This is a genomic window from Variovorax sp. BGA-UO-ETr-C22, from assembly GCF_059567965.1.
Genome location: NZ_JCAQPA010000010.1, coordinates 905,783 through 960,082 on the forward strand (window position 1 = coordinate 905,783; position 54,300 = coordinate 960,082).

At 69.5% G+C, this 54,300-nt stretch carries 55 protein-coding genes and 2 tRNA genes (2 of these 57 only partly in view); 27 read left to right on the forward strand and 30 right to left on the reverse strand.

Annotated features, from left to right (window positions below; translation table 11 throughout):
• From AC57B8_RS17660 to hrcA, 4 genes are all read right to left on the reverse strand, one after another.
• On the reverse strand, positions 1-473 hold the beginning of the coding sequence (locus AC57B8_RS17660; RefSeq protein WP_496480289.1) for an efflux RND transporter permease subunit. It extends 2,662 nt beyond the left edge of the window; 473 of the gene's 3,135 nt are visible here — the first part of the coding sequence; the start codon lies at positions 471-473; its stop codon lies beyond the left edge, outside the window.
• 19 nt (positions 474-492) lie between these two features.
• Positions 493-1,620, reverse strand: coding sequence for an efflux RND transporter periplasmic adaptor subunit (locus AC57B8_RS17665; RefSeq protein WP_496480290.1), 1,128 nt, complete (start codon positions 1,618-1,620; stop codon positions 493-495).
• A 260-nt stretch (positions 1,621-1,880) separates the two neighbouring features.
• A tRNA-Ile gene (locus AC57B8_RS17670) sits at positions 1,881-1,957 on the reverse strand.
• Positions 1,958-1,992: 35 nt separating this feature from the next.
• A complete protein-coding gene (hrcA, locus tag AC57B8_RS17675) occupies positions 1,993-3,000 on the reverse strand; it encodes a heat-inducible transcriptional repressor HrcA (protein ID WP_062476292.1) in 1,008 nt (335 codons plus the stop codon).
• Positions 3,001-3,031: 31 nt separating this feature from the next.
• On the opposite strand from hrcA, the gene AC57B8_RS17680 reads away from it, so the two are divergent.
• The 3 genes from AC57B8_RS17680 to rapZ are packed head-to-tail and all read left to right on the forward strand — an operon-like array spanning position 3,032 to position 6,532.
• Positions 3,032-3,937, forward strand: coding sequence for an NAD kinase (locus AC57B8_RS17680; protein ID WP_062476290.1), 906 nt, complete (start codon positions 3,032-3,034; stop codon positions 3,935-3,937).
• 37 nt (positions 3,938-3,974) lie between these two features.
• Positions 3,975-5,657, forward strand: a complete 1,683-nt coding sequence (recN, locus tag AC57B8_RS17685) for a DNA repair protein RecN (RefSeq protein WP_496480291.1) — start codon at positions 3,975-3,977, stop codon at positions 5,655-5,657.
• A gap of 2 nt (positions 5,658-5,659) precedes the next feature.
• Entirely contained in the window at positions 5,660-6,532 is an 873-nt protein-coding gene (rapZ, locus tag AC57B8_RS17690; protein WP_496480539.1) for an RNase adapter RapZ, read from the forward strand.
• A gap of 32 nt (positions 6,533-6,564) precedes the next feature.
• On the opposite strand, the gene mutY is transcribed toward rapZ, so the two are convergent.
• The 3 genes from mutY to mutM form a co-directional block, all read right to left on the reverse strand.
• On the reverse strand, positions 6,565-7,599 hold the full coding sequence (gene mutY, locus AC57B8_RS17695; RefSeq protein WP_496480540.1) for an A/G-specific adenine glycosylase: 1,035 nt from the start codon (positions 7,597-7,599) through the stop codon (positions 6,565-6,567).
• Positions 7,600-7,639: 40 nt separating this feature from the next.
• A complete protein-coding gene (locus AC57B8_RS17700) occupies positions 7,640-9,613 on the reverse strand; it encodes a dynamin family protein (RefSeq protein WP_095949175.1) in 1,974 nt (657 codons plus the stop codon).
• 103 nt (positions 9,614-9,716) lie between these two features.
• A complete protein-coding gene (gene mutM / locus AC57B8_RS17705; RefSeq protein WP_354342281.1) occupies positions 9,717-10,532 on the reverse strand; it encodes a bifunctional DNA-formamidopyrimidine glycosylase/DNA-(apurinic or apyrimidinic site) lyase in 816 nt (271 codons plus the stop codon).
• Between the two features lie 71 nt (positions 10,533-10,603).
• Here mutM and AC57B8_RS17710 point away from each other — a divergent pair, with 71 nt between their 5' ends.
• From AC57B8_RS17710 to AC57B8_RS17745, 8 genes are all read left to right on the forward strand, one after another.
• A complete protein-coding gene (locus tag AC57B8_RS17710) occupies positions 10,604-12,460 on the forward strand; it encodes a tetratricopeptide repeat protein (RefSeq protein WP_354342280.1) in 1,857 nt (618 codons plus the stop codon).
• Positions 12,461-13,006, forward strand: a complete 546-nt coding sequence (locus AC57B8_RS17715) for a lipoprotein insertase outer membrane protein LolB (protein WP_496480292.1) — start codon at positions 12,461-12,463, stop codon at positions 13,004-13,006.
• A complete protein-coding gene (ispE, locus tag AC57B8_RS17720) occupies positions 13,003-13,884 on the forward strand; it encodes a 4-(cytidine 5'-diphospho)-2-C-methyl-D-erythritol kinase (RefSeq protein ID WP_070061996.1) in 882 nt (293 codons plus the stop codon). Before AC57B8_RS17715 ends, ispE begins: the two co-directional genes overlap by 4 nt.
• 71 nt (positions 13,885-13,955) lie before the next feature.
• A tRNA-Gln gene (locus AC57B8_RS17725) sits at positions 13,956-14,032 on the forward strand.
• 143 nt (positions 14,033-14,175) lie between these two features.
• Positions 14,176-15,150 carry a ribose-phosphate pyrophosphokinase gene (locus AC57B8_RS17730; protein WP_062476346.1) on the forward strand — a complete coding sequence of 325 codons (975 nt, stop codon included), beginning with the start codon at positions 14,176-14,178 and terminating at the stop codon, positions 15,148-15,150.
• 86 nt (positions 15,151-15,236) lie between these two features.
• On the forward strand, positions 15,237-15,893 hold the full coding sequence (locus AC57B8_RS17735) for a 50S ribosomal protein L25/general stress protein Ctc (RefSeq protein ID WP_062476274.1): 657 nt from the start codon (positions 15,237-15,239) through the stop codon (positions 15,891-15,893).
• Between the two features lie 81 nt (positions 15,894-15,974).
• Complete coding sequence (gene pth, locus AC57B8_RS17740; RefSeq protein ID WP_062476271.1) at positions 15,975-16,610, forward strand: aminoacyl-tRNA hydrolase; 636 nt, start codon at positions 15,975-15,977, stop codon at positions 16,608-16,610.
• Positions 16,611-16,648: 38 nt separating this feature from the next.
• Positions 16,649-17,155, forward strand: coding sequence for a hypothetical protein (locus AC57B8_RS17745; RefSeq protein ID WP_496480293.1), 507 nt, complete (start codon positions 16,649-16,651; stop codon positions 17,153-17,155).
• On the opposite strand, the gene AC57B8_RS17750 is transcribed toward AC57B8_RS17745, so the two are convergent.
• Positions 17,138-17,440, reverse strand: a complete 303-nt coding sequence (locus AC57B8_RS17750; RefSeq protein ID WP_496480294.1) for a YfhL family 4Fe-4S dicluster ferredoxin — start codon at positions 17,438-17,440, stop codon at positions 17,138-17,140. The two genes, AC57B8_RS17745 and AC57B8_RS17750, sit on opposite strands and share 18 nt — an antisense overlap.
• A gap of 145 nt (positions 17,441-17,585) precedes the next feature.
• On the opposite strand from AC57B8_RS17750, the gene AC57B8_RS17755 reads away from it, so the two are divergent.
• From AC57B8_RS17755 to AC57B8_RS17780, 6 genes are all read left to right on the forward strand, one after another.
• A complete protein-coding gene (locus tag AC57B8_RS17755) occupies positions 17,586-18,536 on the forward strand; it encodes an ABC transporter permease (RefSeq protein ID WP_095746670.1) in 951 nt (316 codons plus the stop codon).
• Positions 18,533-19,408 (forward strand): ABC transporter permease, encoded by an 876-nt coding sequence (locus tag AC57B8_RS17760; protein WP_062481348.1) that lies wholly within the window; start codon positions 18,533-18,535, stop codon positions 19,406-19,408. The genes AC57B8_RS17755 and AC57B8_RS17760 overlap by 4 nt, the downstream gene beginning before the upstream one ends.
• 11 nt (positions 19,409-19,419) lie before the next feature.
• A complete protein-coding gene (locus tag AC57B8_RS17765; protein ID WP_062481347.1) occupies positions 19,420-20,409 on the forward strand; it encodes an ABC transporter ATP-binding protein in 990 nt (329 codons plus the stop codon).
• Positions 20,406-21,227, forward strand: a complete 822-nt coding sequence (locus AC57B8_RS17770) for an ATP-binding cassette domain-containing protein (RefSeq protein WP_496480295.1) — start codon at positions 20,406-20,408, stop codon at positions 21,225-21,227. The genes AC57B8_RS17765 and AC57B8_RS17770 overlap by 4 nt, the downstream gene beginning before the upstream one ends.
• Positions 21,228-21,501: 274 nt before the next feature.
• Entirely contained in the window at positions 21,502-22,989 is a 1,488-nt protein-coding gene (locus tag AC57B8_RS17775; RefSeq protein ID WP_062481343.1) for an ABC transporter substrate-binding protein, read from the forward strand.
• Between the two features lie 8 nt (positions 22,990-22,997).
• Positions 22,998-24,407: an amidase gene (locus AC57B8_RS17780; RefSeq protein ID WP_496480296.1), complete on the forward strand. Its 1,410-nt coding sequence runs from the start codon at positions 22,998-23,000 to the stop codon at positions 24,405-24,407.
• A gap of 9 nt (positions 24,408-24,416) precedes the next feature.
• On the opposite strand, the gene AC57B8_RS17785 is transcribed toward AC57B8_RS17780, so the two are convergent.
• Positions 24,417-25,280 carry a LysR family transcriptional regulator gene (locus tag AC57B8_RS17785; protein ID WP_496480297.1) on the reverse strand — a complete coding sequence of 288 codons (864 nt, stop codon included), beginning with the start codon at positions 25,278-25,280 and terminating at the stop codon, positions 24,417-24,419.
• Positions 25,281-25,404: 124 nt separating this feature from the next.
• On the opposite strand from AC57B8_RS17785, the gene AC57B8_RS17790 reads away from it, so the two are divergent.
• The 3 genes from AC57B8_RS17790 to AC57B8_RS17800 all read left to right on the forward strand — a co-directional run bounded on the left by AC57B8_RS17790 (position 25,405) and on the right by AC57B8_RS17800 (position 28,925).
• Positions 25,405-25,803: a tautomerase family protein gene (locus tag AC57B8_RS17790; protein ID WP_095949164.1), complete on the forward strand. Its 399-nt coding sequence runs from the start codon at positions 25,405-25,407 to the stop codon at positions 25,801-25,803.
• 50 nt (positions 25,804-25,853) lie between these two features.
• Positions 25,854-27,215: a tetratricopeptide repeat protein gene (locus AC57B8_RS17795; protein ID WP_496480298.1), complete on the forward strand. Its 1,362-nt coding sequence runs from the start codon at positions 25,854-25,856 to the stop codon at positions 27,213-27,215.
• 117 nt (positions 27,216-27,332) lie between these two features.
• Positions 27,333-28,925 (forward strand): N-acyl-D-amino-acid deacylase family protein, encoded by a 1,593-nt coding sequence (locus AC57B8_RS17800; RefSeq protein ID WP_496480299.1) that lies wholly within the window; start codon positions 27,333-27,335, stop codon positions 28,923-28,925.
• A gap of 1 nt (position 28,926) precedes the next feature.
• On the opposite strand, the gene AC57B8_RS17805 is transcribed toward AC57B8_RS17800, so the two are convergent.
• Positions 28,927-29,622, reverse strand: a complete 696-nt coding sequence (locus tag AC57B8_RS17805; protein WP_496480300.1) for a histidine phosphatase family protein — start codon at positions 29,620-29,622, stop codon at positions 28,927-28,929.
• 116 nt (positions 29,623-29,738) lie between these two features.
• Between AC57B8_RS17805 and AC57B8_RS17810 the strand changes: the two genes are divergently transcribed.
• Positions 29,739-30,449 (forward strand): alpha/beta fold hydrolase, encoded by a 711-nt coding sequence (locus AC57B8_RS17810; RefSeq protein ID WP_174543705.1) that lies wholly within the window; start codon positions 29,739-29,741, stop codon positions 30,447-30,449.
• A gap of 9 nt (positions 30,450-30,458) precedes the next feature.
• On the opposite strand, the gene pcp is transcribed toward AC57B8_RS17810, so the two are convergent.
• The 7 genes from pcp to AC57B8_RS17845 are packed head-to-tail and all read right to left on the reverse strand — an operon-like array spanning position 30,459 to position 35,505.
• Positions 30,459-31,130, reverse strand: a complete 672-nt coding sequence (gene pcp / locus AC57B8_RS17815) for a pyroglutamyl-peptidase I (protein WP_496480301.1) — start codon at positions 31,128-31,130, stop codon at positions 30,459-30,461.
• A 14-nt stretch (positions 31,131-31,144) separates the two neighbouring features.
• On the reverse strand, positions 31,145-31,885 hold the full coding sequence (gene pxpA, locus AC57B8_RS17820; RefSeq protein WP_070061982.1) for a 5-oxoprolinase subunit PxpA: 741 nt from the start codon (positions 31,883-31,885) through the stop codon (positions 31,145-31,147).
• Between the two features lie 55 nt (positions 31,886-31,940).
• Positions 31,941-32,939: a 5-oxoprolinase subunit C family protein gene (locus AC57B8_RS17825; RefSeq protein ID WP_139706437.1), complete on the reverse strand. Its 999-nt coding sequence runs from the start codon at positions 32,937-32,939 to the stop codon at positions 31,941-31,943.
• Positions 32,936-33,583 carry a 5-oxoprolinase subunit PxpB gene (gene pxpB, locus AC57B8_RS17830; protein WP_496480541.1) on the reverse strand — a complete coding sequence of 216 codons (648 nt, stop codon included), beginning with the start codon at positions 33,581-33,583 and terminating at the stop codon, positions 32,936-32,938. The genes AC57B8_RS17825 and pxpB overlap by 4 nt, the downstream gene beginning before the upstream one ends.
• 40 nt (positions 33,584-33,623) lie before the next feature.
• Positions 33,624-34,127: a pantetheine-phosphate adenylyltransferase gene (coaD, locus tag AC57B8_RS17835; protein WP_062481439.1), complete on the reverse strand. Its 504-nt coding sequence runs from the start codon at positions 34,125-34,127 to the stop codon at positions 33,624-33,626.
• Positions 34,128-34,170: 43 nt separating this feature from the next.
• A complete protein-coding gene (locus tag AC57B8_RS17840) occupies positions 34,171-34,833 on the reverse strand; it encodes an RsmD family RNA methyltransferase (RefSeq protein ID WP_159275437.1) in 663 nt (220 codons plus the stop codon).
• Between the two features lie 36 nt (positions 34,834-34,869).
• On the reverse strand, positions 34,870-35,505 hold the full coding sequence (locus AC57B8_RS17845; protein ID WP_095746682.1) for a LysE/ArgO family amino acid transporter: 636 nt from the start codon (positions 35,503-35,505) through the stop codon (positions 34,870-34,872).
• 79 nt (positions 35,506-35,584) lie between these two features.
• On the opposite strand from AC57B8_RS17845, the gene AC57B8_RS17850 reads away from it, so the two are divergent.
• Positions 35,585-36,496, forward strand: a complete 912-nt coding sequence (locus AC57B8_RS17850; protein WP_070061978.1) for a LysR family transcriptional regulator ArgP — start codon at positions 35,585-35,587, stop codon at positions 36,494-36,496.
• Positions 36,497-36,511: 15 nt separating this feature from the next.
• Here AC57B8_RS17850 and AC57B8_RS17855 read toward each other — a convergent pair whose 3' ends face one another.
• Both AC57B8_RS17855 and AC57B8_RS17860 read right to left on the reverse strand, forming a co-directional pair.
• A complete protein-coding gene (locus AC57B8_RS17855) occupies positions 36,512-37,876 on the reverse strand; it encodes a M16 family metallopeptidase (protein WP_307589394.1) in 1,365 nt (454 codons plus the stop codon).
• A gap of 19 nt (positions 37,877-37,895) precedes the next feature.
• On the reverse strand, positions 37,896-39,341 hold the full coding sequence (locus AC57B8_RS17860; protein ID WP_307589393.1) for a M16 family metallopeptidase: 1,446 nt from the start codon (positions 39,339-39,341) through the stop codon (positions 37,896-37,898).
• Between the two features lie 29 nt (positions 39,342-39,370).
• Here AC57B8_RS17860 and ftsY point away from each other — a divergent pair, with 29 nt between their 5' ends.
• Positions 39,371-40,672 (forward strand): signal recognition particle-docking protein FtsY, encoded by a 1,302-nt coding sequence (ftsY, locus tag AC57B8_RS17865; protein ID WP_496480302.1) that lies wholly within the window; start codon positions 39,371-39,373, stop codon positions 40,670-40,672.
• A 128-nt stretch (positions 40,673-40,800) separates the two neighbouring features.
• Here ftsY and AC57B8_RS17870 read toward each other — a convergent pair whose 3' ends face one another.
• From AC57B8_RS17870 to AC57B8_RS17880, 3 genes are all read right to left on the reverse strand, one after another.
• Positions 40,801-41,841 (reverse strand): hypothetical protein, encoded by a 1,041-nt coding sequence (locus tag AC57B8_RS17870; protein WP_496480303.1) that lies wholly within the window; start codon positions 41,839-41,841, stop codon positions 40,801-40,803.
• Between the two features lie 193 nt (positions 41,842-42,034).
• A complete protein-coding gene (locus tag AC57B8_RS17875; protein ID WP_496480304.1) occupies positions 42,035-43,834 on the reverse strand; it encodes an ATP-binding response regulator in 1,800 nt (599 codons plus the stop codon).
• Positions 43,831-44,550, reverse strand: a complete 720-nt coding sequence (locus tag AC57B8_RS17880) for a response regulator transcription factor (protein ID WP_095746686.1) — start codon at positions 44,548-44,550, stop codon at positions 43,831-43,833. The genes AC57B8_RS17875 and AC57B8_RS17880 overlap by 4 nt, the downstream gene beginning before the upstream one ends.
• A gap of 155 nt (positions 44,551-44,705) precedes the next feature.
• Between AC57B8_RS17880 and AC57B8_RS17885 the strand changes: the two genes are divergently transcribed.
• Complete coding sequence (locus AC57B8_RS17885; protein WP_144004491.1) at positions 44,706-45,170, forward strand: Mpo1 family 2-hydroxy fatty acid dioxygenase; 465 nt, start codon at positions 44,706-44,708, stop codon at positions 45,168-45,170.
• Between the two features lie 44 nt (positions 45,171-45,214).
• Here AC57B8_RS17885 and AC57B8_RS17890 read toward each other — a convergent pair whose 3' ends face one another.
• Positions 45,215-46,033 (reverse strand): aminotransferase class IV family protein, encoded by an 819-nt coding sequence (locus AC57B8_RS17890; RefSeq protein WP_496480305.1) that lies wholly within the window; start codon positions 46,031-46,033, stop codon positions 45,215-45,217.
• Between the two features lie 114 nt (positions 46,034-46,147).
• Here AC57B8_RS17890 and AC57B8_RS17895 point away from each other — a divergent pair, with 114 nt between their 5' ends.
• Positions 46,148-47,065: a LysR substrate-binding domain-containing protein gene (locus AC57B8_RS17895; protein WP_496480306.1), complete on the forward strand. Its 918-nt coding sequence runs from the start codon at positions 46,148-46,150 to the stop codon at positions 47,063-47,065.
• 136 nt (positions 47,066-47,201) lie between these two features.
• Positions 47,202-48,143 (forward strand): RNA polymerase sigma factor RpoH, encoded by a 942-nt coding sequence (gene rpoH, locus AC57B8_RS17900; RefSeq protein WP_056577975.1) that lies wholly within the window; start codon positions 47,202-47,204, stop codon positions 48,141-48,143.
• Positions 48,144-48,210: 67 nt separating this feature from the next.
• Here the strand turns inward: rpoH and AC57B8_RS17905 are convergent, their stop codons facing one another.
• Genes AC57B8_RS17905 through AC57B8_RS17930 form a run of 6 tightly spaced genes read right to left on the reverse strand, consistent with a single transcriptional unit; the run spans position 48,211 to position 53,386 of the window.
• Positions 48,211-49,041: a DNA alkylation repair protein gene (locus AC57B8_RS17905; protein ID WP_496480307.1), complete on the reverse strand. Its 831-nt coding sequence runs from the start codon at positions 49,039-49,041 to the stop codon at positions 48,211-48,213.
• 16 nt (positions 49,042-49,057) lie between these two features.
• Complete coding sequence (locus AC57B8_RS17910; RefSeq protein WP_095950891.1) at positions 49,058-49,678, reverse strand: SCO family protein; 621 nt, start codon at positions 49,676-49,678, stop codon at positions 49,058-49,060.
• Positions 49,679-49,695: 17 nt separating this feature from the next.
• Entirely contained in the window at positions 49,696-50,601 is a 906-nt protein-coding gene (cyoE, locus tag AC57B8_RS17915) for a heme o synthase (protein WP_095950890.1), read from the reverse strand.
• Entirely contained in the window at positions 50,598-51,821 is a 1,224-nt protein-coding gene (locus AC57B8_RS17920; RefSeq protein WP_496480308.1) for a COX15/CtaA family protein, read from the reverse strand. The genes cyoE and AC57B8_RS17920 overlap by 4 nt, the downstream gene beginning before the upstream one ends.
• Positions 51,822-51,843: 22 nt before the next feature.
• Positions 51,844-52,527, reverse strand: coding sequence for a redox-active disulfide-containing membrane protein (locus AC57B8_RS17925; protein ID WP_062481371.1), 684 nt, complete (start codon positions 52,525-52,527; stop codon positions 51,844-51,846).
• Positions 52,511-53,386: an SURF1 family protein gene (locus AC57B8_RS17930; protein WP_496480309.1), complete on the reverse strand. Its 876-nt coding sequence runs from the start codon at positions 53,384-53,386 to the stop codon at positions 52,511-52,513. Before AC57B8_RS17930 ends, AC57B8_RS17925 begins: the two co-directional genes overlap by 17 nt.
• A 27-nt stretch (positions 53,387-53,413) precedes the next feature.
• Between AC57B8_RS17930 and AC57B8_RS17935 the strand changes: the two genes are divergently transcribed.
• Positions 53,414-53,644, forward strand: coding sequence for a twin transmembrane helix small protein (locus tag AC57B8_RS17935; protein WP_062481367.1), 231 nt, complete (start codon positions 53,414-53,416; stop codon positions 53,642-53,644).
• A gap of 80 nt (positions 53,645-53,724) precedes the next feature.
• On the opposite strand, the gene AC57B8_RS17940 is transcribed toward AC57B8_RS17935, so the two are convergent.
• Positions 53,725-54,300 carry the 3' portion of a cytochrome c oxidase subunit 3 gene (locus tag AC57B8_RS17940; RefSeq protein ID WP_062481365.1) on the reverse strand. The gene runs 306 nt beyond the window's last position, so 576 of the gene's 882 nt are visible here — the last part of the coding sequence; its start codon lies beyond the right edge, outside the window — the gene reads right to left on this strand; the stop codon is at positions 53,725-53,727.

Genomic DNA, 54,300 nt, shown 5'->3' on the forward strand with positions numbered 1-54,300 from the left:
CAGTCGGCGATGTCGGTGTCGGTGCGCTGGCCGGTCTCGTCGTAGAGCGCCACGATCAGCAGGAAGTTGTTCTGCGACTTGGCGACCGTCACGCCCTGCTGCTGCACCGCCTGCGGCAGCCGGCTGGTGGCCTGGCTGACCTTGTTCTGCACCTGCACCTGCGCGGTGTCGGGGTCGATGCCCTGGCGGAAAGTGACGTTGATCTCGGCCCAGCCGGCGGCGCTGCTGGTCGACTTGAAGTACATCAGGCCGTCGATGCCCTTGAGTTGCTGCTCGAGCACCTGCGTCACGCTGTTTTCCACCGCCTGCGCCGAGGCGCCGGGGTAGTTGGCCGACACGACCACGGTCGGCGGCGCGATGTCCGGGTACTGCGACACCGGCAGCGTGCGAATGGCCACGCCGCCGGCCAGCATGATGAGGATGGCGATGACCCAGGCGAAGACGGGCCGCTGGATGAAGAAATGAGCGATCACGGGAGGTTGTCGCTTCTCATTAGTCGGCCGGAGAAGGCGCAGCAGCGGACGATGCGCCCGCCGTGGACACCGGCACCGGCTTCACTTTTTCGCCGGGGCGCGCGCGCTGCAGGCCGTCGACCACCAGGCGGTCGCCCTCGCGCAGGCCCCGGGTCACGACCCAATGCTCGCCCTCGGTGCTGCGCACTTCGAGCGCGCGCAGCTCGACCTTGTTGTCGGCCGCCACCACCAGCGCGGTCGGCTCGCCCTTCTCGTTGCGGGCCACGCCGCGCTGCGGCGCCAGGATGGCCTGGCGCTCCACGCCGGACTCAACCTGCGCGCGCACGTACATGCCGGGCAGCAGCAGCCCTTGCGGGTTCGGAAATTCCGCGCGCAGCGTGACCGAACCGGTGGCCTCGTCGACGGCCACTTCGGAGAACTTCAGCGTGCCGGCATGCGGGTACGGCAAGCCGTCTTCCATGCGCAGGCTGACCTGGGTGCTGGCCGGCGCCATGTCACCCGAGATGAACCGGCGCTTGAGCTTCGTCAACGCCAGGCTCGACTGCACCACGTCGACGTAGATCGGGTCGAGCCGCTGGATCGTGGCCAGTGCCATCGCCTGGCCCGGCGCCACGAGCGCGCCTTCGGTCACGGCGGAGCGGCCGATGCGTCCCGCGATGGGCGCGGTGATGCGCGTGAAGTCGAGGTTGATGCGTGCCGCCTTCACGGCCGCCTGCGCGGCCTTCACGCCGGCTTGCGCCTGCACCAGCGCCGCCTGCGCCTCTTCGTGTTCCTGCCTGCTCACGGCGTTGGCCTTGACCAGTTCGCCGAAGCGATCGGCCTTGCCGCGCAGGCTGGCGATGGTGGCCTGCGACGTGGCCAGCGCGGCCTGCGCCTGCTCGTGCGCGGCCTCGAACGGGCCGGGCTCGATCTCGTACAGCACCTGGCCCGCGCGGACCATGCCGCCCTCTTCGAACAGTCGCTTGCGCACGATGCCGTTGACCTGTGGCCTCACCTCGGAGACGCGGTAGGCGGCCGTGCGGCCCGCGAGCTCGGTGTGCACAGCCACGTCGCTGGCGTGCAGCGCCACCACGCCGACTTCGGGCGGCGCGTCATCGGTGGTGGAAGCCTGCTTGGCGCCGCATGCAGCGAGCGCGAGCAGGGACATCGGAAGCAGGAGCTTGAAAAGCGGGGTCATGGCCATCGGGAATCGCAGTGCGGCGTGCGCAGGGATCACCCGGCTCGTTACATTTGCACTCAAATGGTGCATTCTGCCTTCGATGTTGCGTTGCAACCTGAAGGAATCCTGTGTTTGCCGTAGGTGAAATCGGCGGCGGCCGCTAACCTCGCTCGCGCCCTCGCGGCTGCAAAGAAAAAGGCCGCGCAATGCGGCCTTCATCGGAGTGTCTACAGAGGGGGAATGTGTGGTGGTAGGCCGTGAGTGGCTTGAACACTCGACCAACGGATTATGAGTCCGCTGCTCTAACCAACTGAGCTAACGGCCCACGCGGGCCCGATTCTATGCGCCGCGCGCAGCCGCTTACTTGCGGTGGCTCAGCGCGTTGCTCACCAGCCGCGACGTGATGTCGACGATCTGGATCATGCGGTCGTACGGCATGCGGGTCGGGCCGATCACGCCCAGCGTGCCCACCACCTGGCCGTCGACCTCGTAGTTGGCGCTGACGATGGACAGCTCTTCGAAGGGCACGACCTGGCTTTCGCCGCCGATGAAGATGCGCACGCCCTCGGCCTTGCTCGACACGTCGAGCAGCCGCATCAGCTGCGCCTTCTCTTCAAAAAGATCGAAGGCACGCCGCAGCTGCCCCATGTCACTGGAAAAATCGGTCACCGACAGCAGGTTGCGCTCGCCGGAAATCACGACGTCGTCGGCCTGCGCATCGGTGAGCACTTCGGAGCTGACCTGCACCGCGGCCTGCATCAGCGCGGCAATTTCACCGCGCAGCTTCTCGACCTCGGACTGCAGGCGGTCGCGCACCTGCTCGATCGTCAGGCCCGCGAAGTGCGCGTTGATGTAGTTCGAGGCTTCCACCAGCTGCGACTGTGAGTAGTCGGATTCCGGGAAGATCACGCGGTTCTGCACATCGCCGTCGGGCGAGACGATGATCACCAGCAGCCGCCGCTCCGACAGGCGCAAGAATTCGATCTGCTTGAACACCGAGACGCGCCGCGGCGCCATCACGACGCCCACGAACTGCGACAGGTTCGACAACAGGTGCGCGGCGTTGGCGATCACCTTCTGCGGCTGGTCGGCCGCCAGGCTCGGCGTGCTCATCTGCTCGCGCTGCGCGGTCAGCATGGTGTCGACGAAGAGCCGGTAGCCGCGCGTGGTCGGCACGCGTCCGGCCGAGGTGTGGGGGCTGGCAATGAGCCCCAGCGCCTCGAGGTCGGACATCACGTTGCGGATGGTCGCGGGCGAGAGATCCAGCCCCGCCGAACGCGAGAGCGTGCGCGATCCGACGGGTTGCCCATCGGCGATGTAACGCTCGACCAGCGTCTTCAACAGCAACTTGGCACGGTCGTCCAGCATTGCAAGATTTTAGTGTTGTAATTTGTGAGCTATGACCTCACGCTTTCGTCACGTCGCCCTGATCGGCAAATACCAGGCTTCCGGCGCCCGGGCGCAGGCCGATGCGCGCGACGGCGTGATGGAGGGCATCGGCGCCTTCCTCGAATCGCAGGGTTGCACGGTGTTCGTGGAGCGTTCGTCCTGCGAGGACACCGACGCCCCGCCGCACCCGCGCTACCAGGCACTGTCGGTCGAAGAAATCGGCCAGCGCTGCGACCTCGGCCTCGTGGTCGGCGGTGACGGCACCATGCTCGGCATCGGCCGGCAGCTCGCGTGCTACGGCATCCCGCTGATCGGCATCAACCGCGGGCGGCTGGGCTTCATCACCGACATCCCGCTGGACAACTACCAGGCCACGCTGATCCCGATGCTGGCCGGCGAATACGAAGAAGACCACCGCAGCCTGATGCACGCACAGGTGCTTCGCGACGAGGCCGTGGTGTTCGACGCGCTCGCGATGAACGACGTGGTGGTCAACCGCGGCGCCACCTCGGGCATGGTCGAGATGCGCGTGTCGGTGGGCCGCCATTTCGTGGCCAACCAGCGCGCCGACGGGCTGATCATCGCGTCGCCCACGGGCTCGACGGCCTATGCGCTGTCGGCCGGCGGGCCGCTGTTGCATCCGGCGGTGCCGGGCTGGGTGATGGTGCCGATCGCACCGCACACGCTGTCCAACCGCCCCGTGCTGCTGCCCGATGCCGACGAGATCGTGATCGAACTGGTGAGCGGTCGCGACGCCAGCGCCAATTTCGACATGCAGTCGCTCGCCTCGCTCGCCATCGGCGACCGCGTGGTGGTGCGCCGCTCCGACTTCCGGGTGCGCTTCCTGCACCCGCGCGGCTGGAGCTACTTCGACACGCTGCGGAAAAAACTCCATTGGAACGAAGGGGGCTCCTGAATGAAGGACCAAGCCCCCAGCTTGAGGACGAACTGAGATGGCTTTGCGACGCATCGCACTGCGCGACTTCGTGATCGTGCGGTCCCTTGAACTCGACCTGTCTGCCGGCTTCACGGTGCTGACCGGGGAAACCGGCGCCGGCAAGTCCATCCTGATCGACGCGTTGCAGCTGGCGCTGGGCAACCGCGCCGACGCCGGCGCCGTGCGCGAAGGCGCCGAGCGGCTCGACGTGAGCGCCGAATTCGACGCCGACCCGGCCCTGGCCGGCTGGCTCGACGAAGGCGGCTTCGAGGCGGGCGACGGCCTGCTGCTGCGCCGCACGGTCGATCTGCAGGGACGCAGCCGCGGCTGGATCAACGGCAGCCCCGCCACCGCCACGCAACTGCGCGAACTCGGCGACCGCCTGCTCGACATCCACGGCCAGCACGCCTGGCAGAGCCTGACCCGCCCCGAGGCCGTGCGTGGCCTGCTCGACGCCTACGCGGGCGCGCGCACCGACGCGCTCGACGCCGCCTGGCAGAGCTGGCGCCAGGCGCTCTCGGCGCTCGAGCACGCACGCTCGGCGCAAGACTCGCTGCAACGCGAGCGCGAGCGGTTGCAGTGGCAGATTTCCGAAGTCGCCAAGCTCGCGCCGGGCGCCGACGAGTGGGACGAACTCTCGGCCCACCACTCGCGCATCTCGAACGCGCAGGCCCTCATCGACGCCGCCCAAGGCGCAAGCCAGGCGCTCGAAGACGACGACAACGGCGCCCTCGCCGCCCTCACGCGCGCCGCGACGCTGCTGCAGAACTGCGAACACATCGAGCCCGAGTTCCGCACGCTGGGCGAGGTGCTGGCGTCCTGCGTGGCGCAGGCCTCTGACGCGGCCCACTCGCTGCACGGCTACCTGCGCGACACCGACACCGATCCCAAGACCCTCGCCGAACTCGACGAACGCATGGGCCTGTGGATGTCGCTCGCGCGCCGCTACAAGCGCACGCCGGCCGAGCTGCCCGCGCTGCTGGCCGGCTGGCAGGCCGAGTTGCAGGCGCTCGACGCGCAAAGCGACCTCGAAGGTCTGGAGCGCGCCGAGCAGAACACGCAACAGGCCTACATGAAGGAAGCCAAGGCCCTCGGCAAGATCCGCAAGCAGGCGGCGCCGCGCCTGGCCCAGGCGGTCACGCAGGCGATGCAGGGCCTGGGCATGCAGGGCGGGCGCTTCGACGTCGAACTACAGCCGCTGGCACAGCCCGGCCGCGCCGGCCTCGAAGAAATCTCGTTCCTGGTGGCCGGCCACGCCGGCAGCACGCCGCGCGCCATCGGCAAGGTGGCCTCGGGCGGCGAGCTCTCGCGCATCGCATTGGCCATCGCCGTGACGACCAGCGAACTGGGCGCCGCACAGACGCTGATCTTCGACGAGGTCGATGCCGGCGTGGGCGGCGCGGTGGCCGAAACCGTGGGCCGCCTCATGAAGCAGCTCGGCCGCGATCGCCAGGTGCTCGCCGTGACCCACCTGCCCCAGGTGGCGGCCTGCGCCGACCACCACCTCGTGGTCGCCAAGCGCCAGACGGCGGCGGCCGGCACGGACGGCCCGCGCACCGAAAGCGGCGTGTCGCGCCTCGCCGCCGACGACCGCGCCCGCGAAATTGCCCGCATGCTGGGCGGCGAAAAGGTGTCGGCCACCTCGCTGGCCCATGCGCGCGAAATGCTCGGCCACAAGACGCCGGCGACCGCCCCATGAACATGAACCTCGACCTCGTCCTCATCACCGGCATGTCGGGCTCCGGCAAGTCGGTGGCGCTGCACGCGCTGGAAGACGCCGGCTACTACTGCGTCGACAACCTGCCGCCCGAACTGCTCACGGCCTTCATCGCCCTGCAGCACGAGCAGCAGGCCACGCGCGTGGCGATCGCGATGGACGTGCGCAGCGGCGTGTCGCTGCCGATCGTGCCGCAGCAGCTCGAAGCGTTGCGCGCCGATGGCGTCTCGCTGCGCTCGCTGTTCCTCGACGCGACCACCGACGCGCTGCTGCGCCGCTATTCGGAAACCCGCCGGCGCCACCCGCTCTCGCGCCAGGAAAGCCGCACCGACGTGCCCGAGCAGCACCGCGTGCTGGTGCAGGCCATCGAACTCGAACGCGAGCTGCTGGCCGACCTGCGCGACGGCGCCGACGTGATCGACACCAGCCTCATCCGCCCCGCGCAGCTGCAGAGCTACATCAAGGGGCTGATCTCGGCGCCGCAGAACGCGTTGACGCTGGTGTTCGAATCGTTCGCCTTCAAGCGCGGCGTGCCGCTCGATGCCGACTACGTGTTCGACGTGCGCATGCTGCCCAACCCGCATTACGTACCGGCGCTGCGCGCGCTCACGGGCCGCGACGAGCCGGTGATCGAATGGCTGCGCGAGCACGACGAGGTGGCGCGCATGTTCGACGACATCGAGCAGTTCCTGACGCACTGGCTCGACGCGCTGGCGCGCGACCACCGCAGCTACGTGACGGTGGCCATCGGCTGCACGGGCGGGCAGCACCGGTCGGTATTCCTGGTCGAGCAGCTGGCACGCGCCTTCGGTGCGCGCTGGGGCGCACTCAAGCGCCACCGCGAACTCGACGCCTGACGGCGGCGAAGCCGGCCTACCGCCGGGGCCGTTCAGGCCTCGGCGGTTTCCAGCAGCTTGCGCATCGGGGCGGGCAGCCCCAGCCGGCTCCACTCCTGCGCCTCGACCCAGCGCGCGCCCTCGCCTTGCGGCTGGACGCCCTGCAGCAGCACGGGGTGCAGGTGCAGGTCCTTGTGGGTCAGCACGTGCACGAAGGGCGGCAGTTCCTGCGTGTCATGCGCCGCGCCCGACGGCAGGGCCGCGAGCAGGTCGTCGTGGCTGTCGAACACCGGCAGGCAATGCAGCCCCGCCCAGATGCCCTTGGCGGGCCGCTTCTCCAGCCACACGCGCCCGTGCGCGTCGCGCGCCAGCAGCACCCACAGCGACTGGGCGCTGCGCTTGAGCTTGCGCGTCTTCACCGGGTAGCGCTCGGGCGTGCCCTGGCGCAGGCCCACGCAGCTGGCGTTCACCGGGCAGATCATGCAGCTGGGCTTGCGCGGCAGGCAGACCGTGGCGCCCAGGTCCATCAGGCCCTGCGTGTAGTGCGCCACCGCCTCGCGCTGGCCGTCGGGCGGGAGCAGCTGCGTGGCGAGGTCCCACAGCGCGCGCTCCTGCGCCGCCGACGACATGTCGCCGTCGAAGCCGAGCACGCGCGTCAGCACGCGCTTCACGTTGCCGTCGAGGATGGCCACGCGCTCGCCGAAACAGAACGCCGCGATGGCCGCAGCCGTCGAACGACCGATGCCGGGCAGGGTCACGAGTTCGGCGGCGGTGTGCGGAAAGGCGCCGCCGAAGCGCGCGACCACCTCCTGCGCGCAACGATGCATGTTGCGCGCGCGGCTGTAGTAGCCCAGCCCGCTCCACAGGCCGAACACCTCGTCCTCGGTGCCGGCGGCCAGCGCCGCCACGTCGGGAAAACGTTCGAGAAAGCGTGCGAAGTAGCCCAACACGGTCGTGACCTGGGTCTGCTGGAGCATCACTTCCGAGAGCCAGACGCGGTACGGATCGCGCGTGTTCTGCCACGGAAGCTCACTGCGCCCGTGGCTGCGCTGCCAGCGCACGATCTGTGCGGCGAATTCGGGAGGCAGCGGCGGAGGTGGGGAGACGGCCGCCCGCGCGGCGGTGCGCTCAGGCCGCACGCAGTTGCTCGCCCGCGATGGCGGCGGCCGCGACAGGCGGCTGGCTGCCGTGCTGCGCGATCAGCGAGGTGAACTCATGCAGGCGCTCCTGCAATGCGGCCAGGTGGCTTTCTTGCGCGGCGATCTCGGCCAGCCGGTCGTCGAGGCTGCCCGCGGCGTTCTGGATGCGTTCGATCGCCTCGATGCGCTTGCTGAAATTGCGGCGGCGCTCCTTGAGCTGCGCATCGATCTGCGCGCTGGCGCCCTTGCTCCAGCGCTCGACCTCGGTCATGGCGGCTTCGTTGACGAGCCGCAGCCGGCTGGCCAGTGCGCGCACCAGCTTGTCGCAGAAGTCGGCCTGCGCGAGCTTGATCAGGTTGCCCACGCCCAGGTAGTGGATGTGGCTGCGCTCGATCTGGCCCAGCTCCTGCTCGAAGCCGCTCAGGTCGGGCTCGGCCGGCGCCTGCAGCGTGAAGCCCTGCTCGGCGTTGAGCTGGCGGAAGGTGGCGTGCAGCATCGACTGGATCTCGGCCGTGGTCGCCTGCACTTCGCGCAGGTTGTTGCGCAGCGCATCGAAGGTTTCGCCGTACACCTTGCGCACGTTGAACTTGACGCCGGGGCGCTTGAGCGCCGCGGCCAGCTTGACCATGTCGGCCTTGAGCGCCGTGCGCCCGAGCACCGCGTACACCTCGCGCAGCAGCTTGCCCTGCACCGAGCGCAGCGCCAGGATGCGGGTGTTGCTGCCCTCGAATTCGGCATGTTCCTGGTCGATGCGCGCACGCATGTGGCGGATCACCGACACGTTCTTGCCGCGCAGGCCCTGCAGCTCCAGCGCCTGCTCCGACAGGTCGCGCTGGCGCACCTTCAGCAGGCGCTCGGCCTCGGTGCGCAGCGCGGTCATGCCGGCGTCGACCGCGAGTCGCAGCATGGTTTCGCGCTTGCCGAGCACGCCTTCGCCGAGCAGCGCCTCGAGCGCCGGCAGCCGGCTGGCGTCGAGCAGGGCCGCGTCGTGGCCGATCTTGGCCTGCAGGCCCTTCTGCGCCGACACCGGCAGCACCTGTGCCAGCGGCACTTCGAGCAGCCGGGCCGCGCCTTCGCGCTGGCGCTCGATCTGTTGCGCGATCTGCGCCGGGGTGCTCAGCGTGTCCCACAGCGTGTCGATCTTGTTGAGCACCACGAAGCGCGTGTCGTGGCTGTCGTCGCCGGTGATCAGGTGCTCGCGCCAGATGGACAGGTCGGAACGGGTCACGCCGGTTTCGGCGCCCAGGATGAAGACCACGGCATGCGCCTGCGGGATCAGGCTCACGGTGAGTTCGGGCTCGGCGCCGATCGCGTTCAGGCCGGGCGTGTCGAGGATCACCAGCCCCTGCTCCAGCAGCGGGTGCGGCATGTTCAGCACCGCATGGCGCCAGCGCGGAATCTCGACGCGGCCTTCGGCGTCCTGCACCGGGTTGTCATCGGGCGTCTCGGGGTTCCAGAAGCCGAGCGCGCGGGCTTCGTCCTTGCTCACCCAGCGGACTTCGGCCACCTTGCCCATGGCGCGGGCCAGTTGCTCGGCGTCGCCCACCTCGATGGGCAACTCGGTCCAGCGCGTGGGCCGCTCGCGCCAGTGGGCGAGCGAGTGCGGTTCCAGGCGGGTTTCGATGGGCAGCAGGCGCAGCTTGGGCGCCAGGGCGGCGTCGTAGCCCAGCTCGGTCGGGCACATCGTGGTGCGCCCGGCGCTGGCCGGCATGATCCGCCGGCCGTAGCCGGCAAAGAAGATCGCGTTGATCAGCTCCGACTTGCCGCGCGAGAACTCGGCCACGAAGGCCACCATGACCTTGCTGGTGCGGATCTGGTCTTCGAGGGCGCGCAGCCGTTCGGCCACGGCCTGGTCGAGCAACTCGTTGTCGGTCAGCCAACGGGACAGCCACTGAAGGCGGCGGGCGAAGTTGCTCCGCCAGGCGCCGTGCTGATCGAGCTGTTGGTTGAAAGAGCGGCTCAAGGGAAAGATGTAAGTAAGAATTTACAAATATAACATCGCCACATGGCGAACGGGGTACCGGCAGGAGTTTGCCCCGAAGCAGCCGCCACGGGGCGTGCCTTCCCTAGGATTTCTGGCAATGGGGGCAGTAATAAGTAGAGCGCTGCCCCTGTTTCAACAGCCGGATCGGCGTGCCGCACACCCGGCACGGCTCGCCCGCGCGGCCGTAGACGGTCGCTTCGAGCTGGAAGTAGCCGCTTTGCCCATCCACGTTCGAGAAGTCGCGCAGGGTGCTGCCGCCCTTCTCCACCGCCCGCGCCAGGATGTCGCGCACCGCCGCATGCAGCTTCGCCGCGCGCGGCCGGCTGATGCGCGCCGCCGACAGGGTCGGCCGGATGCCGGCCATGAACAGCGCCTCCGACGCGTAGATGTTGCCCACGCCCACCACCACGTCGCCCGCGAGCAGCACCTGCTTGATGGCCGTGCGGCGTTTCTTCAGTCCGGCATGGAAGGCGTCGAGGTCGAAGGCATCGCCCAGCGGCTCCATGCCCAGCCCGCCGAGCAGCTTCAGCGCCCAGGGCGCCTCTTCATCGTCCACGTAGACCACGGCACCGAAGCGGCGCGGGTCGTTCAGCCGCAGGGTGCCAAGCTCGGTGACGAGGTCGAAGTGGTCGTGCACGCCGGGTTCCGGCAGGTGGATGTCGAAACGCAGGCTGCCCGACATGCCCAGGTGCAGCAGCAGCAGCCCGCGGTCCAGGTCGATCAGCAGGTACTTGCCGCGACGGCGCACCTCGCGCACGCGGCGCCCGACCAGCGCCTGCGGCACCACCATCAGCGCCCAGCGCAGCGGCTTGCCGATGCGCACGGACTCGATGCGCGCACCGGCGATGCGGTCGGCAAAGCCGCGTCGGGTGACTTCGACTTCGGGTAGTTCAGGCATGAAAAGTAAAACTCCGGCAGCGACGAAGCCCCATGCGGCGCTCGTTCAAATGGCTGGATTATTATGGTCAGATGAACCCATCGCCCCGCCGTCACCGCCTTGCGGCGGCCGCGTCTCTCGTGCTGCTTGCCTACACAACGCACGCACAGTCTCTTGAACCCACCGCCGCCGGCAACCCGCCTCCCGCCATCGAGCGCACGGCGCCGCCGAAGCCGCCGGTGCGCCCCCGGACGACCCCTGCCGCCGCCAAGCCGGCCGCCGAAGCCGCGCAGCCGTCGGCGCTGACGGCCGACCTGTTCTACGAAATCCTCATGGGCGAGATCACCGCCCGCTCCGGCGACCCCGGCTCCGGCTATTCGCTGGTGCTCGACGCCGCCCGGCGCCTGCGCGACGGCAAGCTGTTCCAGCGCGCAGTCGAAATCGCGCTGCAATCGCGCTCCGGCGACGCCGCCATTTCCGCGGCACGCGCCTGGCAGGAAGCACTGCCCAATTCGCGCGATGCCCGGCGCATCGAGCTGCAGATCCTGATCGCGCTGAACCGCATCAGCGAAACCGTCGAACCGCTGCGCGCCGAAGTGGCCGCCACCTCGCAGATCGAGCGCCCCCTGCTGATGGCGGTGATCGCACGCACCTACGGCCGCGCCGCCGACAAGAAGCTGGCCGCCTCGGTGGTCGAGCAGGCGCTGGTCGACGAACTCAAGAGCCCCACGACCGGCGGACTGGCCTGGGCCACCGTGGGCCGGCTGCGCCTGAACGCCGGCGACCCCTCGGGGGCGCTGGATGCCGCGCGCAAGGGACAGGCCATCGATCCGTCGTCCGAGGCGCCCTCGGCGCTGGCGCTCGAACTCATCGATCCCGGCCAGCCGCTGGCCGAGCCGATCGTCACGCGCTACCTCGCGAACAACCCCAAGGCCTCGCCCGACCTGCGCATCGCGTACGCACGCACGCTGGTCGAGAACCGCCGCTTCAGCGACGCCAGCACGCAGCTGCAGACCCTGACCGCCGCGCGCCCCGAGCTGGCGGAGCCCTGGCTGCTGCTCGGCAGCCTGCAGATGCAGGCCCGCCAGGAAGCGGCGGCCGAAACCTCGCTCAAGCGCTACGTCGACCTGATGACGGCGCCGGGCCAGAGCCAGGACGCCGGTGACGTCGCGGACCGCAAGCGCGGGCTGACGCAGGCGTACCTCGTGCTCTCGCAGCTGGCGGAACGGCGCAAGGATTTCCAGGCGGCCGACCGCTGGATCACGCGCATCGACAGCACTGACAACCAGAGCGCCATCCAGGGCCGCCGCGCCAGCCTGCTCGCGAAGCAGGGCAAGCTGCCCCAGGCCCGCGAGCTGCTGCGCGCGCTGCCCGAGCGCACGGCGGAGGAACGCAAGCAGAAACTGCTGGCCGAAACCCAGCTGCTGCGCGAAGCCAAGCAATACCAGGCCGCCTACGACCTGCTGGCCCAGGCCTCGGCCGCCGCGCCGGACGACGGCGACCTCGTCTACGACCAGGCCATGATGGCCGAGAAGCTCAATCGCCTGGACGACATGGAGCGGCTGCTGCGCCGCCTCATGACGCTCAAGCCCGAGAGCCAGAACGCGTACAACGCGCTGGGCTACTCCTTCGCCGATCGCAAGATCCGGCTCGACGAGGCCCGCACGCTCATCCAGAAGGCGGTGCAGCTCGCGCCCGAAGACCCGTTCATTGCCGACAGCCTGGGCTGGGTCGAGTTCCGGCTCGGCAACACGGCGGAGGCGATCCGCATCCTCGAGGCGGCCTACAAGACGCGGCCCGACCCCGAGATCGGCGCGCATTTCGGCGAAGTCCTGTGGTCGGTCGGCCAGAAGGACCGCGCGGTCGCGATCTGGAAAGAATCGCTGCTGACGGACGCCGAAAACGAGACGCTGCAGGAAACCCTCAAGCGCCTGCGCGTCAAACCCTGAATGGCATCGATCACGCACACGGCTCCCGCGCGGGGCGATGGGTCCTTCACCCGCCGCGCGGCGCTCGGCGCGGGCGGCAGCGCACTGCTGCTGTGGCTCTCGGGCTGCGCCCAGCTCTCGGGCGGCACCGCTGCCGCGCCCGGACGTTCGGCCAGCTGGAGCGGGCGCATGTCGCTGCGCATCGACAGCGAACCGGTCCAGACCTTTGCCGCCCTGTTCGAGCTGCGCGGCTCGGCCGAAACCGGCGACCTGACACTGACCACGCCCATCGGCAGCACGCTGGCCCAGCTGCACTGGGCGCCGGGTGAAGCCCTGCTGAAGAACGGCAGCGAGACCCGCCGCTACGACTCCGTCGACGCACTGATCGAAGCCGCCACCGGCGCCGCCATTCCGGTAGGCGCCCTGTTCGGCTGGCTCGACGGCCGCGCCGATCCCGTGCCCGGCTGGCGCGCCGACCTGGGCCAGCTGTCGAACGGCCGCCTGCAGGCCACCCGCGAATCTCCGGCGCCTCGGGCCGACCTGCGCATCGTGTTCGAACGCTCATGAAGGCGATCTACGATCTTCCCGCGCCGGCCAAGCTGAATCTGTTCCTGCACATCACCGGGCGGCGCGACGACGGCTACCACCTGCTGCAGTCGGTCTTCATGCTGATCGACTGGTGCGACACGCTGCACGTCGAGCTGCGCAACGATGGCCAACTGAGCCGCGAAGACCTCACCACGCCGCTGCCGGCCGACGATCTCGTGCTGCGCGCCGCCCGTGCGCTGCAGGCGCACGCCGCGCCCGGCCAAGGCGCGCACATCGGCATCGCCAAGCATGTGCCGGCCCAGGCGGGCATGGGCGGAGGGTCGTCGGACGCGGCCACCTGCCTGCTCGCGCTCAACCGCCTCTGGAACCTGAACCTGCCGCTGTCGCGCCTGGCGCAGATCGGGCTGAAGCTCGGTGCGGATGTGCCTTTCTTCCTCGGCGGACGCAACGCCTGGGTCGAGGGCATCGGCGAGGAAATCACCCCCGTGAACCTGCCGCCAGCACGCTTCGTGGTGGCCAAGCCACCCGAGGGGCTCGATACCCGATTAATTTTTTCTGCGGATGATTTGGAACGGGCAACTCCTGTTGCTATAATCTCAGGCTTTGCTGCAGATAGCGAACAGCTAGAAGCCACAAACCTCGGCAACGGGGTTTACGACTTCGGTCACAACGACCTGCAGCCGGTTGCCCAACGGCTTTGCCCCGCAGTCACCGACGCCATCGAATGGCTCGGACTGCAAGGATTGAAGGCCCGGATGACCGGCTCCGGAAGTTCGGTGTTCGCGAAGATGCCGCAATTGCCGCAGGAAGCGGAACTGCTCGAAGCCCCCCGGGGATGGCAGGTTCGACAATGCGACAATCTGGCAGTTCATCCACTCTGGGGATGGGCAGCCTGAAGAGATAATCGGAACGCTCTGCGGTTCGATGCGACATATATCGGTGGGTGGTGCAAACCATCAACCTGTGTAGGGGAGTCGCCAAGCTGGTTAAGGCACTGGATTTTGATTCCAGCATGCAAAGGTTCGAATCCTTTCTCCCCTGCCAAATCTCTCAAACTGCGGCCTGATGGCCGCAGTGCTTCTTTTGCAGTCCACCGGCTGCAATAATCGGCGGCCCACACAGGCCGCCACGACTCGAAACCTTTGGCGGCTTTCCCGCAAGCCCATTTGCACTGCCCGGACGCGCTCATGCAGGCCAATCACCCTGACTTTTTGGTTTTCACCGGCAACGCCAATCCCGGCCTTGCTGCAGAAATCGCGCACAACCTCGGCACCTCGCTGGGCGCCGCACGCGTCGGTCGCTTCTCCGACGGCGAAGTCACCGTCGAGATCAACCAGAACGTTCGTGCCCGTGACGTGTTCGTGGTGCAGTCGACCTGCGCGCCGACCAACGAAAACCTGATGGAACTGCTGATCATGGTCGACGCGCTCAAGCGCGCTTCGGCCGAGCGGATCAGCGCCGTGATTCCCTACTTCGGCTACGCCCGCCAGGACCGCCGCCCGCGCTCGAGCCGCGTGCCGATCTCGGCCAAGGTGGTCGCCAACCTGCTGGAAACCGTGGGCGTCGAGCGCGTGCTCACCATGGACCTGCACGCCGACCAGATCCAGGGCTTCTTCGACATTCCGGTCGACAACATCTACGCCTCGCCCGTGCTGCTGGGCGACCTGCGCCAGAAGAACTACGAAGACCTGATCGTGGTCTCGCCCGACGTCGGCGGCGTGGTGCGCGCCCGTGCGCTGGCCAAGCAACTGAACTGCGACCTCGCCATCATCGACAAGCGCCGCCCGAAGGCCAACGTCAGCGAAGTCATGAACGTGATCGGCGAGATCGACGGCCGCAACTGCGTGATCATGGACGACATGATCGACACGGCCGGCACGCTGGTCAAAGCGGCCGAAGTGCTGAAAGAGCGCGGCGCCAAGAGCGTGTACGCCTACTGCACGCACCCGATCTTCTCGGGCCCGGCCATCGAACGCCTCTCCAAGGGCACGGCCCTGGACGAAGTGGTCGTCACCAACACCATCCCTCTTTCCGACGCGGCCGTCGCGTGCGGAAAGATCCGCCAGCTCTCCGTGGCACCGCTGATCGCCGAAACGATCCAGCGCATTGCCAAGGGCGAGTCGGTGATGAGTTTGTTCTCGGACCAGGACAACCTGTTCTGAGCTGAGAGCGAAAAAGCAGGCCTCCTTCGGAGGCCTTTTTGAACCGGAGTCGCACTGGTCGCGGTGGACTCTCACAGGAGCTAGTTATGAAATTCGTCGCTTATGAGCGCGCAAAGCAGGGCACGGGTGCGAGCCGCCGTCTCCGCATCACGGGCAAGACCCCGGGCATCGTCTACGGTGGTGACACCCAGCCGCAACTGATCGAAATCGATCACAACGCGCTGTGGCACGCCCTGAAGAAGGAAGCCTTCCACTCGTCGATCCTCGAAATGGACCTCGCCGGCGCCGTCACCAAGGTGCTGCTGCGCGACGTGCAATACCACCCGTTCCGCCAGCTGGTGCAACACATCGACTTCCAACGCGTCGATGCCAAGACCCGCATGAACATGAAGGTGCCGCTTCACTTCAAGGGTGAAGAAGAGTCCGACGCCGTCAAGCTGGATCACAACCTCGTGAACCACGTGATGACCGAGCTGGAAATCAACTGCCTGCCCAGCGATCTGCCTGAATTCATCGAGATCGACCTCTCGGGCCTGAAGAAGAACGCCACGCTGCACGTCAACGACATCAAGCTGCCCAAGGGCGTGAAGTTCGTGAGCCACGGCAAGACCAACCCCGTCATCGTGTCGGCCGTGCCGCCGCTGGTCTCGGAAGAGCCCGCACCCGCCGCCGAAGGCGCTGCTGCCGAAGGCGCTGCTGCTGCCGCTGGCAAGCCCGCCGCCAAGACGGCCAAGAAGAAGTAATCCTCTTTCTTTCCGTCCGCGAACAGAAGGCCCGCCTCGTGCGGGCCTTTTGCTTTGTGGGGCGGCGAGATAATTCGCGCCATGATCAAGCTGTTTGTCGGCCTCGGAAACCCGGGCCCTGAGTACGAAGCCACGCGCCACAACGCCGGCTTCTGGTGGATCGACGCCCTCGCGCGCGACTGGAAGCTCAACCTCGTGCCCGAGCGCGGCTACCACGGCCTTGCGGCACGCGCGAACATCGGCGGCCAGAGCATCTGGCTGCTGGAGCCGCAGACCTTCATGAACCTGTCGGGCAAGTCGGTGGGCGCACTGGCGCGCTTCTTCAAGATCGCGCCCGAAGAAATCCTCGTGGTGCACGACGAACTCGACGTGGTGCCCGGCCAGGCCAAGCTCAAGTTCGGCGGCAGCCACGCGGGCCACAACGGCCTGCGCGACATCCATGCCCAGCTCGGCACCGGCGACTACTGGCGCCTGCGCCTGGGCATCGGCCATCCCGGCGTGAAGTCGGAGGTGGTCAACTGGGTGCTCAAGAAGCCGCTCAAGGAACAACGTGAAGCGATCGAAGACGCCATCGTGCGCACCTTGCATGCCGCCCCCGCGCTGGTGGCCGGCGAGATGGAAAAAGCCACGCTGATGATTCACACGAGCAAACCGCCGCGGCCCAAGCCGCCGAGGCGGGAGCCCGGCGACGGAGGCACGACGCCTGCCGCCACCTAGCCGGCCACGGGAGTGCAGGGAGGGAGAGCAAACAAAAAATGAGAAAAAGAAGAACGACGACGAAGAACAAGAAGACAGCAGGCACAGCGGCAATTGCTATATTTTCAATAGCACTGTCCGCCGCCTGCATGGGCGCCTCAGCCCAGACTTGGCGATGCGGCAACACCTACTCTGACCAGCCGTGCGAAGGCGGGCGGACCGTGAAGGTGGACGACCGGCGCAGCGATGCGGACCGCAGGGCGTCGGAAGATGCCACGCGCCACAACGAACACAGCGCAGGTCGGCTGGCACGCAACCGGGAGTCGCAGGCGCGGGAGGCGCTCGGCCGGCGCAGTCCCACGACCTTCGATGCGGGGCGCTTTGCCTCGGGCGCGCAACCGCTCACGCCCGCCGAACAGGCCGCCCAGGCCCGCCAGCGCAAACACACGGCCGAGCCCCGCCCGACGAGCGCGCGCTTCAACAGTCCTTCGACCGGCGACGAGGCGCCGAAGGACACAGGCAAGAAGAAAAAGAAGAAGAAACCCGGCTCAGAGGGCGCCGGCTGACGACGACGGCGAGGCGGCATCCGAAGACGGCGCTGCCTTGTCCGCAGTGAGGCGCACGTACTTCTGCATCAGCGTCTCGCGGGTCTCCACATGGTCCGGGTTCACCGGGATGCAGGCCACCGGGCAGATCTGCACGCACTGCGGCTCGTCGAAGTGGCCGACGCACTCGGTGCACTTGTGCGGGTCGATCTCGTAGAACTCGGCGCCCATGTAGATCGCATCGTTCGGGCACTCGGGCTCGCAGACATCGCAGTTGATGCATTCGTCGGTGATCATGAGGGCCATCCCCCGATTATCGGCGGACCGGACGAAGGCCTCCCAGCAGACCCTGCGGAGCCCTCGCCGGCGTCAGGGCGGTCCGGCGAGGAGCGACAAAGTTCACAGCCAAGGCACGGTTGTTGCACCAGTCAGTTATGCTGCGGCCCGCCCCATGAGTCTGTTTCTATTCAAGCGCATCGCCACGCTGATCGGCACCCTGATCGGCGCCTCGGTCATCGTTTTCCTGGTCCTCGAGATCCTGCCCGGCAATGCCGCGCAGATGCTCATGGGCCCCGACGCCTCACCCGACGCCGTCGCCGCCCTGGCCACCAAGCTCGGCCTGGACCAGCCCGCGTGGACGCGCTACTGGCACTGGATCGGCGGCCTGCTCACCGGCAACCTCGGCGACAGCTACGCCTACAGCTCGCCCGTCATCGACCTGATCCTGGAACGTTTGGCCCTCACCGTGCCGCTCGCCGTGATGGCGATGGCCCTCACCGTCGTCATCGCCCTGCTCGTAGGCGTGACCGCCGCCGCGCGCCACAACAAGCTCGGCGACGTCGGCCTCATGGGCATGGCCCAGGTCGGCATCGCCATCCCAAACTTCTGGTTCGCGATCCTGCTGATCCTGGTGTTCTCGGTGCAGCTGCAGTGGTTCTCCGCGGGCGGCTTCGAGGGCTGGGGTGAAGGCATCTTCGCGGGACTGAAGTCGCTGCTGCTGCCGGCTTTGTCGCTGGCCGTGGTGCAGGCCGCGATCCTCGCGCGCATCACACGCTCCGCCGTGCTCGAAGTGATGCGCGAAGACTTCGTGCGTACCGCACGCGCCAAGGGCGTGTCCCAGCGCATGGTGCTGTGGACCCACGTGCTGCGCAACGCGATGATCCCGGTCATCACCGTCATGGGCATGCAGTTCTCCGAGCTGCTGGCCGGCACCATCGTGGTGGAGAACGTGTTCTACCTGCCCGGGCTGGGTCGCCTGATCTTCCAGGCCATCAGCAACCGCGACCTGATCGTGGTGCGCAACTGCGTGATGCTGCTCGCGGCCATGGTCGTCATCGTGAACTTCGTGGTCGACGTGCTCTACGCCGTGATCGACCCGCGCATCAAGGCGAGCGACGTATGAGCACGACCACCGTTCCCAGCGCCGTCGCGCTCAAGGTGCCGGGCTTCTGGCGCCGCGCCCTGCACCACCGCAGCTTTGCGATCGGCGGCGTGCTGAGCCTGCTGCTGCTGATCGCTGCCGTGCTCTCCCTGGTCTGGACGCCCTGGTCGCCCTATGCGATGGACATGGCGAACAAGATGCAGGGCCCTTCGGCCACGCATTGGCTTGGCACGGATGCCTTCGGGCGCGACGTGGCCTCGCTGCTGCTGGTGGGTGCACGCGCCTCCATCCTCGTGGGCGTGATCGCCGTGGGCATCGGCCTCGTGGTCGGCACGGCGCTGGGCTTGCTGGCTGCGGCCCGACGCGGCTGGGTCGAAGAGGCGGTGATGCGCCTGTCGGACTTCACGCTCGCCTTCCCCGCGATCCTCTCGGCCATCATGATGACCGCCGTGTTCGGCGCGGGCATCGTCAACGCCATCATCGCGATCGGCATCTACAACATCCCGACCTTCGCGCGCATCACGCGCGCCTCGGCCAACGCGATCTGGTCACGCGAATACGTCGCCGCCGCGCGTGCCTGCGGCAAGGGATCGTTCGCGATCACGATGCAGCACGTGCTGCCGAACATCTCCGCCGTGCTGATCGTGCAGATCACGATCCGCTTCGCCATTGCCATCCTGGCCGAGGCCGCCCTCTCCTACCTCGGCCTCGGCACGCAGCCGCCTCAACCCTCCTGGGGCCGCATGCTCAGCGAAGCCCAGACCCTCATGTTCCAGCAACCGCTGCTCGCGGTGTTCCCTGGCATGGCCATCGCCCTGGCGGTGCTCGGCCTGAACCTGATGGGCGACGGCCTGCGCGACCTGCTCGATCCGCGCCTGGCGCGCGCGAGGTAAACAAGCACGCCATGGCGCTTCTCGAAGTCAACGACCTCCACATCGGCCTGCAGACGCAACGCGGCCCGGCCGAAGCCGTGCGCGGCATTTCCTTCTCGCTGGAGCGCGGCGAAACGCTGGGCATCGTCGGCGAGTCGGGCTGCGGCAAGTCGATCACCGTGATGTCGCTCATGGGCCTGCTGCCCGCGACCGCGAAGGTCACGGGCAGCATCCGCTTCGACGGCACCGAGCTGGTCGGGCGCGACGAAAAGGACATGTGCCAGATCCGCGGCAACCGCATCGGCATGATCTTCCAGGAGCCGATGACGGCGCTGAACCCGGTGCACACCATCGCGCGCCAGGTCGGTGAGCCGCTGCGGCTGCACCGCGGCCTGTCGAAAGCCGAGGCGCGCAAGGAAGTGCTCGCGCTGCTCGACCGCGTCGGCATTCCCGACGCCGCCTCGCGCCTCGATGCCTACCCGCACCAGTTCTCGGGCGGGCAACGCCAACGCATCGGCATTGCGATGGCGCTGGCCTGCGGGCCCGACCTGCTGATCGCCGACGAGCCCACCACCGCGCTCGACGTGACGATCCAGAAGCAGATCCTGGAGCTCATCCAGGGCCTCGTGGCCGAGCGCGGCATGGCGCTCATCCTGATCTCGCACGACCTTGGCGTGATCTCGCAGACGGTCTCGAAGATGCTCGTGATGTACGGCGGCAGCGTGGTCGAGAGCGGCCCCACCGACGCCGTGTTCGCCAAGCGCGCCCACCCCTACACGCAAGGCCTGTTCGCCGCGCGCCCCGCCATCGGTGCGCCGCGCGGCCTGCGCCTGGCCACCATCCGCGGCAGCGTGCCCGAGCTGGTCGACCTGCCACCGGGCTGCCCGTTCGCGGGCCGCTGCGCCTACACAGTCGACGCCTGCCACACCACGCGGCCGTCCGCCACGGTGCTGCCGCCGGACCACGCGGTGCGCTGCATGCGTCTTGAAGAAATTGCAGCCGCGCAGGCTGTTGCGCCATGAATCCATCGACCCCGCTGCTGCAGGTGACCGACCTCGTGCGGCACTACGCATTGCCGCGCGAAAAGCTCTTCGGCCCGCCGCCCACCGTGAAGGCGCTCAACGGCGTGAGCTTCGAGGTGCAAGCCGGCAAGAGCGTGGGCATCGTCGGCGAATCGGGCTCGGGCAAGTCGACCATCGCGCGCCTCGTGATGGCGCTGGACACGCCCACCTCGGGCAGCGTCGCGCTCGAAGGCCGCAACCTGCACGCGCTCTCGAAAGCCGAACTGCGCACCGCGCGGCGCGACTTCCAGATGGTCTTCCAAGATCCGTACGGCTCGCTCGACCCGCGCCAGACCGTCGCACGCATCGTCGCCGAGCCGCTCGAAGCACTGGCCGAAACGCGCCGCGCCGAGCAGCGCGAACGCGCCGCCGAAGCGCTCGCGGCCGTCGGCCTGCGCACCACCGACCTCGACAAGTACCCGCACGAGTTCTCCGGCGGCCAACGCCAGCGCATCGCGATCGCACGCGCGCTCATCACGCGCCCCAAGCTCATCGTGGCCGACGAGCCCGTGAGCGCACTCGACGTGTCCGTGCAGGCCCAGGTGCTCAACCTCATGCAGGACCTGCAGCAGCAGTTCGGCATCAGCTACCTGCTCATCAGCCACGACCTCGCCGTGGTCAACCACCTGTGCGACGACGTGTGCGTGGTGTTCAAGGGCCAGATCGTGGAGCAGGGACCGCCGGCCGAGCTGTTCCATCACGCGCAGCATCCGTACACCCGCACCCTGCTGTCGGCGGTGCTGCACACGCCGCCCGGCGGCACGCTGCGCGCGGCCTGAAAACCAGGGTCCGGCCCTCGGACAGATCGGTCATGAGCATCTGGTGGCGCAAGCGCTTGGCTTCGCGCAAGATCGCTCGCCCATCCGGGAACGTCCCGAGGAAAAACCGCCCGCGCCGGCGCGCACCGGAGGGCCTGCTGCGAGAGAATGATTCGCTGCACGTGGCATCTTTCGTGCTGTGTGTCTTTCTTTCGTGGCGCTGCGCTTCCCCCTGGGGCACGGTGCGCGCCGAAGCAGTCATTCGACACTGACCGTTTTCCGGAGATCACCCCGTATGTTGAACCGTCGCACCCTCCTTACCACCGCCGGCGCCACCGTCGCCCTGGCCACCCCGCTGGCCGGCATGGCGCAGGGCCGCAAGGACGCCATCGTGATCGGCATGGCCCTGGAGCCGCCGGGCCTGGACCCGACCACCGGCGCCGCCGCCGCCATCGCCGAGGTCGTGCAGTACAACATCCTGGAAACGCTGACCAAGATCAACGTCGACGGCAGCGTCACGCCGCTCTTGGCCGAGAGCTGGGAAATCTCGCCCGACCTGAAGACCTACACCTTCAAGCTGCGCAAGGGCGTCAAGTTCCAGAACGGCGAGCCCTTCAACGCGTCCACCGTCAAGTTCGCGTTCGACCGCGCCGGCGGCGAGAAGAGCACCAACAAGGACAAGCGCACCTTCGCCAACCTCGCCACCCAGGTGGTCGACGAGCACACGGTCGTGGTCATCAACAAGGAGATCGACCCCGACCTGCCCTTCGTGCTGGGCCAGGCCACGGCCGCCATCGTCGAGCCCAAGAGCGCCGAGGGCAACGCCACCAAGCCGATCGGCACCGGCCCCTACAAGCTGGACAACTGGGCCAAGGGCTCGTCGATCACGCTGAGCAAGTGGGAGGGCTTCCGCGCCCCCGCCGTCGCGAAGATCAACAAGGTCACCTTCCGCTTCATCTCGGACACCGCCGCGCAGGCCGCTGCCGTGCTCTCGGGCGACGTGGACGTGTTCACGCGCATCGGCACGCGCGCCGTGCCGCAGTTCCGCAACAACCCGCAGTTCCAGACCATCCTGGCCGGTTCGCGCGCCAAGACCATCCTCTCGATCAACAACAAGAAGAAGCCGCTGGACGACGTGCGCGTGCGCCGCGCCATCCTCGCTGCCATCGACCGCAAGGCCTTCATCGAGGGCGCGGCCGACGGCCTGGGCGTGCCGATCGGCAGCCACTACGTGCCGGGTGCCGCGGGCTATGTCGACACCACGGGCATCAACCCCTTCGACATCGAGAAGGCCAAGAAGCTGCTGGCCGAGGCCGGCGTGAAGACCCCGCTCGAACTGCGCATGACCCTGCCCCCGCCGCCGTACGCGCGCCAGGGCGGCGAGGTCATCGTGGCCCAGCTCGCCAAGATCGGCATCAACGTGAAGATCCAGAACGTCGAGTGGGCGCAGTGGCTCAGCGGCACCTACACCAACAAGGACTACGACCTGTCGATCATTTCGCACGTCGAGCCCTTCGACCTGGGCAACTACGCCAAGCCCGACTACTACTGGGGCTACCAGTCGAAGGCCTTCGACACGCTGTTCGACAAGATCAAGTCCACCGGCAACGCGGCCGAGCGCAACAAGCTGCTGGGCGAGGCGCAGAAGCTGCTGGCCACCGACGCGGCCAACGGCTTCCTCTACCAGCCGCAGTTCCCGACCGTGGCCAAGAAGAACGTCAAGGGCCTCTGGAAAGAGAACCCGATCTTCGTGAACGACCTGTCGGCCCTGTCGTGGGGATGAGCCCCGCAGTGCCTGACGCTTCCCTGCCTTCGTTGAGCGACCTGTCGGCACAGGAGCTCTCTGCGGCCTACCGCGAGAAGCGCCTGTCGCCGGTCGAGGTGACGCGCGCCGTCATCGCGCGCATCGAGCACTGCGAGCCCCGGCTGCAGGCCACGTGGCTGTTCCGGCCCGAGGCCGCGCTGGAACAGGCGCGCGCCTCGGAGCAGCGCTGGCTGCGTGGCGACGCGCGCGGTCCGCTCGACGGCGTGCCGACGACCATCAAGGAAAACATCGCCACGCGCGGCGACCCGCTGCCCGCGGGCACGGCCGCCGTCGACCTCATGCCCGCCGCCGCCGACGCCCCGCCGGCCGCGCGCCTGAAGGAGGCCGGCGCGGTCATCGTCAGCAAGACCACCATGCCCGACTACGGCATGCTGTCGTCGGGGCTGTCGAGCTTTCACACGCTGGCGCGCAACCCCTGGGACCTGAGCCGCACGCCGGGCGGTTCCAGCGCGGGCGCCGGTGCCGCGGCGGCGGCGGGCTACGGCCCGCTGCACCTGGGCACCGACATCGGCGGCTCGCTGCGGCTGCCGGCCAGCTGGTGCGGCATCTTCACGCTCAAGCCCAGCCTGGGGCGCATCCCGATCGATCCGCCCTACATGGGCCGCGCCGCCGGTCCCATGACGCGCACCGTCGGCGACGCCGCGCTCATGATGCAGGCGCTGGCCCGGCCCGACGCGCGCGACAGCATGAGCCTGCCCGCGCAGGACATCGACTGGGCCGCGTTCGACGTCGCGCCCGACCACCTGCGCGGCCTGCGCATCGGGCTGCTGCTGGACGCCGGCTGCGGCCTCGCGGTCGAACCCGAGATCCAGGCCGCGGTCGAGCAGGCCGCTCGCCTGTTCGAAAAGGCCGGCGCCACGGTCGAGCCCATGCAGCCCTTCATGTCGCAGGCCCTGCTCGACGGCATGGACCACCTGTGGCGCATGCGTTCGCTCGTGGACCTGAAAGCCCTGCGCCCCGACCAGCGCGCCAAGGTGCTGCCCTACATCCGCGAGTGGGCCGAGAGCGCCGCCGAATTCAGCGGCGAGCATGTGTTCCGCAGCTTCAGCCAGTTCCACGCCACGCGCGTCACCACGGTGAACGCCTGCGCCCGCTTCGACTACGTGATCTCGCCGGTGTCGCCCAACATGCCGGCGGCGGCCGAGGCGCCCTCGCCCACCAACGACCCGCTGCGGCCGCTGGAGCACATCGGCTTCACGGTGCCGTTCAACATGTCGGAGCAGCCGGCGGCGTCGGTGAACTGCGGGTACTCGGCCGGCGGTTTGCCGATCGGGCTGCAGATCGCGGGACAGCGCTTCGACGACCTCGGCGTGCTGCGCGTGGCGCGTGCGTTCGAGCAGATCCGGGAAGTGCAGCGGCCCTGGCCGCAGCTCTGAGCACGGCCTTCAGGCCAGCTGCAACGACAGCATCTCCCGCGCCCGCGTCACGAACGCGGTCTCGCCCCGCCGCGCAGGCAGCCACTGGAACGCCACGCGCGGCAGCGCCGGCAGCCCATGCGGCGGTGCGAGCCGCGCGATGCCCTCCCCGATCGCCGATTCGTTGAGGCAGGCCACGCCCAGGCCCGCGGCCAGGGCCGACTGCAGGCCCGCCACGCCTGACGCCACGTGCGCCAGCACGTAGGGCACGCGGCGGCGGCGCAGCAGGGACACGGTGAACTGGTGCAGGGAGCAGGTGTCGGGCAGCGCCAGCAGCCGCACCGGCTCGCCGCACACCACGCGCAGGCCGGTCGCGCCGAGCCACGCCAGCGATTCGCGCCGCAGCACGGCGCCGCTGCCCGCCGCTGCTGCATTGGCGCCCGCGATGTTCATCGCCAACCCCACGTCGAAATCGCCATGCGCATAGGCGGTGCGCAGCGCGTCGCTCTTCAGGATGGTCACGTGCAGCCGCACCTGCGGATAGCGCTCGCCGAGCCGGCCCAGCAGACGGGTGAGGTCGCCGGGGCGGAAGTAGTCGGTCACGGCCAGCCGCAGCTCGCCCTGCAGCGTTTCGCCGCGCACGTCGCGAAAGGCCTCGTCGCTCAGCGCAAGGATGCGCCGCGCGTGCCCCAGCAATCGCAGGCCCGCCTCGGTGGGCGCCACGCCGGCCTTGCTGCGCGTCAGCAGCGACTGGCCGACGCGCTCCTCGAGCTTGCGGATCTGTTCGCTCACCGAGGACTGCGACAGGTACACGCGCGGCGCCGCGGCCGTGAGGCTGCCGGCGTCGGCCACCGCCACCAGGGTGCGCAACTGTTCGAGGTCGAAGCCTTGCATGGTGCCTGCCTATCCATTCGCTGATCCGATGGATTCCATCATATCTTCCCGCTTTTCCGATGGCGAGGCGACGCCCACAATCACCCCATCGACCACCCGTTCTTCAACGCCAAAGGAGTCCACCATGCCCCACATCGTCGTCCACCTCTCCGGCCAGCCTGACGCCGCCCTCACCCGCAAGACCGTCGACACGGTCGCCGAGCTCACGCAGAGCGTGCTGGGCAAGGCGCTGCCGGTCATCGCCGTCACGGTGCAGTACATCGCCGCCGACAGCTGGTTCATCGGGGGCAAGTCGCTGGCCGAGCTCGGCAAGTCGGCCTTCCACCTGGACATCAGCGTGACCGACGAGACCAACACCAAGGCCGAGAAGGCGCGCTACCTGCGCGAAGTGCACGCGGCCATGGCGCGGCTGCGGCCCGACCTGCACGAGGTCTCGTACGTCCACGTGATCGACGCGCGCGCCGCGGCCTACGGCTACGGCGGCCAGACCCAGGAGTACCGCCACCAGCAGGCGGGTGTCTAGGGCGTCTCACAGGGACTTGAAAGACGCCGGGGGCGTGGCACCATGCCGCCATGCCCTCCCACGGAACCCCGCACGCCGCCGACAGCCTCGGCAATCCGCTCACGCTCGACGACACCGCCAGCCTCGCGCTGGTCGACGACTTCGTCATGGGCTTTCTCTCGACCGAGGCGCGCGCCGTGAACCTGCTGGCGCTGGCCGAGCGCGATGCCAGCCCGATCGTGCAGGCCTACTGCGCGACGCTGCACCTGTTCGCCGAATCGCGCGAGGCCGCGGCCAACGCGCAGCCCTTCCTCGACAAGGCCCGCGCCGGTGCGGCGCGCGCCGCGCCGCGTGAGCAGCGCTACATCGCCGCCGTCCAGGCCTGGGCCGACGGCGACATCGCACGCGCCATCGCGCTGCATGCCGAGCAGGCCCGCGAGCATCCGCGCGACCTGGTGTCGGTCAAGCTGGGCCAGTACCACTGCTTCAACACCGGCGACTGTCCCGGCATGCTGCGGCTCGCACTCGCGGCGCTGCCGGCCGCGGCCGAGGTGCCCTACGTGCACGGCATGGCGGCCTTCGGCTACGAGCAGTGCCACCTGCTGCGCGAGGCCGAGGCCAGCGCGCGCCGCGCCATCGGCCTGTGCCGCAAGGAGCCCTGGGCGCACCATGCGCTGGCGCACGTGATGCTCACCGAAGGCCGGCTGGCCGAGGGGCTGGCGTTCATGCAAAGCGTGAGCGACACCTGGACCGGGCTCAACTCCTTCATGGTCACGCACAACTGGTGGCACGTGGCGCTGTTCCTCATCGACCTGGGCCGCGACGCCGAAGCGCTCGCGGTGTACGACGAGCACGCCTGGGGCGTGGTGAAGGACTACTCGCAGGACCAGATCGGCGCCGTGTCGCTGCTCGCGCGGCTCGAGCTGGCGGGCATCGACGTCGGTGCGCGCTGGGACGACGTGGCCGACCACCTGCGGCAGCGCCAGGCCGACCACGTGCTGCCCTTTCTCGACCTGCAGTACCTCTACGGCCTGGCGCGCGCCGGCCGGCCCGAGGCGCAGGTGCTGCTGCACAACATCGAGGCCTTCGCGCCCGTGGCGCCGGCGTCCACGCGCGCCGCGTGGCAGCGCGTGTGCGTGCCGGCCGCACGCGGCCTCGTGGCCCATGCGCGCGGCGACGTGGCGGGTGCGGTCGAAGGCCTGGGCGTCGCGCTGCCGCGCATGATCGAGATCGGCGGCAGCCATGCGCAGCGCGACCTGTTCGAGCAGCTCTACCTCGACGCGCTGGTGCGCACCGGCACCGAGTCCGCACTCGCGGGCGCGCAAGGCCTGCTGCAGCAGCAGCTCAACGGCCAGCCCGAGTCGCTGCGGCTGCGGCGGCAGACCGACGCGGTCTACGCGCGACTGGGACTCGGGCAGATCACGGCGCGCTGAGCGGCGCGCGGCGCCACCCATGCCTTCCGGTCATGGGGCGTGCCGCAAAAGGAATTAACGGCTGCGCGGAAGCGACTCCTAAACTGGCCGCTCCTCCCGCTCTCTTCCCGTTCGCCCATGCAGCGCTCCCTCGTCACGCTGGCCGTACTCGCGGCCCTCGCCTCGCCCTTCCACACCACCGCCGCTGAAGCCACTGTCGCGCTCGACCTGCTGCTGCGCGGCGGCACCATCTACACGGGCGACAGCGACACGCCCGTGGTCGGCGACGTCGGCATCGCGGGCGACCGCATCGTGTTCGCGGGCCGCGCCATGCCGGCGCAGTTCAGCGCGCGGCGCACCATCGACGCCACCGGCCTCGTGGTGGCGCCCGGCTTCATCGACGCCCACACGCACGCCGACGCCGACCTGCTCTCGAGCGACGCGCGCAAGCGCATGAACATTCCTTTTCTCACGCAGGGCGTGACCACGGCCGTGATCGGCAACGACGGCTTCGGCGGCTACGACATCGCGGCGCAGACGCAGAAGCTGCGCGCCGTGCCGGTCGGCACCAACGTCGCGATGTACGCGGGCTTCGGGCCGCTGCGCATCAGCCAGCTCGGCGAGGCCAACCGCGCCCCCACGCCCGCGCAGATGGACACCATGAAGCAGCACCTGAGCCGCGCGATGTGCGACGGTGCGCTCGGGCTGTCGACGGGCCTGTTCTACCCGCCGCAGAATTTCTCGAAGACCGAGGAGGTCATCGAACTCGCGAAGGTGGCGGCCGCGCACGGCGGCCTGTACGACAGCCACATCCGCGACGAGGCCATGTACAACATCGGCCTCAAGGGCTCGATCGACGAGGTGATCCGCATCGGCCACGAGGCGAAGCTGCCGGTGCACGTGGCGCACATCAAGGCGCTGGGCGTGGCGGTGCAGGGCCAGAGCGGCGACATCATCCGGCGCATCGAGAAGGAGCGCGCCGCGGGCCTGGACATCACGGCCGACCACTACCCCTGGACCGCGTCGAGCACGCGCTTCTCGGCCGCGCTGCTGCCGCCCTGGGCCAACGAAGGCGGTCGCGCGGCCACGCTGCAGCGCTTCGACGACGCGGCGCAGCAGGAGCGCCTGCGCAAGGACATGCGCGAGAACCTGCGCCTGCGCGGCGGGCCCGAGGCCATCCTGTTCTCGGCCGGCAGCACGACGTACGTGGGCAAGACCCTGGCCGACGTGGCCAAGGCCTCGAACGCCGACCCGGTCGACGCCGCCATCGCCGTGCTGCGCGACGGCGACCTCATGATCGCCTCGTTCAACATGAGCGACGACGACGTGCGCGCCTTCATGAAGCGGCCCTGGGTCATGACCTCGTCCGACTCGTCGCTGGGCCATCCGCGCGCCTACGGCACCTTCGCGCGCAAGTACGACCAGTACGTGGTGAAGGAACGCGCGATCTCGCTGGCGCAGTTCATCCGCAGCAGCAGCGCGTACACGGCCGACACGCTGGGCCTCGTGCAGCGCGGCCACCTGCGCCCCGGCTACCACGCCGACGTGGTGGTGTTCGATCCGAAGCGCTTCGCGGCCAAGGCCACCTACACGCAGCCGACGCTGCTGTCCGAAGGCGTGGTCACGGTGCTGGTGAACGGCCGCCTCGCGGTGGACGGCGGCCAGCCCACGGGCGTGGGCGCCGGCGTGCCGCTGCTGCGCACGCCGAAGCCGGGCAGTTGCCCGGCCTGAATCAATCTTTCTTCAGGTGCCGCCGCTGGTCGTAGGTCGGCTGCGGCGGCAGGTCGGCGAGGTGGCGCGTGTCGGCCCACTCGACGATCTCGATGGCGTCCGGCGCGGCCGGGTCGGCGATGCGGATGCGGTTGAAGCCCGCGTTCGGGATCTCGCTCTGGCGCGGGCCGCTGAGGCTCAGGCCGCGCGCGGTGCGCCACACCATGTCGAGCACGCCGCCGTGCGTGACGACGATCAGGCGCTGGCCACGATGTGCAGCGGCGACGGCGCCGAGCGCGCCGATCACGCGTGCATGGAACTCGCGCGCGCTCTCGCCCTGCGGCATGGCGTGGTCTTCGCGGAACTCCAGCCACTCTTCCCAGGCGCGCGGATGCTGGCTCTGGATCTCGTCGGCCCGCATGCCCTCGACCACGCCGAAGTGCTGCTCGCGCAGCGCCGCCGAGGTGACGACCGGCAGCGCCAGCTGCTGCGCCGCGGGCGCCGCGGTCTGCTGGGCGCGCATGAGGTCGCTGCTGATGAGGTGCCGTGCCGTTTCGCCCGCCAGCCGCAGGCCCAGGCGGCGCGCCTGCTCGTGGCCGATGTCGTTGAGCGGGACGTCCGCGTGGCCCTGGAAGCGCAGCTCGCGGTTCCAGGCGGTTTCGCCGTGGCGGATCAGGATGAGGTCGGTGGGGGCGGAGTCGGGGGTGGTGGTGGACATTGCATGCATTGTCCCCCGAGTGCATGACACGGCGGCTTCGTGCCAACCCGCTGTTGCACGGTCGCCACCGCGTACGGGCCGTGCGCCGGGCGCGTCCGATCGCGCAAAATCGGCGCATGCCCCATCTTGTCCTGCTGCCCGGCCTTGCCTGCGACGAACGCCTCTGGGAGGCCCAGTTGCCCGCACTTCCCGCCGCCTTCGGCGCCCGCGTGAGCGACGTCCAGACGCGCCACGACACCATCGAGGGCATGGCCAGCGCCGTGCTGCGCGAGCACGACGGCCCGCTGGTGCTGTGCGGTGCGTCGATGGGCGGCATGGTCGCGATGGAAGCGGCGCGCCAGGCGCCCGAGCGCATCGCCGGGTTGATGCTGCTGGGCACCAGCGCGCGGCCCGAGACGCCCGACATGTTCGCGCTGCGCGAAGGCGCCATCGAATGGTTCGAGCGCGGCGAGGTGCGCGAGATCATCGAGCCCAACGTCGCCTTCGCCTTCCATCCCGCGCAGGCCGCCAACCCGGCGCTGGTGCAGCGCTACCTGGACATCGTGCTCGGCGCCGGCGCGGCCCAGCTCATCCGCCAGAACCATGCCGTGATGCGCCGCCCCGACGCGCGCACGCACCTGGCCCTGCTGCGTGCGCCGGTGCTGCTGATGTGCGGCGACGACGACCGCCTCGCGCCACCCGAATGCACCCGCGAGATGGCGGCGCTGCTGCCGCGCGCTGAGGTGGTGTGGGTGCCGCAGTGCGGCCACATGCTGACGATGGAGAAGCCTGCGTTCGTCAACACGGCGCTCAACGCCTGGCTGGGCAAGCACTTCCCCAGCGCTTGAGAGCCCCGGTCAGTGCAACTGGCCGCCGGTTTCCGCGACGTCCTGCTTCACCGCGAGCGCGGTCTTCACGGTGATACGCAAGGCATCGACCAGCGTCTCGAGCGCCATGCTCGGCGCACCCGGAAAGCGCGCCGCCTGCGCGGGCAGGTAGGGAATATGGATGAAGCCGCCGCGCGCGCCCTTCGCCGTCGCGTGCGTCGCGAGGCGGTGCATCAGCCCGTAGAAGAGGTGGTTGCACACGAAGGTGCCCGCGCTGTTCGACACCGAGGCCGGCACGCCGCCCGCGCGCAGTTCGCGCACGATGGCCTTCACGGGCAGGCTCGAGAAGTAGGCAGCAGGCGCGCCGGGCACCACGGGCACGTCGATCGGCTGGCGGCCGAGGTTGTCGGGCACACGCGCGTCGTCGACGTTGATGGCGATGCGCTCCGGCGTGAACTCGGCGCGGCCACCGGCCTGGCCGATGCAGATCACCAGCGTCGGCTGGAGCTCGTCCATCGCGCGGTCGAGCGCGGTGAGCGCCTCACCGAAGACACAGGGCACGAGGCGCGCATGCACGGTGGCGCGGCCGCACTGCCAGCCGTCGAGTGAGCGCACCGCTTCCCACGATGGGTTGAGCAACTCCTGCTCGAAGGGCTCGAAGCCCGTCAGCAGGACCGTGGGAGAGGCGCGCTTCGCCGGCATCGCGTGGCCTGCGTTCAAGCCATCGCGCGAACGTCGATGCCTTCCTGCTGCAGCCGCTCGCGGATGCGCCGCGCGAAAGCCAGCGCATGCGCGCCGTCGCCGTGCAGGCACACGCTCTGGGCGTTGACGGGCACGGTGCTGCCGTCGATGGCGACCACGCGGTGGTCGCGCACCAGCGACAGCGTCTGCGCCAGCGACTGCTCCTCGCTCTCGATGAGCGCGCCGGGCTGGCTGCGCGGCACGAGGCTGCCGTCGGGCATGTAGCCGCGGTCGGCGAACACCTCTTCCACAGGCTGCAGGCCGGCGCGGCGGGCCGCGTCGATCATGTTGCTGCCGGCCAGGCCGAAGAACTTGAGCGAAGGGTCGAAGCGGCGCACCGCCTCGCACAGCGCCTCGGCCAGCTCGGGCTCTTTCACCGCCTGGTTGTAGAGCTGGCCGTGCGGCTTCACGTGCGCGAGCCGGCCGCCCTCGGCTTTGACGATCGCGGCCAGCGCGCCGACCTGGTAGAGCACGTTCGCGACGATCTCCTCGGGCGGCAGGTGCATGGTGCTGCGGCCGAAGTTCTCGCGGTCGGGAAAGCTCGGGTGCGCGCCGATCGCCACGCCGTGCGCCATGGCCCAGCGCACGCACTGCTGCATGGTCCTGGCGTCGCCCGCGTGCCAGCCGCAGGCGATGTTGGCGGAACTCACGAGGCCGAGCAGCGCTTCGTCGCTGCCGGCGCCTTCGCCGAGGTCGGCGTTCAAGTCGATCTGCATGGGATGTTCTCCGTCTCGGGGGCAGGTGCGGGAGCCACCTGCGTCAGGCCACAGTCTAGGCCGCGCCGGGCCAGCCCGCAGCGGCGAGCCCCTGCGCCACCTGCGCCAGGTAGCGCTGCTGCGCGGCCCAGGCCGCGAGCGCGTGCGACAGGTCGGTGCGCACCAGCCGCAGCCGGCCGCCGAGCGGCGCCTGCGCGAGCTTCCAGAGGTCAGCGCGGATCACCACGCCGATGCGCGGGTAGCCGCCGGTGGTCTGCGCGTCGCCCATGAGGATGATCGGCTGGCCCGAAGGCGGCACCTGGATCGTGCCGGGGATCACGCCCGAAGACAGCATGTCGCCGCCCGCCTTGCGCTGCAGCTCGGCGCCGGCGAGCCGGCTGCCCATGCGGTTGCTCTGCGGCGTGATACGCCAGCGCTCGCTCCACAGCAACGCCTGCGCGTCGGGCGTGAACAGATCGAACTCGGGGCCGGGCAGCACGCGCAGCGCGAAGGCGCCGTCGGGCTCGGCCGTGCCCCAGTCGGGCGCGCGCAGGCCGAAAGGACGGCGCGCGTTCTGGTCGGCGCCGAGGCGCGAAGCGCCCAGCGCGAGCCGGTCGCCCTTGCGCAGCGCGCGGCCTTCGTGGCCGCCGAAGCCGGCCTTGAGGTCGGTGCTGCGCGAGCCAAGCACGGGCGCCACGTCGATGCCGCCGGCCACCGCGAGCCAGCTGCGCAGGCCGGCCTTCGGCGTGCCGGGCGCGTTGGCGCCGGCAAGGCGCAAGGTCTGGCCGGCACGCACCGGCACGCTCCAGCAGGGCCACAGCGGCACGCCGTCGAGCGTGGCGCCGAAGTCGTCGCCGGTGAGCGCGATGCGGGTGTCGACTTCGAACTGCAGCTCGCAACCGCCCATGGTGAATTCGATGCCCGCCGCCGCGTCGGCGTTGCCGGCCAGCCGGTTCGCCAGCGTGAGCGCGAGCATGTCGAGCGCGCCGCCCGGGCAGATGCCGAGCTGGCGCAGGCCGGGCCGCCCGAGGTCCTGCACCGAGGCATGCACGCCGGGTTTGCGCACGAGGATCATGTCTGCAGGCTTTCGACGACGAAGCGCACGCGGTCGCCCGGACGCAGCAAGGTGGGCGACTCGGCCGAGGGATCGAACAGCTCGAGCGGCGTGCGCCCGATGAGCTGCCAGCCGCCCGGCGACACCAGCGGGTAGATGCCGGTCTGCTCGCCGCCGATGCCGACCGAGCGCGCGGGCACGGCGGTGCGCGGTTCGGCGCGGCGCGGTGTCGCGAGCTCGGGCGGCAGCCCGCCCATGAAGGCGAAGCCCGGCAGGAAGCCGAGCAGGTAGACCACGTAGTCGCCGCCGCTGTGGTGTCGCACCACCTCGGCCGCCGACAGCCCGGTGTGGGCCGCCACGTCGGCCAGGTCGGGACCGTGCTCGCCGCCGTAGGCCACGGGAATCTCGATGCGCCGCCCCTCGGCGGCATGGGCCGCAAGCCCCGGCCAGGCCTGGAGCACGCGCGCCGCGAGTTCCTCGAACGCCACGGCGGTCGGGTCGAAGGTCAGCGTGAGGTTGTTCATGCCCGGCAGCGCTTCGCCGACGCCGGGCCAGGCCAGCACCTCGGCGGCCAGCGCCCAGATGCGCTGCTGCTGCGCCAGCGTGGCGGGCGCGGGCAGGTCGCACACCAGCGCCGCATCGCCCAGCGGATGCAGGCGGGGCAAGGGGGTGGCGCTCACCTCAGCGCGAAGCCTGGGAGCGGGCTCATTCCCTACCGAGGCTGCGGACCTTGGCGGTCAGCTGCTGCTCGACGTTCGGCGAGACGAACTTGTTGACCTCGCCGCCGAGCATGGCGATCTCGCGCACGAAGGTGCTGGAGATGAACTGGTACTTGTCGCTCGGGGTCAGGAACACGGTCTCGACGTCGGGCATCAGCGAGCGGTTCATGCCGGCGAGCTGGAACTCGTAGTCGAAGTCGGTCACGGCGCGCAGGCCGCGCACCATGGCCTTGCCGCCGCGCGCGACCACGAAGTCGCGCAGCAGGCCCGAGAAGCTCTCGACCGTCACCTGGTCGCTGTAGGGCTTCACGGCCTCGCGGGCCATGTCCATGCGCTCGGAGAGCGTGAACAGCGCCTTCTTGTGGTGGCCCGCCGCGACGGCGACGATCACCTTGGAGAAGAGTTGGGTTGCACGCCGCACCACGTCCTCGTGACCGAGGGTGATGGGGTCGAAAGTGCCGGGATAAACCGCGATCACGTTGCTGGCCATGGTTGCTTCTTCCTCATGCTGCCGGTGCGGCTTGTCCGGCGGATTATGCAGGCACGGACACAGCGCGGCGCAGCAGATGGGCATGCACGGCGCCGGCCTTCAGGTAGCGGAATTCGGCCAGGCCCAGCGCGGCGAGCTCCTCGGCGGCCCAGCGGCGCGGTGCCTCGAGGTAGATCGCGCCGTCGGCATGCAGCGCGCGCGCGGCGGCGCGCAGGGCCGGCTCGTACAGCGCGAGGTTGTCGAAGGGCGGATCGAGAAACACCGCCTGCAGGCTGCCTGCCGCCGCGCGCTCGAGCGCGGTGACTCCGTTGCCGCGCTCCACGCGCACGGCCTCGGCCGAGAGCTTGGCCTTGGCGGCCTGCAGCTGGGCGACCAGCGCGGCGTCCTGCTCGCACAGCAGCACGTGGGCCGCGCCGCGCGAGGCGGCTTCGAGGCCGAGCGCACCGGTGCCCGCGAAGGCGTCGATGCAGTGCCAGCCCGGCAAGGCACCGCCACCCACGCCGGCCAGGCTCGCGAGCCAGTTGAACAGCGTTTCGCGCACGCGATCGGGCGTGGGGCGCAGGCCGGGCTTGTCTGCCACGGCCAGGCGGGTGCGCTTCCATTCGCCGCCGATGATGCGAACCTCGCTGGGCCGCGACGGGCGCTTGGCGGCGGGGGCGCGCGAGACGGGCGCGGCGGCGTTCTTCTTCGGGGGCTTCTGGGGCATGCGGCGAGCTTAACGCCGCAGCTGGCCCCGCTTCACTCAGTAGCCCATGAACGCGCGACGCGCCAGCAGCGCGGCCAGCACGAGCATCGTGCCGCCGATGAGCGCATCGAGCATCTGCCAGGCGCGCGGGCGTGCGAACACCGGCGCCAGCAGCCGCGCGCCGAAGCCCAGCGCGGTGAACCACAGCACGCTGGCCAGCGTCGACCCGACCACGAACCAGGCCTTGAGCAGGCCCGGGTACTGCGCCCCGGCCGTGCCCACGAGCAGCACGGTGTCCAGGTAGACGTGCGGGTTCAGCAGCGTGAAGCCGGCGGCCTGCGCGACCACCGCGGCGCGCGAGCGCGAGGCGCCCTGCGACACCGTCTGCAGCGCGCCCGGCTGGCGCGAGCGCCACAGCGCGCGCAGGCCGTAGCCGCAGAGAAAGGCCGCGCCGAAGCCCGCGAGCAGCGTTGCCAGCATCGGCCGCCCCTTCAGCGCCTGCGCCATGCCGGCCACGCCGGCGGCGACCAGCACCGCGTCGCAGACGGCGCAGAACAGCACCACCGCGCTCACGTGCTCGCGGCGCAAGCCCTGGCGCAGCACGTACGCGTTCTGGGCGCCGATGGCGACGATGAGCACCAGGCTCATGAAGAGCCCGTTGAGGAAAGCGGTGGAGGCGTGAACGGCGGTCATGGTCCGAGCTTGCCGTCCGCAGCCGATTCAATCAAACTAAACTTTCTAACGCCGATTCAGTTTTACTTCATTCACCACCATGCTCGACTACGCCGCCCTGCACGCCCTTGCCGCCGTGGTGCGCGAAGGCAGTTTCGAGCGCGCCGCCCGCGCGCTGCACGTCACGCCCTCGGCGGTGTCGCAGCGCGTGAAGCTGCTCGAGGAGCGCACCGGCGGTGCGCTGCTGGTGCGCGGCCAGCCCTGCGTGGCGACCGAGGCCGGCCTGCAGCTGTGCCGGCACGTCGAGCGCGTGGGCATGCTGGAGCACGAGCTGCGCGAGGCCCTGCCCGCGCTCGGCATGGGCAGCGGCGAGGCGCACGAGCGGGTCACGGTGCGGGTGGCGGTCAATGCCGACAGCCTCGCGACCTGGTTCATGGCGGGTGCCGCCGCCTTCGCCGCGCAGGCGCCCGACGCCCTGCTCGACCTCACGGCCGACGACCAGGACCACACGGCCGAACGGTTGCGCAGCGGCGCCGTGCTGGCGGCCGTGACCGCGCTGGCCCAGCCGGTCACGGGCTGCAACAGCGAGGCGCTGGGCACGGTGCACTACGTGGCCGCCGCGAGCCCCGGTTTCGTGGAACGCTATTTCGCCAAGGGCGTGGGCGCGCGCACGCTGGCCGCCGCGCCGAACCTGGTGTTCGACCGCAAGGACCGGCTGCAGGCGCGCTGGGTGCGCCGCATCTGCCACCGCAACGTGGAAACGCCGCGCCACTGGGTGCCCTCGCCCGCCGCCTTCGTCGAAGCGGCCTGCCGCGGCATCGGCTGGGGCATGCACCCGACCAGCATGGTGGCCGATGCGCTGCGCGACGGCACGCTGGTGGAACTGGTGCCCGGCGCGACGCTGCCGGTGCCGCTGTACTGGCAGCACGCCCGCGCCGCGCCGCGCCTGCTGGCGCAGCTCGGCGCCGCGGTGCGCGAGGCCGCGCGCAGCGGGCCACACGCGCTGGCCTGAGCTCTTCTTTTCTTCTTACTGCGCCGCGGCGGCCTGCTTGCCGCCCACCACCACCGTCACCATGCGCTGCGGCTGCAGCTTGCGGGCGAACGCGGCCTGGATGTCGGCGGCCGTGACCGCGTTCATGCGCGCGGTCCAGGTGTCGAGGTAGTCCAGCGGCAGGCCGTACCAGGCGATGTTGGCGACGTTGCCGATCAGCTTGCGGTTGCTGTCCAGCAGCAGCGGGAAGCCGCCGATCAAGTTGTCCTTGGCGGCCTTCAGCTCCTTCTCGGTCGGGCCTTCGGCCACGAACTTCGCGAGCACGTCGCGCGAGACCTTCGTCGCCGCCTCGGCCTGGTCGGGCCGGGTCTGGAAGCCGATGCGGAAGGCGCCCGCGTCGAGCCCCGGCGCAAAGCCGCTGTACACGCTGTAGGCCAGGCCGCGCTTCTCGCGCACCTCTTCGGTCAGCCGCGAGACAAAGCCGCCGCCGCCGAGCACGTAGTTGCCGAGCGTGAGCGCGAAGTGGTCCGGGTCCTGGCGCGGGTAGCCGGGCTGGCCGATGAAGACGTGGGCCTGCGCCGAGTCGAACGCAATGCGCTCGTCCTTCGGCGCCGTGAGCGCCACCACCGGCGCGATGGCCGGCAGCGGTGCGCAGGCGGCGGGGCTGGGCAGGCGCGACAGCAGCGTGGTCGCGAGCGCCTCGGCCTCGGCGCGCGTGACCGCGCCCACGATGCTGAGCTTGGCGCGGCACGGCAGGATCAGCTGCTCGTAGCGCTGGCGCATGGCGGCGGTGTCGATGCGCGCCAGCGTGGCTTCGGTCACTTCCTGGCCGTAGGGGTGCGTGCCGTACACGGCCTGCGCGAAGGCGCGGCCGACGACGGTGGCGGGCTTGGTGTTGGCTTCCTTGATGGCGGCGTTGATGCGCTCGCGCTCGCGCGGCCAGATGTCGTCGGGGAACGAGGGCTCGCCGATCTCGCGCGCGGCCAGGGCCACGGCCTTGGTCAGCAGCGCCGGGTCGGACAGCGTGCGCAGCGTGTAGCTGGTGCGGTCGGTGCCGGCGCTCACGTCGAAGCTGGCGCCCAGGTCGGCCCAGGCCTCGCCCAGCGCATTCTGGTCGAGCGCGGGCTCGCCGTTGCGCCCGGCACGCACGCCCTTCTCGACCATCGCGGCGCTGGTGCTGGCCAGCCCGGCCTGCGCGGCCGGGTCGCGCCGGCTGCCGGCGTCGAAGTCGATCTGCACGTCGACGATCGGCAATGCGTTGGTCGACACCAGGTACACCTTGGCGCCGTTGGCCAGCGTCCAATGCTGGATGGGCAGCGCGGCCTGCGCGCTGCCCATGCCGAACAGCGCGGTGATGCCCGCCAGGAGGGCGGTGCTTGCAATCTTGTGGAGGTTCTTCATGAGGGGAATCCGGTGCCTTTCAGCGCATCTCGCCCACAGGGGCTGCGAAGCCGCGGCCGCGCTTGGGTTCGGGCGGCAGGGGCCGCAGCGTGGCGACCGTGAGCTGGTCGTCGCCGAAGTACTTGGCGGCCACGGCCTGCACCTGCGCCGCCGTCACGGCCTGCAGCCGGGCGACGATGCGCTCGCTGGCGTCCAGCGGCAGGCCCTGGATCCAGTTGCTGCCGAGTTCGCGCGCCTGCGCCATCACCGAATCGCGCTTGTAGGTCTCGCTCGCCACCCACTGCGTCTTGACGCGGGCCAGCTCGGCCTCGCCGACGCCCTCTTTCGCCACGCGCGCCACCTGGGCGCGCAGCGCGGCCTCGACCGTCTCGGCGGTCTTGCCGGCGGCCGGCACGCCGTCGAGCATGAACAGCTGCGGACCGCGGCCGATGAAACCCGCGTACGCGCCGGCCGAATCGGCCACGCGGCCGGGGCCCTGCGTGAGGGCGCGGTCGAGCCGCGCGCCGGCGTAGCCGTCGAGCACGGCCGAGAGCACCACCAGCGCCCAGGCGTCGCTGTTGGCGTCGTCGATGTTGGTGAGCTGCGGCACGCGGAAGGCGAGCGACACGTACGCCTGCTCGGCCGGGGCCTTGAATTCGAGGCGGCGGATGCCGCGCTGCGCGGGCTCGGTGCGCGGCTTGCGCTCCGGCACGGCGCGTGCGGGGATGCTGCCGTAGTACTTCTCGGCCAGCGCGCGCACCCGCGCCACGTCGACGTCGCCGGCCACCACGAGCACGGCGTTGGCCGGCACGTACCAGCGCTGGAAGAAAGCGCGCGCATCGGCGGGCGTCATCGATTCGAGGTCGCTCATCCAGCCCACCACCGGGCGGCGGTACGGCGACGCGGTGAAGACGGCCGCGCTCTGCTGCTCGCCGAGCAGGGCGCGCGGCTGGTCGTCGGTGCGCAGGCGGCGCTCTTCCTTGACCACCTCGATCTCGCGCTTGAACTCGTCGTCGGGCCACTGGTTGTTGGCGAAGCGGTCCGATTCGAGCTTCATCACCTGCTCGAGGCTGCCGACCGGGATCTGCTGGTAGTAGCCCGTGGCGTCGCGCATGGTGAAGGCGTTTTCCTGGCCGCCCAGCGCCGCCACGCGGCGCGAGAACTCGCCGGCCGGCACGCTCTTCGTGCCCTTGAACAGCATGTGCTCCAGCACGTGCGCCACGCCCGTGGTGCCGTCGACCTCGTCCATGGAGCCGACCCGCACCCAGACCATCTGCACCGCCGTCGGCGAGCGCCGGTCGGTCTGCACGATCACGGTCATGCCGTTGGCGAGGGTGAATTGCTGGGGGCCCGGGGCCGCGGCGGCAGGGGTCGACGCGGCGGGAGCGGGGGTGGACTGGGCCTGCGCGGGCACGGTCCACAGCGCCGAAAGCGCCAGGGCCAGCACCGCACCAGACGCAGCGCGGCGTGGCGAGAGGTGTTTCATAGAATGGGTCGGATTGTAAAAAGCTCCCGATGTTCAGTTTCTTCAAGAAAAAACCACCTGCCGATGCCCCGGTGACACCGGCCCCGCCGCCGACCGCCGAACCCGCGCCCTCCCCGGCCGCGGAACCCGCACCGGCACGCTCGGTGTTCTCGCCGTCGAGCTGGTTCGGGTCGAAGCCTGCGGCGGAAGCGCCTGTTCCCGCACCCGCACCCACCCCTGCGCCGCCCCCCGAGCCGACACCGGCCGCGCCCGTGGTGGCGCCGACGCCCGCGCCAGTTCCGGTCGCTGCACCAGCGCCGATCCCTGCGCCAGCGCCCGCCCCCATTCCCGCACCCGCTCCCGTCATCGCGCCACCGCCGCCCCCTCCGGCGCCCGTGCCCGCACCGCCTCCCGCGCCTGTCGCCGTCGTCGAGCCGGCCCCCATCGCCACCGAGCGCAAGAGCTGGTTCGACAAGCTCAAGACCGGCCTGCGCAAGACCGGCACCGGCATCCAGGCCGTGTTCGTCAACGCGCAGATCGACGACGCGCTGTATGAAGAGCTCGAATCGGCGCTGCTCATGGCCGACACCGGCGTCAAGGCCACCGAGTTCCTGCTCGACGACCTGAAGGTGCGCGTCAAGCGCCAGATGGCCACCGACGCATCGCAGGTCAAGCGCCTGCTGGCCGACGCCGTCACCGACCTGCTCAAGCCGCTCGAAAAGCCGCTGGTCATCGGCGAATACACGCCCACCGTGATCATGGTGGCCGGCGTCAACGGCGCGGGCAAGACCACCTCCATCGGCAAGCTCACCAAGCACCTGGCCACCGAAGGCGCCTCGGTGCTGCTGGCCGCGGCCGACACCTTCCGGGCGGCGGCGCGCGAGCAGTTGCTGGTCTGGGCCGACCGCAACACCGTCGAGATCGTCAGCAACGAAGGCGGCGACCCCTCGGCCGTGAGCTTCGACGCGGTGAACGCCGGCAAGGCGCGCGGCAAGGACGTGGTGCTGGTCGACACGGCCGGGCGCCTGCCGACGCAGCTGCACCTGATGGACGAGCTCAAGAAGATCAAGCGCGTCGTCACCAAGGCCGACGCCACCGCGCCGCACGAAGTGCTGCTGGTGATCGACGGCAACACCGGCCAGAACGCGCTGGCGCAAGTCAGGGCTTTCGACGAGACGCTGGGCCTCACGGGCCTCATCGTGACCAAGCTCGACGGCACTGCCAAGGGCGGCGTGCTGTGCGCCATCGCGCGCGAGCGGCCGATTCCGGTGTACTTCATCGGCGTGGGCGAAAAGCTCGAAGACCTCGAGACCTTCAACGCCCGCGAGTTCGCGCAGGCGCTCCTGGGCTGACCGGCGCTTTCGCCGCCGTTCGCTTCGGTCAAAAAAAACGGTCCCCGACTCGCGCCGGGGACCGTCAGCTCCCTGTCTTTCTTTTTTCTCCCTTTGTATTTCCCCCTGCGTGTGTGCCTCTTCGGGAATCAGAAACCGAACAATGACGTCGGACCGCACACCGGGCTGGCGTTGCAGTTGGTCGGCGTGAAGTAGTAGGCCTTCTGCTCGCTGGTGCCCAGCGCCAGGTGACCGAGCAGCGCCGCCTTCTTGGCCCCTTCGGCGTTCGCCTGCTGGATGAGGGCCGTGGTGTTAGTGGCTGGTGCAAGCGAATAGAAGTTGAAGGTCGTCGACTGCGACAGGTCCTTGGCGTAGAGCACACCGTTGCCCCCCGCAAAGATCAGCTCCGCCCGAAAGCGGAAGCCACGGGCGCCGCGCTCATTGAACTGCGCAAGGTAGTCAGCGTGGTCGTTGATGGGATCGCCCATTTCATAAGCGAAGGTGGCGTTGCCAACCGAGCTTTTCTCATAGACGGCGACCATGCCCGCCGGATCTCCGGTTCCGAACTCGGCTGTCCGGTTGAAGAAACCGCTCGCACCCTGAGTGTTCGCCTGTGTCAGGTAGTCCGCCTTGCTCTTAGGCGCCAGCTCGACACGGTAGCTGTAGGTGGCAGTGTCGGCGCTGCTCTTGCGGTAGAAGTAGAAGGTCTCGCCACCGACGATCCACTCGCCCGCCCATTGGAAGCCCCGCGCACCGGCTTCATTCAGCTGGTTCAGCAGGTCCGCGTTGGACGTGGCCTGCGGCTTCTTCTCGTAGCTGTAGGTCGCATCGACGGTCTTCACGAAACCATCGACCTGATCGACAGTGGTCGGGCTGGCCATGAAAGAGAAACCGCTCAGGAAACGGAACCCGCGCGCGCCCTGTGCAGCGAGGCTGTCGAAGAAGGCCGACGTGGCGGTCGCAGCCGGCAGGCCCTCGTACAGGAAAGTGGTCGCGCCCGGATTCGGCGCGGGTGCGGGGGCCGGCGCTGGTGTGGGTGCAGGCGCCGGGGCTGGTGCCGGTGCGGGCGGCGGGGCCGGCGGCGGCAACACGAAGCCACCACCACCGCCGCCGCTGCCCCCACCTCCGCACGCCGTCAGGGCCAGCAGCGCGGCCGTCGCGGCGGCCACTGCAGCAGGTTTGAAATTCATGGTCACTCCCTTGTCGATTCTTGTTCGGTGGCAACGCGGACCGCTGTCCGTCGACGCCGTGGAAACCCGAAATTACGACGGGGCCGATGTTCCCGGCAGTGCCAAAAGTCATTGCATGTGTGCCTATCCGAATCGATCGGCACGCAATGAACTACAACGTATTCACTTTCGATCGCAAGCTGTGTGCACGACGCTACGGTGCCGTCGCGAGCCCCGCCATGGCCTGCAGCAGCGCATCGGGCGCCACCGGCTTGAACAGCACCGGCACGCCCGACTCGCGCACGCGCTGCAGGCGGTCGGGCGAGGTCTCGCCGGTGATGAGCAGCAGCGGCAGCTCGGCGCCGGCATGCCGGCTCAGGCGCAGGCCGGCGTCCAGGCCGTCGACGCCGTCGGCGAGGCGGTAGTCGCACATCAGCAGGCCGAAGGGCCGGCCCTCGGCGCGGGCCTGGTGCAGCGCCTCGGCCGCGGCGGCCTCGTCGGCGACGGCGTGCGCGTCGATCGCGTGGGAGCGCAGCAGGCCGGTCATGGCCTCGCGGATTTCGAGCTCGTCGTCCATCAGCAGCACGCGGCCGGGCAGCGTGGCCGCGCGCCGACGTGCAGCCAGTTCGACACTGCCGGCCGGGAACGGGCCCACGAGCGCACTGACCTGCGGCGGCACGGTCGGCAGCACGACGCGAAAGTGCGTACCCCGGCCCGGGCGCGAATGCATCTGCACCGGATGGCCCAGCAGGCGCGACAGGCGACGCACGATCGACAGGCCGATGCCCAGCCCGCGCGCGCGGTCGCGGCCCGGGTTATCGATCTGGTAGAACTCTTCGAAGATGCGGTGCGACTGCTCGGGTGCGATGCCGATGCCGGTGTCGCGCACCTCGATCCACACAGTGTCGCCACGGTCGCGCGCCGTCACGGTCACGCCGCCCTGCACGGTGTACTTGAGGGCGTTGTCCATCAGGTTGGACAGCATGCGATGCAGCAGCTGCGGATCGCTGCGCACCCACAGGCCGCTGGCGCGCACGCGCAGCTGCAGCTCTTTCTGCTCGGCCTGCGCCGAGAAGGTGTGGTTGAGCGGCAGGAACAGCGCGTCGAGCTCCACCGGCTGCGGCGACGGCGTGATGACGCCGGCGTCGAGCCGGGACACATCGAGCATGGTGTCGAGCGACGCGCCCAGCGCGTTCACCGCGCGCATCAGGCGCTCCGCGTTGCGGCTCTCGGGGCGCCCGCGCAGTTCGTTCTCGAGCGCGGCGCCGAACAGCGCGATGGCGTGCAGCGGCTGGCGCAGGTCGTGGCTGGCGGCGCCGAGGAAGCGGGTCTTTTCTTCGCTGGCGCGCTCGGTGGCGGCGATCTGCTCGCCCAGACGCGCGGCCAGCGCCTCGTTCTCGAAACGCAGCATGAGCGAGTCGGTCAGCAGCCGGTGCTGGCGCACGCCGGCGTGCAGCGTGAGCATCAGGTAGGCCGAGCCGGCCGCAGCCAGGAACAGGTGCAGGCCATCGCCCTGCCAGGCCAGCGCGATGATCATGCCCAGCGACATGGGCAGCGTGTAGCCGAACAGCGCGGGCTTGAGCGGCCACAGCGACTGCGCGGCGCGCGCGCAGCTGCCGACGATCACGGCCATCAGCAGCGAGGTCATGGGCAGGTTCTCGTGCGGCACGATGAACCAGGGCACCACCGCCGTGATCATGCTGACCAGCGTGACCATGCGCGAGATCTTGCGCGCCCAGTACGGGCTCTCGGAGGCCGGCTTGTCGGGCGTCCAGCGCGGCGTGAAGAACACGTAGATGTCGACCGCCACCAGCGCCGCCATCCAGAACAGCAGGCGCGCATCGCTGAGCTGCGAGTAGATGATGCAGCCGAACACGATCACGAAGCCCAGGTGGGTCAGCGTGGAGATGCCGTAGGTGTCATAGACCGAGCCGACGTGCTCGCGCAGCACGCGCTGGCCCAGCAGCTGGCCGGCGGCGGCGTCGCCGCGGCCCGCCAGCGTGGCGCCGCTCAACGCAGCATGCTGATCAGCTGGGCGCGCGAGCGCATGCCGAACAGCAGCAGGATGGTCGAGACATGGTTCTTCACCGTGCCCTCGCTCAGGTTGGCCAGTTGCGCGATCTCCTTGTTCGCCTTGCCTTCGAGCACCCACTGCAGCACCTGCATCTGACGCGGCGTGAGCTCCTGCCAGGCGCTGGCGTGCGCGAACTCCGCATACCCCGACAGCGACTTGGGCAGCGACGCGGGCGGCAGCGGCTGCTGCGGCGTGCCGTCGGCCTCGAACAGGCCGCAGGCGCGGATGAAGCCCACCATCTCCTTCAGGTCGGCGGACTTGGGCAGGAAGGCGCTGGCCCCGAGTGCGAGCGCGCCCTGCGCCAGCGTGCTGTTGGCGGTGCCCGAGAGCACCACGACGCGCGCCGCCGGAAAGCGCAGGCGGAACTCGGCCAGGCCGCTGAGCCCGTGCGTGTCGGGCAGCGCAAGGTCGAGCAGCACGAGGCCGATGGCCGCCTCGTTCGCCGCATAGAGCGCGAGCGCGTCGGCGATGTTGCCGGCCTCGAACACCGAGATGCGCGCGCCCGAGGTGGCGGCCTGGGCCTGCACCAGCGCGCTCACGCCCAGGCGCAGCAGGTCGTGGTCGTCCACCACCAGGATCGCGCCGGACACGCCGGCGGGCACACCGATGTCGGTGGTGGGCGGCAGGGGTGCGGAGGGGGAGTCGAAAGAGGCCACGGATTTGATCTTAGCGGCGCAAGCCCCGCGCGACAGTGCCCTAAGTCATGGCGCCCGGCCGTCGTCCGCCCCCGGGACGACGCCACTTGCCATCGCCTGGCGCCGTGGGCACCATGAGACTCTTGCCGCAACGCACGGCGCCCCGGAGACCTGCCATGACCCACACTGCCGCCGCCCCGCTCGCCACCAGCGAGCGCAAGGTCGACCGCCTGCTCGCCCACTACGAGGAGAGCCACCGCCATCCCACCAACGAGCTGATCCACTTCGTGGCCATTCCCGCGATCATGCTGAGCATCGTCGGGTTGCTGTTCGCGATCCATCCGTGGGTGGCCTACGCCTTCGTGGCGGCCAGCCTCGTGTACTACGCCCTGCTGCGCTCGCCGGCCTTCCTCGTCACGATGCTGGCGCTCACGGTGCTGGCGCTGGTGGCGGTGCATGCGATGGGCACCGCGGTGGCGCCGGTGTCGGCGGCGATCTTCGTGGTGGCGTGGATCTTCCAGTTCGTCGGCCACAAGATCGAAGGCAAGAAGCCTTCGTTCTTCGAGGACATCCAGTACCTCTGGGTTGGCCCGCTGTTCGTGCTGTCCAAGCTGTTCGTCAAGCTCGGCATCCGCTGGTAGTCGGCGGGTGATCTGGCGCGCAGCGTCCGCGCGCGAGGGTTCCTTCAAGGCGACACGAGCGGCTCGGCCTCATAGGCCCGGTGCAGCAGTTCCACGAAAGCCGGCGCTGGCGGCAACACCACGTCGCCGATGCGGTGCACCGCCACGCCCGGCGTCCACGAGTTCATGACCACGGCGCCGGCCAGCGCGGGCAGGTCAGCCATCCGCAGCACCTGGCTGCGCTGCGGGACACCGAGGCGTTCGAGCTGCCGGCGCACGATGCCCATCGTGGTGCCAGTCAGGATCTCGGCTTCGGGCCACACCACCGCCTCGCCGTCCCAGAAGGCCAGGTTCCAGATCGACGCCTCGCCGAGCCGGCCGTGCCGGTCGAGAAAGGCCGCGTCGTCGAAGCCCTGCGCGACGGCCTGGCGCAGCAGCTGGGTCTTGGCGCCTTCGCCGACGTGCTTCACGGACGGCAGGAAGCGCTCGTGCTCGATCGCGGCCAGGGTCAGCGGGCCGGCGGGGCCGCTGGAAGGCGGGCCGGTTCGGATCAGCACTTCGGGCACCGCGTCGGCCGTGGTGAACTCGCCGGCCGGGGAGTAGGCGGTGGCGGTCAGCGACAGGTCCGCCGGGCCGGCCGCGAGCGCCGCCCGCAGGTGGGCGCACACCGTGTCGTCGGGCAGCGCCTGGCCGAACAGGGTCTGCGAGGCAAAGCGCAGCCGCGCCAGGTGGAGGTCGAGGCCCCGCACCCGGCCGCCGCGCACCTGCATGACCGTGAAGTGCGCGTGGCCGGCGAAGGCGAGCGACGCCAGGGCCCCGGCGCTCGCCGGCTGGCCGTTGCGCTGCACGACGAAGGAAGAAGGAGAAGGGACGCTGGCGGACATGGTTTCGTGGCTCTTGGAGGGGATGAATCATCAAGTTCCTGAACTATCCCGCGTTGACTTCCCCAGGAGAAACGAATAGTTTTTGGAAAATTATCAAAAACTATTTGAAGATCGATGCACCCCAGACTGCTCCCCGGCACCCGCGCCCTGCGCACCTTCGAGGCTGCCGGGCGGCACCTGAACTTCACGCGGGCGGCCGAAGAAGTCGGGCTGACGCCGGCGGCCGTGAGCCACCAGATCAAGGAGATCGAGGAGCAGCTCGGCGTGGTGCTGTTCACGCGCACCAGCCGCAGCATCCGCCTGACGCCGGCCGGTGCCGTGTGGTTCGAGGCCACCGCCGACGCACTCGACACCCTGCGCCGCGCCGCCGGCCGCGCCCGGCGCATGGCGCGCGGGGCGGCGACGCTGCGGCTGTCGACCAGCGCCCGTTTCGCGACCAACTGGCTGCTGCCCCGGCTGCCGCAGTTCCGCGCCGCGAACCCGGGGCTGGAACTGGGTTTTGATATTTCGGACGCGCTGCGGGATTTCGACGCCGACGACATCGACGTGGCGATCCGCTTCGGCACCGGAAAGTACCCGGGCACGCGCGCGCAGCGGCTGTTCGACACCGTCATCGTGCCGGTCTGCAGCCCCAGGCTGCTGGCCAGCGGGCCCCCGCTGGCAACGCCGCGCGACCTGTTCCAGCACACGCTGTGCTACGTCGACTGGAAGACCGACGGCATGGTCTGGCCGAACTGGCCAATGTGGATGGCCGCGGCCGGCATCGAGGGCTTCGACGACAGCCGCTGCATCGGCTTCGCCGACTCGAGCGACGTGGTGCGCGCCGTCACCGAGAGCGGCATGGTCGGCCTGGCCGACCTGGACATGATCGGCGCCGACCTCGCCCAGGGCCGGCTGGTGCGGCTGTTCGACATCGGCGTGCCCATGGCGGCGGGCTACGCCTACCACCTGGTCTACCCGGAAGGCAGCGCCCAGGACCCGCGCATCCTGGCGTTCCAGGACTGGCTGCTGGGGCAGGCCTCCAAGACTTGAAAAACGCCAAACGGCATACAAATATCCAACAAATCGCGACAAAAGCTATCGCAACGATAGAAACCCAAGGGAACCCTTGGCTTAGCACTCCCTCTAACCGAGTGCTAATATGGCCAACACAAAGGAGTTTCCCCTGATGACAACGCTGTCTGGAGTCTCTGCCAACCAGCTGGCCGTCGCCAACCCCTGGTCGATGGTCCCCCCGCTGGGCAACCTGGATGCCTACATTTCGGCCGCCAACCGCCTGCCGCTGCTCACGCTCGAAGAAGAGCAGGGCTTCGCACGCAAGTTGCGCGACCAGAACGACCTTGAAGCCGCCGGTGCGCTGATCCTGTCGCACCTACGCCTGGTCGTCTCGATTTCCCGCCAGTACCTGGGCTACGGGCTGCCGCACGGCGACCTGATCCAGGAAGGCAACGTCGGTCTCATGAAGGCCGTGAAGCGTTTCGACCCCGACCAGGGCGTGCGGCTGGTGAGCTACGCCATGCACTGGATCAAGGCCGAGATCCACGAGTACATCCTGAAGAACTGGCGCATGGTCAAGGTCGCGACGACCAAGGCCCAGCGCAAGCTGTTCTTCAATCTGCGCTCGATGAAGCAGGGTTTCAAGGCCGACTCGGCCGCGGCCGACAACGGCACGCACCGCGAGACGCTGAGCCCCGACGAGGTCTCGCAGATGGCCACGCGCCTGAACGTGAAGCCCGAGGAAGTGCTCGAGATGGAAACCCGCCTGTCGGGCGGCGACGTGCTGCTCGATCCGGGTCCGTCCGATGACGGCGACGAAGGCTTCGGCCCCATCGCTTACCTGGCCGACGCCACGCAGGAACCGACCGCCCTGCTCGAATCGCAGCAGCGCGACCGCCTGTCGAGCGACGGCATCGCCACCGCCCTCGAGGCGCTGGACGACCGCAGCCGCCGCATCGTCGAAGAGCGCTGGCTCAAGGTGAACGACGACGGTTCGGGCGGCATGACGCTGCACGACCTGGCCGCGGTGTACGGCGTGAGCGCCGAACGCATCCGCCAGATCGAAGTGGCGGCAATGAAGAAGATGAAGAAGGCGCTGGCCGAGTACGCGTAAGCGTCGCAACCGCCCTCCTCCACGAAAAAGCCCGGCAGTGCCGGGCTTTTTTTCGTTCGGGGGCGCTTCAGGGCGTCGACTTGGTCAGCGTGCGCAGCGCCCGCTTCGCGATGTAGCGGGTCTCGGCGACCGGCGACTCGGCCACCCAGCGCGTGCACAGCGTCTCGACCCACTCGGGCTGCGTCTTGCTGGCGTCGTTGAGCCAGTTGGCGACCGAGTTCTGCACGTAGCGATGCGCGTCGGCGCGCAGCGGCTCCAGCAGCGGCAGCGCCAGCCAGGGCTCGGCCTTCAACGTCTCGATCTGCGCGCACCACACGCCGCGCGGGCGCGTGAGTTCGCTGGCGAAGCGGCGCACGTTCGGATCGGCATCGGTCACCCAGGGCTGCAGCAGCGCCAGCGCTTCGTCGAGCGAATCGATGACGCTGTCGCGCACCGCCATCCAGGCGAACTCGCGCACGCCGAAATGCGGGTCGGCGGCAAAGCGGCGCACGGCGTCGAGCTGGGCCGCCAGCGGCAGGCCCGACAGCGTGATCCACTGCACCGCCCAGCAACGCGCCACGTCGCTGGCGTGCGTGGCCAGCCGGTGTGCCACGGCATCGCGTTCGGTGTGTTCGGCCGTCATGTCGTACAGCGCCCGCGCGATGTGGCTGTGGCGCTGCATGGGTTTGAAGGCGGCCAGCATGGCGAGCGTGTCGTCCAGCCGCTCGTGCGCCGCGTCGAGGCCGACATGGCCCGCCACGCTGCGCGCGAGCAGCGGCAGTTCGAGTGCGAGGAATTCGTTGAGGTTGACGGTCTCGAGCAGCCCGCCGTTCAGCGCGCCCAGCACCTCGGGCGGAATGAGCGCGATGCGGAACGCGCCCTTGCGCGACTTCAGGTGCGCGACCGACGCTGCGTCCATGTCCCGGGCGCCCGGCTCAGGACGCGAGCAGCGTCTTCAGGTCCGACACCATCGCCGGCACGCCCGCGCCGTAGCGCGCGTAGAGCCGCAGCCGGCCTTGCGGGTCGTAGATGTAGCTGGCGGCCGAGTGGTCCATGGCGTAGCTGGTCGGCGTCTTGCCATCGACCTTCTTGTAATAGACCTTGAAGTCCTTCGCGACGGCGGCCAGTTGCTCGGGCGTGGGAATGAGCGCCACGAAGCTCGGGTCGAAGGCGCCCATGTAGGCCTTGAGCACCTCGGGCGTGTCGCGCGCCGGATCGACGGTGACGAACAGCACCTGCAGCTTGCTGCCGTCGGCGCCGAGCTGCTGCTTGACCTGCGCCATCTCGGTCATGGTGGTCGGGCAGACGTCGGGGCATTGCACGTAGCCGAAGAACAGCACCACCGCCTTGCCCTTGAAGTCGGCCAGCGTGCGCACCTTGCCGTCGGCGTCGGTGAGCGAGAAGTCTTTGGCGTAGTCGGCGCCCGTGATGTCGACCGCCTGGAAGCTCTGCTTCGGCTGCTCGCTACAGGCCGAAAGGCCCAGGCCCAGCGTGGCCGAGGCGGCCACCCAGCCGGCCGTGGCGGCGATCGATTTCAGGGCATTGCGCTTGTTCATGGGCAGGTCAGGTCCGGTCAGCGGAGGTAATGGTCGACGAGCAGCGCCGCGAACAGCACGCTCAGGTGGATGAGCGAAAACCGGAAGGTCTTGCGCGCCAGCGTGTCGGAGTAGTTGCGCCACAGCGCGAAGGCATAGCCGGTGAAGCCGATGCTCACGCCGATGGCGACCACGAGATAGAGCCAGCCGCTCATGCCGTAGATGAAGGGCATCAGGCAGGCCGCGAACAGGATGAAGGTGTACAGCAGCACCTGCAGCCGCGTGAACTCGTTGCCGTGCGTCACGGGCAGCATCGGCAGGCCAGCCTTGCGGTAGTCCTCGACGCGGTACAGCGCCAGCGCCCAGAAATGCGGCGGGGTCCACAGGAAGATGATGAGGAACAGGATCAGCGCCTCGGGCCCGACATCGCCCGTCATGGCCGACCAGCCCAGCACCGGCGGCATGGCGCCCGAGGCGCCGCCGATCACGATGTTCTGCGGCGTCAGCGGCTTCAGGATGACGGTGTAGATCACCGCGTAGCCGACGAAGGTGGCGAAGGTGAGCCACATGGTCAGCGGGTTGACCGTGAACCACAGCAGCGCCGAGCCAGCCGCGCACAGCAGCGCCGAGAACACCAGCGCCTGCATGTCGCTGAGCTGCCCGCGCGCCGTGGGGCGCCAGGCGGTGCGCTTCATCTTGGCGTCGATGCCCTTCTCGACCAGGCAGTTGAATGCGGCGGCCGCACCGGCCACGAGCCAGATGCCGATGCAAGCCAGCACGCCGCGCTGCACGTCGGCCCACGACGGCAGGCCGGGCACGGCCAGCACCATGCCGATGAGCGCGCAGAACACGATCAGCTGCACCACGCGCGGCTTGGTGAGCGCGTAGAACTGGCGCAGCACGTTGGCGGTGCTGGCGTGCTGAACAGGAATCGGGGTGCTCACGCGGTGGCTTTCTTCGGTTGGGGGGTGCCGCGCGCATTGTCGACGGCGCGCGGAATCGGTGCAGCGGCGGCGCTTTCGCGCCGGCTCTCGCACAGCACCCAGGTCAGGACCACGGCCAACGCCGCGGCGCCGCCGGTGTGGAGCACGGCGGCGGCCAGCGGCCAGCCCAGCAGCACATTGCCCAGGCCGGTGGCCAGCTGCAGCAGCGCCAGGCCGGCCAGCCAGTGCGCCTGCGCGCGCAGCGCCTCGAGGCGGCGCAGGCGCCAGGCCAGCAGGCCGAGCGCCACGAACACGGCGTACGCCATGAGGCGGTGTGCGTAGTGGATGGCGGTGAGCGCGGAAAAGTCGAGCGGCTGGCCGTCGCCGGTCACGCCGAGATGGCGCCAGATCTCGAAGCCCTGCGCGAAGTTCATCGGCGGCCACCAGCTGTTCTGGCAGGTCGGGAACTGCGTGCAGGCCAGCACCGCGTAATTGGTGCTGACCCAGCCGCCAAGCGCGATCTGCAGCACCAGCAGCACCGCCGTGGCGATCAGCCCGTTGCGCAGGGCTGGCGACACGGCCGTGGGCAGGCGCTGCGCCGCCACCTGGCGGTAGCGCACGGCCTGGATGCACAGCAGCGCGAGCAGCACGATGGCGCCCATCAGGTGCATCGTGACGATGGCGGGGAACAGCTTCCAGGTGACGGTCATGGCGCCGAAGGCGCCCTGCAGGCAGACCCAGACCAGCGTGGCCGCGGGCCACCAGGCACTGAGCACGACGTGGTGGTGCGCGCTGTCGACCGGCGGCGCGGGCTGGCGCCGCTGGCGGCGGCGCACGATCCAGGTGGCGCCGGCCAGCGTGAGGATCAGCACCCCGACGCCGGTCGCGAGGTAACGGTGGACCATTTCGATCCAGGCCTTGCTGTGCGTCACCGGGCCGGTCGGCTGAGCCGCCTGCGCCATGGCGATCTCGTGGCGCGCGCCGGCCGGGCTGGCGTTGCCGTAGCAGCCGGGCCAGTCGGGGCAGCCCAGGCCCGAATCGGTGAGCCGCGTGAAGGCGCCGAACAGCGTGAGGTCGAAGGTGAGGAACAGCGTGAGCACGGTCAGCGCATGCAGCCGCCGCGCGGGGCCGGAGCCGGCATTGCGGCGCCACACCCAGACCAGCGGTCCGAGCGCGAGCAGCACGCCGGCGCCCATCATCCAGGCGATCGGCGTGAGGTCGTAGAGGGAGCTCGTGTCCATCGGGCGATTGTTCGTGCGGGGCTCAGCGGCCCGCTTCGTCCCACGACGACGAGGCGCGCAGCAGGCGGTCGATGTCGCGCTTGGCGCGGCTCGCGCCGGCGGCGTCCATGCGGGCCGGGAAACGCATCATCCAGTTGCCCATCGGATCAACCACGTAGAGGTGCTCGGACAGCGCGTGCCCTTGCACGGGCGCGAGCCAGCGTGCCAACTGGTCGGCCGGCACGCGCAGCACGGTCGCGCCGTGCAGGCCGTTGGTCAGGCGCTCAGGCACAGGCGCCGCATCGCTCACGAGCCAGACGCGATCCAGGCGGTCTTTTTCGCGGCCGAGGCTCTCGCGCAGCTGGCGTTGCAGGTACAGCTGCTGCTCGCACAGCGCGTCGCAGGCGGCGTCGGCCACCGCCACCAGCAGCCACTGGCCCTTGAGCGTGGCCAGCTCGACCGGCGCGCCGCTGCGGTCGGTTGCCGTGAGGCGAGGCATCTCGCGCTGCGGATCGATCAGCTCGCCGTACACGCTGCGGCCCTCGGGGCGGATCACGTAGTAGGTGAAGTACGAGGCGATGACGGGTGCCGCGCACATCAGCAGCACGGCGATCATCTTCCAGCGCCCGTGGACAGTGCGACGGTTCTCGGCCTCGTCCAGCGCCTGGCCCGGCGACGGCATCGAGTGCACGGTCAGGCCCAGCGGCTCGTCAGAGGCCGCGGCCATCGCGTGCGCGGCGCCGCGCGCGCCGGAAGGGGGAGATGAATTGGAACCAGACATAGAGGATGACAACGAGGGCCGACAGGCCGAACCACTGGAATGCGTAACCGTAGTGCCTCTCCAGGCCCAACGCCGGGGCCGGCCAGTCGCGCTGCAGGCCCTCGGACGCCGGCCCGCTCTGCTGCAGCGACACGTCGGTGCGCAGCGGCAGCTGGGTCTCGCCGCGGAATGCCTCCAGGTCGAGATTTTGCCGGATGGGGGAAGACCCCTGAATGCCCGGTGCCGGAGCGCTGGCGCCTGCAGCCGAAGGGGCCGGTGCGGCGGCCGATGCCGCGGGTGCCGGTGCGGCCGCAGCCTTCGCGCCGAGCTCGAACAGATGGCTCGGCGGCGGCTCGATCAGCGCCGTGAGCTCGACGATGCCGGGCGGCGTCTCGACCACACCGAGCTGCGTGCGGTCGACGAAATTGCGCTGCACCCATCCGCGCTGGACCATCACAGCCTGCTCGCTGCCTTCGAGCGCGAACGGCGTCAGCACGTAGAAGCCCGGCGTGCCGTGCATCTGGCGGTTGTCCAGGTAGACCGTCTGCGCCGTGAGCCACAGGCCGCGCAGGTGTACTGGCCGGTGCATTTCGCCGGCGGCTTCGCCCAGCGCCAGGAACTCGGCCTGGGACAGCGGGGCTTTCTGCTTTTGCGCGTCGATGCGGGCTTGCAGCGCTTCTTTCTGCGCGGCGCGCGACAGCTGCCAGCGGCCCAGCGACACGGTGGCGGCCAGCGCCAGCACGGCCGCCAGCGTCACGACCAGGAAACGGCCCCGGCCCGCGCGGCGGCGCGGCGTGGCAGAGGAAACGAGAGGCTCGGGGGTCACTGGAGCGGACGGGGCGTGCGGCCGATAATGCGGGTCATGAAATATTTCGTCGCCCTGATCTTTCTGGGCATCTTCGCGAGCCTCGCTTTCGCGCTCTACTTCATGCTGAAGGACGGTCGCGACGGGCAGAACAAGCGCGGCGGCATGGCCCGCGCCCTCACCTTTCGGATCGGCCTGTCGGTCTTTTTGTTCCTGTGCATGCTGCTGGCCTGGAAACTCGGCTACATCCAGCCCACCGGGCTCCCGCTCGGGAAGTAACAGATGGTGCTCGTTCCACGAGAACCATGAAAAAGGCGCCTTACGGCGCCTTTTTTCTGGAATGCCGTGAGGTTCTTCGCTCAAAGCCAATAGACCAGCACGTACAGGCCCAGCCAGACCACGTCCACGAAGTGCCAGTACCAGGCGGCACCTTCGAAGCCGAAGTGACGCTCGGCGGTGAAGTGGCCCTTCTGCAGGCGCAGCGTGATGAACAGCAGCATCAGCATGCCGATGAACACGTGCAGGCCATGGAAGCCGGTCAGCATGAAGAAGGTCGAACCGTAGGTGCCCGAGCTGAGCTTGAGGTTCAGTTCGGTGTACAGGTGGAAGTACTCGTAGCCCTGCACGCCCAGGAAGATCACGCCCAGCAGCACGGTGAGCCACATGAAGCGGATGCACTGTGCGCGGTGGTCGGCGCGCAGCGCGTGGTGGGCGATGGTCAGCGTCACGCCCGAGCTCAGCAGCAGCGCGGTGTTGATGGTCGGCAGCCAGAACGGGCCGACGGTCTGGAAGGGCTCGATGATGCCGGCCGGCGAACCGGTCACGCCGGCGGCGACGCTGGGCCACACGGCCTTGAAGTCGGGCCAGAGGATCGCGTTGTCCAGGCTGCCGAGCGTCGGCAGCGCGTGGGTGCGGGCCCACCACAGCGCCGTGAA

Bases quoted from the DNA above. Each gene is read 5' to 3' on its own strand.
- AC57B8_RS17665 (WP_496480290.1), bottom strand. From the start codon at position 1,620: ATGTCCCTGCTCGCGCTCGCTGCATGCGGCGCCAAGCAGGCTTCCACC.
- hrcA (WP_062476292.1), bottom strand. From the start codon at position 3,000: ATGCTGGACGACCGTGCCAAGTTGCTGTTGAAGACGCTGGTCGAGCGT.
- AC57B8_RS17680 (WP_062476290.1), top strand. From the start codon at position 3,032: ATGACCTCACGCTTTCGTCACGTCGCCCTGATCGGCAAATACCAGGCT.
- recN (WP_496480291.1), top strand. From the start codon at position 3,975: ATGGCTTTGCGACGCATCGCACTGCGCGACTTCGTGATCGTGCGGTCC.
- rapZ (WP_496480539.1), top strand. From the start codon at position 5,660: ATGAACCTCGACCTCGTCCTCATCACCGGCATGTCGGGCTCCGGCAAG.
- mutM (WP_354342281.1), bottom strand. From the start codon at position 10,532: ATGCCTGAACTACCCGAAGTCGAAGTCACCCGACGCGGCTTTGCCGAC.
- AC57B8_RS17710 (WP_354342280.1), top strand. From the start codon at position 10,604: ATGAACCCATCGCCCCGCCGTCACCGCCTTGCGGCGGCCGCGTCTCTC.
- AC57B8_RS17715 (WP_496480292.1), top strand. From the start codon at position 12,461: ATGGCATCGATCACGCACACGGCTCCCGCGCGGGGCGATGGGTCCTTC.
- ispE (WP_070061996.1), top strand. From the start codon at position 13,003: ATGAAGGCGATCTACGATCTTCCCGCGCCGGCCAAGCTGAATCTGTTC.
- AC57B8_RS17730 (WP_062476346.1), top strand. From the start codon at position 14,176: ATGCAGGCCAATCACCCTGACTTTTTGGTTTTCACCGGCAACGCCAAT.
- AC57B8_RS17735 (WP_062476274.1), top strand. From the start codon at position 15,237: ATGAAATTCGTCGCTTATGAGCGCGCAAAGCAGGGCACGGGTGCGAGC.
- pth (WP_062476271.1), top strand. From the start codon at position 15,975: ATGATCAAGCTGTTTGTCGGCCTCGGAAACCCGGGCCCTGAGTACGAA.
- AC57B8_RS17745 (WP_496480293.1), top strand. From the start codon at position 16,649: ATGAGAAAAAGAAGAACGACGACGAAGAACAAGAAGACAGCAGGCACA.
- AC57B8_RS17750 (WP_496480294.1), bottom strand. From the start codon at position 17,440: ATGGCCCTCATGATCACCGACGAATGCATCAACTGCGATGTCTGCGAG.
- AC57B8_RS17755 (WP_095746670.1), top strand. From the start codon at position 17,586: ATGAGTCTGTTTCTATTCAAGCGCATCGCCACGCTGATCGGCACCCTG.
- AC57B8_RS17760 (WP_062481348.1), top strand. From the start codon at position 18,533: ATGAGCACGACCACCGTTCCCAGCGCCGTCGCGCTCAAGGTGCCGGGC.
- AC57B8_RS17765 (WP_062481347.1), top strand. From the start codon at position 19,420: ATGGCGCTTCTCGAAGTCAACGACCTCCACATCGGCCTGCAGACGCAA.
- AC57B8_RS17770 (WP_496480295.1), top strand. From the start codon at position 20,406: ATGAATCCATCGACCCCGCTGCTGCAGGTGACCGACCTCGTGCGGCAC.
- AC57B8_RS17775 (WP_062481343.1), top strand. From the start codon at position 21,502: ATGTTGAACCGTCGCACCCTCCTTACCACCGCCGGCGCCACCGTCGCC.
- AC57B8_RS17785 (WP_496480297.1), bottom strand. From the start codon at position 25,280: ATGCAAGGCTTCGACCTCGAACAGTTGCGCACCCTGGTGGCGGTGGCC.
- AC57B8_RS17790 (WP_095949164.1), top strand. From the start codon at position 25,405: ATGCCCCACATCGTCGTCCACCTCTCCGGCCAGCCTGACGCCGCCCTC.
- AC57B8_RS17795 (WP_496480298.1), top strand. From the start codon at position 25,854: ATGCCCTCCCACGGAACCCCGCACGCCGCCGACAGCCTCGGCAATCCG.
- AC57B8_RS17800 (WP_496480299.1), top strand. From the start codon at position 27,333: ATGCAGCGCTCCCTCGTCACGCTGGCCGTACTCGCGGCCCTCGCCTCG.
- AC57B8_RS17805 (WP_496480300.1), bottom strand. From the start codon at position 29,622: ATGTCCACCACCACCCCCGACTCCGCCCCCACCGACCTCATCCTGATC.
- AC57B8_RS17810 (WP_174543705.1), top strand. From the start codon at position 29,739: ATGCCCCATCTTGTCCTGCTGCCCGGCCTTGCCTGCGACGAACGCCTC.
- pcp (WP_496480301.1), bottom strand. From the start codon at position 31,130: ATGCCGGCGAAGCGCGCCTCTCCCACGGTCCTGCTGACGGGCTTCGAG.
- pxpA (WP_070061982.1), bottom strand. From the start codon at position 31,885: ATGCAGATCGACTTGAACGCCGACCTCGGCGAAGGCGCCGGCAGCGAC.
- AC57B8_RS17825 (WP_139706437.1), bottom strand. From the start codon at position 32,939: ATGATCCTCGTGCGCAAACCCGGCGTGCATGCCTCGGTGCAGGACCTC.
- coaD (WP_062481439.1), bottom strand. From the start codon at position 34,127: ATGGCCAGCAACGTGATCGCGGTTTATCCCGGCACTTTCGACCCCATC.
- AC57B8_RS17840 (WP_159275437.1), bottom strand. From the start codon at position 34,833: ATGCCCCAGAAGCCCCCGAAGAAGAACGCCGCCGCGCCCGTCTCGCGC.
- AC57B8_RS17845 (WP_095746682.1), bottom strand. From the start codon at position 35,505: ATGACCGCCGTTCACGCCTCCACCGCTTTCCTCAACGGGCTCTTCATG.
- AC57B8_RS17850 (WP_070061978.1), top strand. From the start codon at position 35,585: ATGCTCGACTACGCCGCCCTGCACGCCCTTGCCGCCGTGGTGCGCGAA.
- AC57B8_RS17855 (WP_307589394.1), bottom strand. From the start codon at position 37,876: ATGAAGAACCTCCACAAGATTGCAAGCACCGCCCTCCTGGCGGGCATC.
- AC57B8_RS17860 (WP_307589393.1), bottom strand. From the start codon at position 39,341: ATGAAACACCTCTCGCCACGCCGCGCTGCGTCTGGTGCGGTGCTGGCC.
- ftsY (WP_496480302.1), top strand. From the start codon at position 39,371: ATGTTCAGTTTCTTCAAGAAAAAACCACCTGCCGATGCCCCGGTGACA.
- AC57B8_RS17870 (WP_496480303.1), bottom strand. From the start codon at position 41,841: ATGAATTTCAAACCTGCTGCAGTGGCCGCCGCGACGGCCGCGCTGCTG.
- AC57B8_RS17885 (WP_144004491.1), top strand. From the start codon at position 44,706: ATGACCCACACTGCCGCCGCCCCGCTCGCCACCAGCGAGCGCAAGGTC.
- AC57B8_RS17890 (WP_496480305.1), bottom strand. From the start codon at position 46,033: ATGTCCGCCAGCGTCCCTTCTCCTTCTTCCTTCGTCGTGCAGCGCAAC.
- AC57B8_RS17895 (WP_496480306.1), top strand. From the start codon at position 46,148: ATGCACCCCAGACTGCTCCCCGGCACCCGCGCCCTGCGCACCTTCGAG.
- rpoH (WP_056577975.1), top strand. From the start codon at position 47,202: ATGACAACGCTGTCTGGAGTCTCTGCCAACCAGCTGGCCGTCGCCAAC.
- AC57B8_RS17905 (WP_496480307.1), bottom strand. From the start codon at position 49,041: ATGGACGCAGCGTCGGTCGCGCACCTGAAGTCGCGCAAGGGCGCGTTC.
- AC57B8_RS17910 (WP_095950891.1), bottom strand. From the start codon at position 49,678: ATGAACAAGCGCAATGCCCTGAAATCGATCGCCGCCACGGCCGGCTGG.
- AC57B8_RS17920 (WP_496480308.1), bottom strand. From the start codon at position 51,821: ATGGACACGAGCTCCCTCTACGACCTCACGCCGATCGCCTGGATGATG.
- AC57B8_RS17925 (WP_062481371.1), bottom strand. From the start codon at position 52,527: ATGGCCGCGGCCTCTGACGAGCCGCTGGGCCTGACCGTGCACTCGATG.
- AC57B8_RS17935 (WP_062481367.1), top strand. From the start codon at position 53,414: ATGCGGGTCATGAAATATTTCGTCGCCCTGATCTTTCTGGGCATCTTC.